This window comes from uncultured Pseudomonas sp. (assembly GCF_943846705.1).
In the GTDB taxonomy this organism is placed as follows: Bacteria; Pseudomonadota; Gammaproteobacteria; order Pseudomonadales; family Pseudomonadaceae; genus Aquipseudomonas.
This window is the reverse complement of sequence record NZ_OX044366.1, coordinates 3,348,892-3,406,562: the sequence shown is the minus strand read 5'-3', so window position 1 is coordinate 3,406,562 and position 57,671 is coordinate 3,348,892. Positions and strand designations below refer to the sequence as shown.

43 protein-coding genes and 3 pseudogenes (1 of these 46 running past the window's edge) are annotated in these 57,671 nt (G+C 58.9%); 14 read left to right on the top strand and 32 right to left on the bottom strand.

What is annotated here, in order from left to right:
* Positions 1–541: 541 nt before the first annotated feature.
* Complete coding sequence (locus tag Q0V31_RS16080; RefSeq protein ID WP_298189239.1) at positions 542–1,300, top strand: GntR family transcriptional regulator; 759 nt, start codon at positions 542–544, stop codon at positions 1,298–1,300.
* A gap of 175 nt (positions 1,301–1,475) precedes the next feature.
* Here the strand turns inward: Q0V31_RS16080 and Q0V31_RS16075 are convergent, their stop codons facing one another.
* The 4 genes from Q0V31_RS16075 to Q0V31_RS16060 form a co-directional block, all read right to left on the bottom strand.
* Entirely contained in the window at positions 1,476–2,864 is a 1,389-nt protein-coding gene (locus Q0V31_RS16075) for an efflux transporter outer membrane subunit (protein WP_298189237.1), read from the bottom strand.
* On the bottom strand, positions 2,861–6,040 hold the full coding sequence (locus Q0V31_RS16070; RefSeq protein WP_298189235.1) for an efflux RND transporter permease subunit: 3,180 nt from the start codon (positions 6,038–6,040) through the stop codon (positions 2,861–2,863). The genes Q0V31_RS16075 and Q0V31_RS16070 overlap by 4 nt, the downstream gene beginning before the upstream one ends.
* 14 nt (positions 6,041–6,054) lie before the next feature.
* A complete protein-coding gene (gene mexE / locus Q0V31_RS16065) occupies positions 6,055–7,296 on the bottom strand; it encodes a multidrug efflux RND transporter periplasmic adaptor subunit MexE (protein WP_298189233.1) in 1,242 nt (413 codons plus the stop codon).
* 163 nt (positions 7,297–7,459) lie between these two features.
* Positions 7,460–8,377: a LysR family transcriptional regulator gene (locus Q0V31_RS16060; RefSeq protein WP_298189231.1), complete on the bottom strand. Its 918-nt coding sequence runs from the start codon at positions 8,375–8,377 to the stop codon at positions 7,460–7,462.
* Here Q0V31_RS16060 and Q0V31_RS16055 point away from each other — a divergent pair.
* Positions 8,312–8,545, top strand: a complete 234-nt coding sequence (locus tag Q0V31_RS16055) for a hypothetical protein (protein WP_298191174.1) — start codon at positions 8,312–8,314, stop codon at positions 8,543–8,545. The two genes, Q0V31_RS16060 and Q0V31_RS16055, sit on opposite strands and share 66 nt — an antisense overlap.
* A 93-nt stretch (positions 8,546–8,638) precedes the next feature.
* Positions 8,639–9,652 carry a zinc-dependent alcohol dehydrogenase family protein gene (locus Q0V31_RS16050; RefSeq protein ID WP_298189229.1) on the top strand — a complete coding sequence of 338 codons (1,014 nt, stop codon included), beginning with the start codon at positions 8,639–8,641 and terminating at the stop codon, positions 9,650–9,652.
* A gap of 172 nt (positions 9,653–9,824) precedes the next feature.
* Here Q0V31_RS16050 and Q0V31_RS16045 read toward each other — a convergent pair whose 3' ends face one another.
* Complete coding sequence (locus Q0V31_RS16045; protein ID WP_298189227.1) at positions 9,825–11,081, bottom strand: dicarboxylate/amino acid:cation symporter; 1,257 nt, start codon at positions 11,079–11,081, stop codon at positions 9,825–9,827.
* Between the two features lie 667 nt (positions 11,082–11,748).
* On the opposite strand from Q0V31_RS16045, the gene Q0V31_RS16040 reads away from it, so the two are divergent.
* Together Q0V31_RS16040 and Q0V31_RS16035 are read left to right on the top strand one after the other, a co-directional pair.
* Positions 11,749–12,876, top strand: a complete 1,128-nt coding sequence (locus Q0V31_RS16040) for an integrase (protein WP_073663301.1) — start codon at positions 11,749–11,751, stop codon at positions 12,874–12,876.
* Positions 12,877–13,153: 277 nt separating this feature from the next.
* Entirely contained in the window at positions 13,154–14,446 is a 1,293-nt protein-coding gene (locus tag Q0V31_RS16035) for an integrase (RefSeq protein ID WP_028688854.1), read from the top strand.
* A 778-nt stretch (positions 14,447–15,224) separates the two neighbouring features.
* Here the strand turns inward: Q0V31_RS16035 and Q0V31_RS16030 are convergent.
* Positions 15,225–16,571 carry an aromatic acid/H+ symport family MFS transporter gene (locus Q0V31_RS16030; protein WP_023629719.1) on the bottom strand — a complete coding sequence of 449 codons (1,347 nt, stop codon included), beginning with the start codon at positions 16,569–16,571 and terminating at the stop codon, positions 15,225–15,227.
* Between the two features lie 73 nt (positions 16,572–16,644).
* Positions 16,645–17,934: a salicylate 1-monooxygenase gene (gene salA / locus Q0V31_RS16025; protein WP_024075419.1), complete on the bottom strand. Its 1,290-nt coding sequence runs from the start codon at positions 17,932–17,934 to the stop codon at positions 16,645–16,647.
* A 127-nt stretch (positions 17,935–18,061) separates the two neighbouring features.
* Here salA and Q0V31_RS16020 point away from each other — a divergent pair, with 127 nt between their 5' ends.
* Positions 18,062–18,964 (top strand): LysR family transcriptional regulator, encoded by a 903-nt coding sequence (locus Q0V31_RS16020; RefSeq protein WP_023629248.1) that lies wholly within the window; start codon positions 18,062–18,064, stop codon positions 18,962–18,964.
* A gap of 73 nt (positions 18,965–19,037) precedes the next feature.
* Here the strand turns inward: Q0V31_RS16020 and Q0V31_RS16015 are convergent, their stop codons facing one another.
* Complete coding sequence (locus Q0V31_RS16015) at positions 19,038–19,265, bottom strand: DUF2790 domain-containing protein (protein WP_023629249.1); 228 nt, start codon at positions 19,263–19,265, stop codon at positions 19,038–19,040.
* Positions 19,266–19,421: 156 nt separating this feature from the next.
* Positions 19,422–20,357: a LysR family transcriptional regulator gene (locus Q0V31_RS16010; RefSeq protein ID WP_023629250.1), complete on the bottom strand. Its 936-nt coding sequence runs from the start codon at positions 20,355–20,357 to the stop codon at positions 19,422–19,424.
* A gap of 147 nt (positions 20,358–20,504) precedes the next feature.
* On the opposite strand from Q0V31_RS16010, the gene Q0V31_RS16005 reads away from it, so the two are divergent.
* A complete protein-coding gene (locus Q0V31_RS16005) occupies positions 20,505–21,566 on the top strand; it encodes an HlyD family secretion protein (protein ID WP_023663266.1) in 1,062 nt (353 codons plus the stop codon).
* Positions 21,556–22,632: a DUF2955 domain-containing protein gene (locus Q0V31_RS16000; protein ID WP_078451698.1), complete on the top strand. Its 1,077-nt coding sequence runs from the start codon at positions 21,556–21,558 to the stop codon at positions 22,630–22,632. Before Q0V31_RS16005 ends, Q0V31_RS16000 begins: the two co-directional genes overlap by 11 nt.
* Before the next feature lie 222 nt (positions 22,633–22,854).
* Here Q0V31_RS16000 and Q0V31_RS15995 read toward each other — a convergent pair whose 3' ends face one another.
* The 10 genes and pseudogenes from Q0V31_RS15995 to glaH form a co-directional block, all read right to left on the bottom strand.
* On the bottom strand, positions 22,855–24,306 hold the full coding sequence (locus Q0V31_RS15995; protein ID WP_023630205.1) for an aldehyde dehydrogenase: 1,452 nt from the start codon (positions 24,304–24,306) through the stop codon (positions 22,855–22,857).
* A gap of 368 nt (positions 24,307–24,674) precedes the next feature.
* Complete coding sequence (locus Q0V31_RS15990; RefSeq protein ID WP_024075420.1) at positions 24,675–25,589, bottom strand: methyl-accepting chemotaxis protein; 915 nt, start codon at positions 25,587–25,589, stop codon at positions 24,675–24,677.
* 17 nt (positions 25,590–25,606) lie between these two features.
* A complete protein-coding gene (locus Q0V31_RS15985) occupies positions 25,607–26,323 on the bottom strand; it encodes an ABC transporter ATP-binding protein (protein ID WP_024075421.1) in 717 nt (238 codons plus the stop codon).
* A complete protein-coding gene (locus Q0V31_RS15980; protein WP_023048108.1) occupies positions 26,323–27,081 on the bottom strand; it encodes an ABC transporter ATP-binding protein in 759 nt (252 codons plus the stop codon). The genes Q0V31_RS15985 and Q0V31_RS15980 overlap by 1 nt, the downstream gene beginning before the upstream one ends.
* Positions 27,078–28,031, bottom strand: a complete 954-nt coding sequence (locus Q0V31_RS15975) for a branched-chain amino acid ABC transporter permease (protein WP_024075422.1) — start codon at positions 28,029–28,031, stop codon at positions 27,078–27,080. Before Q0V31_RS15975 ends, Q0V31_RS15980 begins: the two co-directional genes overlap by 4 nt.
* Positions 28,013–28,324, bottom strand: a pseudogene (locus Q0V31_RS15970) (endonuclease); the annotation flags it as partial. The pseudogene Q0V31_RS15970 and the gene Q0V31_RS15975, both read right to left, overlap by 19 nt.
* A 786-nt stretch (positions 28,325–29,110) precedes the next feature.
* Positions 29,111–30,562 carry an NADP-dependent succinate-semialdehyde dehydrogenase gene (gene gabD, locus Q0V31_RS15965; RefSeq protein WP_024075423.1) on the bottom strand — a complete coding sequence of 484 codons (1,452 nt, stop codon included), beginning with the start codon at positions 30,560–30,562 and terminating at the stop codon, positions 29,111–29,113.
* Positions 30,563–30,671: 109 nt separating this feature from the next.
* Positions 30,672–32,039: an aspartate aminotransferase family protein gene (locus Q0V31_RS15960; protein ID WP_023048105.1), complete on the bottom strand. Its 1,368-nt coding sequence runs from the start codon at positions 32,037–32,039 to the stop codon at positions 30,672–30,674.
* A 238-nt stretch (positions 32,040–32,277) separates the two neighbouring features.
* Positions 32,278–33,507 (bottom strand): L-2-hydroxyglutarate oxidase, encoded by a 1,230-nt coding sequence (lhgO, locus tag Q0V31_RS15955; RefSeq protein ID WP_023048104.1) that lies wholly within the window; start codon positions 33,505–33,507, stop codon positions 32,278–32,280.
* A gap of 84 nt (positions 33,508–33,591) precedes the next feature.
* A complete protein-coding gene (gene glaH, locus Q0V31_RS15950) occupies positions 33,592–34,569 on the bottom strand; it encodes a glutarate dioxygenase GlaH (protein ID WP_023628647.1) in 978 nt (325 codons plus the stop codon).
* A 192-nt stretch (positions 34,570–34,761) separates the two neighbouring features.
* On the opposite strand from glaH, the gene csiR reads away from it, so the two are divergent.
* Positions 34,762–35,481 (top strand): DNA-binding transcriptional regulator CsiR, encoded by a 720-nt coding sequence (gene csiR / locus Q0V31_RS15945; RefSeq protein ID WP_023048102.1) that lies wholly within the window; start codon positions 34,762–34,764, stop codon positions 35,479–35,481.
* 377 nt (positions 35,482–35,858) lie between these two features.
* Here the strand turns inward: csiR and Q0V31_RS15940 are convergent, their stop codons facing one another.
* The 12 genes from Q0V31_RS15940 to Q0V31_RS15885 all read right to left on the bottom strand — a co-directional run bounded on the left by Q0V31_RS15940 (position 35,859) and on the right by Q0V31_RS15885 (position 52,868).
* Positions 35,859–36,818 (bottom strand): helix-turn-helix domain-containing protein, encoded by a 960-nt coding sequence (locus tag Q0V31_RS15940; protein ID WP_033902870.1) that lies wholly within the window; start codon positions 36,816–36,818, stop codon positions 35,859–35,861.
* Positions 36,819–36,915: 97 nt separating this feature from the next.
* On the bottom strand, positions 36,916–39,006 hold the full coding sequence (locus tag Q0V31_RS15935; RefSeq protein WP_024075426.1) for a hydantoinase/oxoprolinase family protein: 2,091 nt from the start codon (positions 39,004–39,006) through the stop codon (positions 36,916–36,918).
* Positions 39,007–39,041: 35 nt separating this feature from the next.
* The gene (locus tag Q0V31_RS15930; RefSeq protein ID WP_024075427.1) at positions 39,042–40,787 is read right to left on the bottom strand and encodes a hydantoinase B/oxoprolinase family protein; all 1,746 of its coding nucleotides are present in this window, start codon (positions 40,785–40,787) and stop codon (positions 39,042–39,044) included.
* A gap of 300 nt (positions 40,788–41,087) precedes the next feature.
* Positions 41,088–42,461, bottom strand: coding sequence for a group II intron reverse transcriptase/maturase (gene ltrA, locus Q0V31_RS15925; RefSeq protein ID WP_049950174.1), 1,374 nt, complete (start codon positions 42,459–42,461; stop codon positions 41,088–41,090).
* Positions 42,462–42,960: 499 nt separating this feature from the next.
* The gene (locus tag Q0V31_RS15920; protein ID WP_031637015.1) at positions 42,961–44,133 is read right to left on the bottom strand and encodes a porin; all 1,173 of its coding nucleotides are present in this window, start codon (positions 44,131–44,133) and stop codon (positions 42,961–42,963) included.
* A 153-nt stretch (positions 44,134–44,286) separates the two neighbouring features.
* The gene (locus Q0V31_RS15915; RefSeq protein ID WP_024075428.1) at positions 44,287–45,648 is read right to left on the bottom strand and encodes a cytosine permease; all 1,362 of its coding nucleotides are present in this window, start codon (positions 45,646–45,648) and stop codon (positions 44,287–44,289) included.
* Positions 45,649–46,294: 646 nt separating this feature from the next.
* Positions 46,295–47,239 (bottom strand): FAD-binding protein, encoded by a 945-nt coding sequence (locus tag Q0V31_RS15910; RefSeq protein WP_023662939.1) that lies wholly within the window; start codon positions 47,237–47,239, stop codon positions 46,295–46,297.
* The gene (locus Q0V31_RS15905) at positions 47,240–48,004 is read right to left on the bottom strand and encodes an electron transfer flavoprotein subunit beta/FixA family protein (protein WP_023048095.1); all 765 of its coding nucleotides are present in this window, start codon (positions 48,002–48,004) and stop codon (positions 47,240–47,242) included.
* A 56-nt stretch (positions 48,005–48,060) separates the two neighbouring features.
* Complete coding sequence (locus tag Q0V31_RS15900; protein WP_023048094.1) at positions 48,061–49,299, bottom strand: CaiB/BaiF CoA-transferase family protein; 1,239 nt, start codon at positions 49,297–49,299, stop codon at positions 48,061–48,063.
* Positions 49,300–49,325: 26 nt separating this feature from the next.
* A complete protein-coding gene (locus tag Q0V31_RS15895; RefSeq protein WP_023048093.1) occupies positions 49,326–50,528 on the bottom strand; it encodes a 3-oxoadipyl-CoA thiolase in 1,203 nt (400 codons plus the stop codon).
* Between the two features lie 9 nt (positions 50,529–50,537).
* Entirely contained in the window at positions 50,538–52,079 is a 1,542-nt protein-coding gene (locus tag Q0V31_RS15890) for a 3-hydroxyacyl-CoA dehydrogenase (RefSeq protein ID WP_023048092.1), read from the bottom strand.
* Positions 52,080–52,082: 3 nt separating this feature from the next.
* Positions 52,083–52,868, bottom strand: a complete 786-nt coding sequence (locus tag Q0V31_RS15885) for an enoyl-CoA hydratase (RefSeq protein ID WP_023628973.1) — start codon at positions 52,866–52,868, stop codon at positions 52,083–52,085.
* Positions 52,869–53,104: 236 nt separating this feature from the next.
* Here Q0V31_RS15885 and Q0V31_RS15880 point away from each other — a divergent pair, with 236 nt between their 5' ends.
* The 4 genes and pseudogenes from Q0V31_RS15880 (at position 53,105) to Q0V31_RS15865 (ending at position 56,288) form a co-directional block, all read left to right on the top strand.
* Positions 53,105–53,971: an IclR family transcriptional regulator gene (locus Q0V31_RS15880; protein ID WP_023048090.1), complete on the top strand. Its 867-nt coding sequence runs from the start codon at positions 53,105–53,107 to the stop codon at positions 53,969–53,971.
* Positions 53,972–54,032: 61 nt separating this feature from the next.
* A complete protein-coding gene (locus tag Q0V31_RS15875; RefSeq protein WP_023048089.1) occupies positions 54,033–55,187 on the top strand; it encodes an acyl-CoA dehydrogenase family protein in 1,155 nt (384 codons plus the stop codon).
* 214 nt (positions 55,188–55,401) lie between these two features.
* Positions 55,402–55,857 (top strand): annotated as a pseudogene (locus tag Q0V31_RS15870) (IS5 family transposase); the annotation flags it as partial.
* A gap of 233 nt (positions 55,858–56,090) precedes the next feature.
* Positions 56,091–56,288: a 4-oxalocrotonate tautomerase family protein gene (locus Q0V31_RS15865; RefSeq protein ID WP_023048087.1), complete on the top strand. Its 198-nt coding sequence runs from the start codon at positions 56,091–56,093 to the stop codon at positions 56,286–56,288.
* Positions 56,289–56,327: 39 nt separating this feature from the next.
* Here the strand turns inward: Q0V31_RS15865 and Q0V31_RS15860 are convergent, their stop codons facing one another.
* The gene (locus tag Q0V31_RS15860) at positions 56,328–57,272 is read right to left on the bottom strand and encodes a LysR family transcriptional regulator (protein WP_023048086.1); all 945 of its coding nucleotides are present in this window, start codon (positions 57,270–57,272) and stop codon (positions 56,328–56,330) included.
* Positions 57,273–57,360: 88 nt separating this feature from the next.
* Here Q0V31_RS15860 and Q0V31_RS15855 point away from each other — a divergent pair.
* A pseudogene (locus Q0V31_RS15855) lies at positions 57,361–57,671 on the top strand (NAD(P)-binding domain-containing protein) (its annotated part continues 334 nt past the right edge of the window); the annotation flags it as partial.

Sequence of the window (57,671 nt, the reverse complement as noted above, 5' to 3'; positions counted from 1 at the left end):
TGTGCGACTTTCTGAGGTAGGTGGTGTATTGGATATTTCGGCGCACTTAGCTGACCTAACGGTCAAGAAATAACGCTGAGGCCGATTATGCTGTTGTATACAAAAAAAGCAAATACTGTTTCCATCCATTACCGCGGCTTACCCGATAGTCGTGCTGATGCGCGACTAGCAGATGCCCTGATCTATGCCCCGCGATACTGATTTTTTGCGGGCGTGATCTATTTGATTTGCTCAGGTCGAAGAGGGTTGCAGCAGAACTGCGACTTAACTGCGCAGCGATTAACCCGACACGTGGAAACCCCGTCACGGAAAAATGCGTTGCCATTGCGCGTTTATCGCCATAAAAACACCTCTAAAAGCAGGTATAAGTGCACGTTAATACACAGGGTATGCTTTAGTGGATGTATACGAACTGGTCACATTGTGTACAATGAAAAGACTATTAATTTCTGATTTTTCCTGACTGCAGCTTGCCCAAAGGTGGCCGCCAGGCAGGGAAAGTTGCATGAGCCTCCGTCGAACCACGACCACACGAGCCACAATGAACGAACAATTGCAGCCCCTTAAGAAGCAGACGCGCGAAGGCAAGACCACTCGCAGCGGGACTCAGGACGATGTCGTTTATGCGCACATATTCGATGCCATTCTTGAGCAGCGCTTGGCGCCTGGCACCAAGCTCAGCGAAGAGGCGCTCGGTGAAATTTTCGGCGTAAGCCGCACCATTATTCGCCGTGCTTTATCGCGTCTGGCTCATGAGGGCGTGGTGCTGCTGCGTCCTAACCGTGGTGCGGTGGTGGCTAGCCCAGGCGCGGAAGAAGCCCGGCAAATTTTTTATGTACGGCGGATGATCGAACGCGCAATTACCGAACTGGCCTGCAAGAATGCCAAGCCTGAGCAAATCGCGGCGCTGCGGCAGATGGTAATTGATGAGCGCGATTGTTTTGCCCGTGGCGACCGTGGCATGGGCATTCGCCTGTCGGGCGAGTTCCACCTCAAGCTTGCAGAAGCTGCCGGCAACCTGACCCTGCTGGGTTTTTTGCGCAGCCTGATTTCCCAAACCTCGCTGATCATCGCCTTGTATGAAAGCAACAGTCGTGCGCATTGCTCCGATGCCGAGCACGACAAGGTGATTGATGCCATTGAGGCCGGCAACGTCGAGGTGGCAGTGGACCTGATGATGCGCCACATGGACAGCGTTGACGCCAAGCTCAACCTGGATGGCGACACTGCATCTGACGACCTGCACGCCGTGTTCTCGCACCTGCTGCCAAGTGCCAAGAAGAAAGCAACAAACCACTGAGCATATAACTGGCGAATGCAAAAGGCTGGCCGCGCATCCCCAGTGATTCAGTGCAGTTTCTCGCACTAGTTTTATATAACCCCGCTCAACACCAATAAAAAAACCCCACGGCAAGGAGCAACTGCCGTGGGGCGAAAAAGGTTGGCCAGGCCAACCTGGGAGCGTTTGCTAGGTGCTAGGCGTCCGGTTGCCAACCACCGCCGAGCGCCTTGTAGATGGCGACAATCGCGCGATACAACTCCACCTCTGCTTGAGCCTGAGCATCTTCAGCGCTGAGCCGTTCACGTTCGGCGTCGAGCAGCACCAGAAAATCCACTTCACCTTCGCGGTAGCGCACGGCCGCCTGTTCGGCGGCTGCGCGACTGGCATCGGATTGGCGCAGCAGGGCGAGCAGGCGCTGTTGACGTTTGCCGTAATCACTAAAGGCATTGGCCGTCTCTTCCAGCGCCAACAGCACCTGTTGTTCATAGTTGGCTAGCGCACCATCGGCGTTGGCTTCAGCCCCGCGCAGGCGAGCACGCACGCTGCCAAGGTCAAACGCGGCCCAGCTGATGCTCGGGGCAATACTCCAGGCTTGCGCCGCCGATGAACCCAACTGCGAACCACGCCCGGCGGTAAAACCCAGGAAGCTCGACAGGCTCACCCGTGGGAACAGATCGGCCGTGGCCACGCCGATAGTCGCGGTAGCGGCGGCCAGTTGCCGTTCGGCAGCACGAATATCGGGGCGCCGCCGCAACAACTCGCCGGGGTCGCCAATGGGTAGCGCTTTGGCAATGGCAGGCAGGGCTTGTGGTGACAGATCAATCGTCAGTTGTTCCGGGCGCAGGCCGAGCAAGGTGGCGATGCGGTTCTGCGCACGCTGCTGCTGCGCCTGCAATTGCGGCACGCTGGCCTCAGTGCCGGCCAGGCGGGCATCGCTACGCAGCACATCGAGTTGACTGCCAATACCCGCCTCACGCAGTTGCTCGGTAAGTGCGCGTGATGCTTGCTGGTTTTTCAGGTTGGCGCGGGCGATGTGCTCGCGCAATTGCGCGCCACGCAGGCTGCCATAAGCATTTACCAGCTCGGCGATCAGGCTGACTTGTAGCTGCTGGTAATCCGCTTCGGCCACCTCCAGCTCGGCATCGCTAGCCTCCAGTTGGCGCTGGATACGGCCAAACAGGTCCAGTTCCCAGAGCATATCCAGACCGAGGTCGTAGCGCTCACCGCGCACGCGTTGCTCGGTAACCCCTGGTTGTTGTGCTTTACCAAATTCGCCACTGGTGCGGCTGGTGACAGTTGGCAGCTGGTCATTGCCGAGGTCATCACGAATAGCTTGTGCCGCACGTAAGCGGGCAAAGGCCACGCGTAGTTCGCGGTTTTCCTGCAGCGACTGCTCGACCAACTGATTGAGGATGGGGTCGTCGAACTGCTGCCACCAACTGGCTTCAAAGTGCGAGCGATCGTAGTTATTGCCTTGTGCGCTGTGCAGCGCGACGGCTGCCGGCTGCGGAGTCTGATAGTTTGGGCCAACAGCGCAAGCGGACAAAGCGAGTGCGAAGAGAGCGGGGGCAAAGGCTTTCATCCCTGCACCTCCTGCACGTTGGCCGCTTTTTGCGCCTCACGTTTCTCTACGAAACCGCGAATCAACACATAGAACAACGGGGTCAGCAACAGGCCGAAGAAGGTCACCCCAAGCATCCCGCTGAATACCGCCACCCCCATGGCGTGGCGCATTTCCGCGCCCGCGCCCGAGGACAACACCAACGGCACCACACCCATGATAAAGGCGAAACTGGTCATCAGAATCGGCCGCAGGCGCAGGCGGCAGGCTTCCAGAACCGCAGCGACGCGGTCCATGCCTTCTTCCTGTTTCTCCTTGGCAAATTCGACGATCAGGATGGCGTTTTTACAGGCCAGTCCCACCAGAACAATCAGGCCGATCTGGGTAAAGATGTTGTTGTCGCCACCGGTCAAAATCACCCCGGTAATGGCCGACAGCAACGTCATCGGCACGATCAGAATCACCGCCAGCGGCAGGCTCCAGCTTTCGTACTGGGCGGCCAGCACCAGGAAGGCCAGCAGCACGCAGAGCGGGAAGACGAAGATCGCGCTGTTACCGGCGAGGATCTGCTGGTAGGTGAGGTCGGTCCACTCGAAACTCATGCCCTTGGGCAACTCTTCTTTGAGCAGGTTGGCCATCGCCGCCTCAGCCTGACCGGAACTGTAACCGGGGGCTGCGGCACCGTTGATCTCAGCCGTGAGGAAGCCGTTGTAGTGCATCACCCGGTCCGGGCCGGAGCTCGGGCTGACCTTGAGGAAGGCCGACAGCGGCACCATTTCGCCCCGGTTGTTGCGCACCTTGAGTTGGCCGATCTGCTCCGGCTCCAGGCGGAACTGCTGCTCGGCCTGCACGTTGACCTGATAGGTACGGCCAAAGCGGTTGAAATCGTTGGCGTACAGCGACCCCAGGTAGATCTGCATGGTGTCGAAGATGTCGCTAATGGCAACGCCGTGAATCTTGGCTTTGTCGCGGTCAATTGCAGCATCGATCTGCGGCACGTTGACCTGGTAGCTGGTGAACACCGACATCGGATTCAACTCCGGCAGTTGTCGGGCCTTGGCAATGATATTCTGGGTTTGTACAAACAGCGCGTCATAGCCGAGGTTGCCGCGGTCCTGCACCTGCAAGCGGAAGCCGCCGATGGTGCCCAGGCCCTGTACCGGTGGTGGCGGGAAGATGGCGATATAGGCGTCCTGAATCTCGCTGAACTGCGCATTCAACTCTGCGGCAATTGCATTGGCACTCATCGACGGGTCACTGCGCTCATCAAACGCCTTGAGCGGGGTGAAGACGATGCCGCTGTTCGGGCTGTTGGTGAAACCGTTGATCGACAGACCGGGGAAGGCCACGGTGTTGGCCACGCCGGGGTGTTTACCGGCGATTTCCGACATCTCTTTAATCACTGCTTCGGTGCGATCCAGGGTTGCCGCGTCCGGCAACTGGGCGAAGGCCACCAGGTATTGTTTGTCCTGCGCCGGTACAAAGCCGCTCGGCGTAGTGGCGAAGCCCAGGTAAGTCAGGCCCATCAGCCCGGCATAAATAAACAGGGCGATACCGCTGCCGCGCAGTACGCGCTTTACGGTGCCGACATAGCCATGGCTGGCACGCTCGAATGCCCGGTTAAATGGCGTGAACAACCAGCCACCAAACAGCTTATCGAGCACCTTGGAGAAACGGTCTTTCGGCGCGTCGTGGCTTTTCAACAGCACAGCGGCCAGGGCAGGGGACAGGGTCAGTGAGTTAAACGCCGAGATCACCGTGGAGATCGCGATGGTCAGGGCGAACTGCTGGTAGAACTGCCCGCTAAGCCCGGAAATAAACGCCGTGGGGATAAACACCGCGCAGAGCACCAGGGCCGTGGCGACGATCGGCCCGGTGACTTCTTTCATCGCCTGTTGGGTGGCTTCCACCGGGGTTTTACCCAGGCCGATATTGCGCTCGACGTTCTCCACCACGACGATCGCGTCGTCCACCACGATGCCAATGGCCAATACCAGGCCGAACAGCGACAGCGCGTTAAGCGAGAAGCCAAACATGTGCATCACGGCAAAGGTGCCGATCAAGGACACCGGCACGGCAGCCAGCGGGATGATCGAGGCGCGCCAGGTTTGCAGGAACACAATCACCACCAGCACCACCAGGATGATGGCTTCAAGCAAGGTGTGTACCACCGCTTCGATGGAGCCACGGACGAAGATGGTGGGGTCGTAGACGATCTCAAAGTCCACACCCTGCGGGAAGCTTTGTTTCAGCTCGGCCATGCGCGAGCGCACCGCATCGGAGATCTCAATGGCGTTGGAGCCGGGGCGTTGGAACACCGGAATGGCCACCGCCGGTTTGTTGTTGAGCAGCGAGCGCAACGCATATTGGCTGGAGCCCAGTTCGATGCGGGCGATGTCCTTCAGACGAGTGATTTCGCCGTGCTCGCCGGCGCGGATGATGATGTTCTCGAACTCTTCCTCTGATACCAAACGGCCCTGGGTGTTGATCGACAACTGGAAGCTATTGCCGGCATCAGACGGCGGCGCACCGAGCGAGCCGGCGGCGACTTGGCGGTTTTGCTCGCGGATGGCATTGACCACGTCCGCGGCGGTGAGGCCCCGCGAGGCGACTTTGTTCGGGTCCAGCCATACACGCAGCGAGTAGTTACCCAGACCAAACAGCTGCACATCACCCACACCATCCAGGCGCGCCAACTCGTCCTTTACGTTGAGCGCGGCGTAGTTGGACAGATACAGCATGTCGTAGCGGTCGTCCGGTGAGGTCAGGTGCACCACCATGGTCAGGTCCGGCGAGGCCTTGTCGACGGTGACGCCGAGGCGCTGTACTTCAGTGGGCAGGGTCGGCATGGTGCGGGTCACACGGTTCTGCACCTGCACCTGGGCTTTGTCCAGGTCAGTACCCAGGGCGAAGGTCAGGGTCAGGGTCATCTTGCCGTCGGCAGTGCCTTGGGACGACATATAGAGCATGCCTTCCACGCCGGTAATCGCTTGCTCCAGCGGCGAGGCCACGGTTTCACCGATCACTTTGGGGTTAGCCCCGGGGAAGCTGGCGCGCACCACCACGGTGGGCGGTACGACCTCCGGGTATTCGCTGATCGGCAACTGAAACAGCGAGATTGCGCCGCCGATCAGGATCAACAGTGACAGCACTGCCGCGAAGATCGGCCGCTGAATAAAGAATTGCGAAAAATTCATCGTCGTTTTACCTGTTATCCGCGTGGTGCAGGGCTGGCGGAGATGTTTTTCACCGTGAGCCCACGAGGGGTATGGCGCTCGATGGCCTGACGTTGTTCGCTTAATAGCGCTTGGGTCTGCTCATCGGCCATCGGGACGCTTTGCGGATCGACCGTTGCGCCGGGGAACGCGCGTTGCAAACCGTTGACCACGATCTGCTCGCCTTTGGCCAGACCGCTGCGCACGATGCGCAGGCCTTCCAGCTTCGGCCCCAGCTCAATCGCCCGGTACTGCACCGCGTTGTCCTTATCGAGCACCAGCACGAACTTCTTCCCCAAGTCGGTGCCGACGGCTTCGTCCTTGATCAGCGCGGCCGTGTATTGGCTGCTGCCCACCAGCTTGAGGCGTGCGTAGAGGCCAGGGGTAAAGCGCCCGTCGTGGTTATCGAAGACCGCACGGCCACGGATGGTGCCGGTTTGCGGGTTGACTTGGTTATCGAGAAAATCCAACTGGCCCAGGTGGGGATGGCCGTCTTCGTTGGAAAGCCCCAGATAGACCGGACTGGCATCGCGGGCTTGAGCGCCGGCCTGACGCGCCAGCTCGACGTATTTAAGGAATACGCGCTCGTCGGCGTCGAAATAGGCGTAGACCTTGTCCGTGCTCACCAGGGTCGTTAGGTGGCTTTGCCCGGCATTGACCAGGTTGCCTTCGGTGATTTCTGCACGGCTGACACGCCCATCAATCGGCGCGGTAACACGGGTAAAACTGAGGTTGAGGCGCGCGTTGTCGAGTTGCGCCTGGATACCTGCGACGGCCGCTTTGGCTTCAGCTGCCGCACTGGCGCGGGCATCGGCTAATTCGGCAGAAATGGCGTTGCTGTGGCGCAGACGTTCGCCGCGATTGGCTTCGCTTTGGGTCCGGGCGTAGCTGGCGCGGGCTTGCTGCAACTGGGCTTCAAGGCGTTTGACCTCCGCCTGGAAGGGGCGCGGGTCAATCTGAAACAGCAGGTCGCCTTTTTTCACCAAACTGCCTTCATTGAAGGCGACGCGGTCAACCAGGCCGGAGACCCGTGGGCGAATATCCACTGACTCGGGGGCTTCTAGGCGACCGGTGAATTCGTCCCACTCGGTTATCGGCTGTTCGATTACTGGCGCCACACTGACTTTGGCAGGCGGCATTTGTTGTGCGCTTTGCGGTGCCTTGCCACACGCGCTCAAGAACAGCACCGCGACAAGGGTCAGCGGAAAATGCCAGTGATTTGTATTGGTCTGCGCCATGTGTACTCCGCCCTTGGGTCTTGTGAGGAGGCGGAGTCTGCGGCGAGGGCTCTATTACGGCGAATCGAACAATTCGAAGATATGTATCAACCAGAATGATTGTTTGCCGGGTTGTATCGATAAACACACATGTACACAAGGTCTGGCCCTGAGCGTAACAGGGCTATTCCATGCTATCTGGGTCGCCACAGAACATCTGGATACGCGAGCGTAACCAGCGTTCGGCAGGATCATTGTCCTGGGCTCCACGCCAGGCCATGTGCAGCTCGAAGGTTTGCGCCGCAAGGGGTAACTCCTCCGCGCGCACGCCCCCCGCGGAGCTCAGCGCTGCAGCGGTGTAATCCGGTACGGTGGCGAGAATATCCGTGCCGGAGAGGAGGGTGCCAAGGCCATTAAACTGGGGCAGGGCGAGTACCACCCGGCGCTTGCGGCCAAGCTTCTCCAGCTCCGCATCGATAAAACCACTGAGGTCGCCGGCAAAAGACACCAGCGCATGCGGCCGTGAGCAGTAGTCATCCAGGCTCAGCAGCCCCGGCGCGGAATCTGCGCGCAGCAACTTCGGCTTGCTGCGGCGCAGCACTTTGCGTTTGGCATTGGCTGGCAACTCTTCGGTGTAGGCCACGCCCACGGAGATTTCGCCAGAAGCCAGCAGCGCCGGCATCAACAGGTAGTTGGTACGACGAATCACCAGCACCACGCCGGGGGCTTCTGCGCGCAGACGTTTGATCAGCGGCGGCAGCAGGCCGAATTCGACATCATCCGACAACCCGATGCGAAACACCGCGTTACTGGTGGCGGGGTGAAAATCAGCGGCGCGACTGACTGCCGTGGAGATGGAATCCAGCGCCGGCGAGAGCAGGGTGGCGATCTCCATGGCCCGTGCCGTTGGCTCCATACTGCGGCCTGTACGCACGAACAACGGGTCATCAAACAGGCTGCGCAAACGCGCCAGGGCCGCACTGATGGCCGGCTGGCCAAGAAACAGCTTTTCCGCCGCACGGGTCACGCTACGTTCATGCATCAACGTTTCAAAGACGATCAGCAGGTTGAGATCGACGCGGCGAAGATCGTTACGGTTCATCCGGTGTCCATTGTCGAGTGGCTGCGGTTTTGCGCGCGGGTCAGGCTAATGCCGAATGCCGTTGACAGGCAATATGCACGGGCAAATGAGCGGCTGGTGCCCATCATCATCGACAAGCATGGTGAATATCAGCCCCCAGCGGTGGAATTGCTGGCAAAGCCCGGATAAAGTCCGTGGCCATAAGAGGTCGCTTGGTAAGGTTCAGGGCAAAATGCCTGAACAATCCCCGCGACCTGAATGGGTCAACCGAAGAGGTTTGCGATGTCCCGCATAGTGCGTTTCCATGAGTTTGGTGAGGCCGATGTCCTCAAGATCGAAGAGCGTAACGTCCCTGTACCTGCAGTGGGTGAAGTGCTGATCGGTGTTGAAGCCGTGGGCGTCAGCTGGCACGACGTACTCTGGCGGCAGAACCTTGCACCCACCTTGGCCCAGCTGCCTGCCAGCCTCGGCCATGAAGTAGCCGGTGTGGTACTGGCGCTCGGTGACGGGGTCACTGATCTGGCCGTGGGTGATCGGGTTGCCAGCTTCCCGGGGCACAGCGCCAATCATTACCCCAGTTACGCCGAGCACGTGGTTTTACCGCGCAGCTCTGTGGCTCGCTACCCAGAAAACCTGACCGCGCAACAGGCGGCCGTGCACTATTTACCTTCAATGGTCGGCTGGTTCGGGTTTGTCGAGTTGGCACATTTGCAGCCAGGCGAAACCGTGTTGGTAACCGCCGCCAGTCGCTGCTGGGGCCCATATATTGTGCAAATGGGCAAAGCCCTAGGTGCCACGGTTATCGCCGCGACGGCCTATGCCGAGGACAGCGAGTTTCTTAAACAGTTGGGCGCTGATCACATCATCCTCACAGAGGAGCAGGACCTGGTTAGCCGCGTCAGCAAACTCACCGATGGCCAGGGCGTCAATGTGGTGATGGATGCGTTGGGCGGCCCGCAAATGTGCCTGCTGGGCGACGCCATCGCGCCACGTGGGCGGCTGATCCTGTTTGATCTGCAAGGCGGCAATGAAACGCCATTTCCAGCCTGCGCAGCATTCCAGAAAAATATTCAGTTCTTCGTGCACTGCATCGGCAACTTCACCGGCAAAGAAGAGCTGAATATCCCGCAAGACCAGGCTGCCGTAGCCAAGGCGGTGCAGGGTATCAATCAGCTGACAACAGATGGTTTGATCAGGCCACTGATCGACAAGGTGTTCAACTTCGACGACGTGAGCGAAGCGCATCGCTATATGGAAACGTGCCCGAGTCGTGGCCGAGTGATGTTGCAGGTTTAATCGCCACTGGCCGCGTCATCAGGTTCAACGCGGTGGTCGGGTAGGGCATGCAACACTTACGAGCCGCTGGATGAATCCGTTCATCCAGCGGCTTTATGTTTAGGCCTTAACCTGTTGAGCCGGCTCTCGGCCTCATCGCACTGAAGCGCTTTGTCCCAGCCGATTAGCCCCCTCAAACCGCAGAGCGTTCGCCCTCATCATTGAGCACGGGCGGCGGCACTGCACGATCTCCATCCAGCCGTTCAAGCAATGCGGCGTTGGCACAGTTACCCATCACGTTGAGGGCGGTCCGCAGACCATCAGTAAAGCGGTCAACACCTGCAACAACTGCGACGCCTTCCAGCGGCAGGCCGGCGGCCCCCAGTACTGTCGTCATGGCCACCAGCCCGGCACCCGGCACACCAGCGGTGGAAAAGCTGACTAGCAGGCCGGTGGTAAACACCGTGATCAACAGCGAGGTGGTGATGTCGATGTTGAAAAGCTGGGCGACGAATAACGCATTAAAGCCCTGCAGTACGGCTGCTCCATCGCGCTTAAGGGCGGTGCCAAAGGGCAGGGCAAAGCTGGCTAAGGATTCACTCATACCGTAGCTGCGTGCGTTGCCAAGGGCCAAAGGAAGCGTCGCACCTGAGCTAGCGGTACCAAAAGCGAAGCCCAAGCTCTGACCAAAATGCTTTACGAACGCCAGCGGACGTGCGCCAGTGATGCCCAGCAGTAGCAGATAGAGAGCCGCCATCAGTGCCAGAGCCAGCGTCAGGCCAACCACGTACATACCAAGACGCAAGAGCAAGTCCAGCCCCTGGCTGGCAATCACCGAAGTGATCAAGGCAAACACCCCATAAGGTGCCAATTTGAGTACGAACTCCAACACCTTGAGGGTGACGGTGTAGCCACTCTCAATCAACCGGCGTAACGGCGCGCTGTCCGCCGGCAACGCACGCATGGCGATGCCGATCAGCGCAGCGGCGAAGATAACCTGCAACAGACCGCCACTGCTCAAGGCCGTAAACGGGTTGTTCGGCACCAACGCGACTAACCATTGGCTGAGGCTGTCGGCCTGACGGCTTTCAGGTGCCTGGCTGACGAGGCTCTCGGCTCCGCTACCTGGACTCAACCATTGCGCCACCAGCATGCCCAGCGCCAGCGCTATGGCACTGGTCAACACATAGCCCACCAGCAAGCGACCGGCATGACGACCAACAGCGGCACCATGCTCGCGGTTAGTTAGGCTCAGGATCAAAGCGCCGAACACCATGGGTACGACCACGAACTGCAACAGGCGCAGGAAGATATTGCCCACAGGGGTCAATAAATTAGCGTCCAGCCAGATCACGCTGCCTTCAGGCAATGCACCGGCGCTGGTATTCAGTACAAGACCGGTAAGGATGCCGAACACAAGGGCAAGCAGGATCTGGCGAGTGACGGACATGCGGCCTCCAAAAATCTATATGTGCAGCAAGCAGGCCGCATGGAATCGGGATTACCGAGGCGCGCCATTCTGATGATCGATAAGAGCTATATCAATGAAATAGCTAATAATATTGTGGAATAAGCTAAGAAGCTGTGCATCACCGCGATGCTCGCGATGAAGGTTAAAAAGACAGCCTTACGGCAAGAATCAACTGCGCGGATTCTAGACGGTGGGCTTGTTCGCCACACCAACTGCACGCGTTGCAGTGTGGCTTTCTGGAAGCCTGATTACTGGCAAACAAAGAAGTGTGCTTGTTGCTGGATCAATGTCAATTACTTCGCATAATGTATATTATGTTAAATCATCATTACGGACCTGTATCGAAGGCACCGTTTAAAACCCGTAATGTGACGCCTGATGAAAAAGTAGAAAATGACTGATTAAAAAAAATACCAAGATATCAGTGAGATGCAGCATTCTCCGCTGTCAAGGTTTCCCTTGCCCCCCCTCGTTAACGGTTAAAAAAGGAGAATCCTGATGAGGCTTTTGCCTGTTTAAAAAGCCTAAAAAGAAGACTAAATACTGTGCTATTTTTCAAGAGTACTCGTGACTTCCTTTTAGACCAATGGGATCGTCAATGTCAAAAGTCATAGACCCTCGGCCTGTCCTTGCTGGTCCCGAAAGTATGTCTCTCGATCTCGGGCTGTACTACGCTCGCTACCCCTGCATCGAAGCCTTCCTCAGTAGTCTCTCCGCTAATCTTGATGTAGAAACGGACTTAAAATGCGCTATCCGCTTTCTTGCATATCATAGTCACCCGCTTGGAACCTTTAATAATTACCGAACATTCGTTGAACGTTTGCTCCTATGGAGCTGGATTGTCGCCGAAAAAACTGTACTGACACTAGATAAAGAGACGTTTACGAATTTTATTACTTTTTGCAAGATGCCACCTTCAAATTGGGTTGGATTTTCTACAACCGCTAGATTCGCTCAAGTCGATGGTAATTCGGTTTTCAATGAATCATGGCGGCCTTTCAATATTCGAGCATCTAAAGATGTAGGGGCGCGCAGCCCTAAAGTGGAAACCTTGCGTTTCATTCGTAGCGTTTGTAGTTCATTTTATGGTTTTCTCTGCGAGGAAGATGTGATAGCGATAAATCCAGCTATATCATCACGAACTTTCTATGGAAGAGGAATGCGCGCTACTTACCCTGTGGAACGATATTTAACTTCCGAGCAATTAGGTCAGGTTCTGCAAGCGCTAGAATTTCATGCGCTGGGTGATCCTGCTGGTGAGCGTGCTCTTTTTATAATAGCAGCAACGACTCTTATGTGTTTGCATGCTGCAGACCTTGCAAATGCTGATAACTACTGCCCATGCATGAATTGCTTTGTTCTAGACGATGCCAGATGGTGGTTGATACTAGAGGCGCCAGGTCGGCTGCTAAGGAAAGTTGAAGTCACTCCAGAGTTCCTGCCCTACTTGAGACGCTATCGAAAAAGCCGAGGACTACCCCCGTTCCCAGAGCAGAACGAAGAAATCCCTATCTTGGAGGCTAGTCACGGGCGCCCCGGTCTTTCCGTGCGACAAATACGAAGCATTGTTAAAGAAGCGCTTATGAAAGCTCATGCAAGCATTACTTCTACAGACAAAGGCGGTGAGCACTGGAATATCCTGCTTGGTGGCAGTATGCGTTTTTTGAAAGAAAGCGGCGCAAAGATTCGTGCGCAAAGCTTCCGCCCTGCCGAGTTGCAGAAATATCTAGGCATTTTCAGCTTGGCTTATACCTATGGAAGGTATTATGGTTGATAGAGCGTTCCCCGCTAGCTTAAATTCCTGGCCTATAAGCTTCTCTGGCGGGACGCCCGGCAGACTCATTTCTCCCATTTAAAAATCCGACTCCAATCGTAACTGCATGTTATTAAACGTATTATTTGTAAGGATCATGGGGTTACAGATTTTAAGAAGGACAGCGAGGATTGATCGGAGAAATCTAAGCAATATCCGATAATCACCAGACCCGGATATTGCTCTATACTACGCTGAAAGACCGATATAGACGCATTCGCCCAGGTTGAACCACTTCATGTCGCAGCATCCCCAGCCGCTTTTCGAGACCTTTGATCGCTTCCACGAACTCAACTTTCTTCACCTCAATGGCGAGCTTCCAGCGGTTCGGGACTTCCTCCATGGTTGTGCCGATGAGCTCCAGGCCGTCGAGGGCTATCGCGCCGTTCGGGGATTTCTGAAGTCCTACGCCGGCAACGAAGCCACGTTCAACTCCTATCGAACCCACGTCGAGCGGCTGCTGCTCTGGTCCCTACTGGTGGCTGTCAAGCCCCTTGTTGAACTGCGTCGCCGGGACGCCGAGGCCTTCATGGAGTTCTGCCTCAACCCGCCCGCCGACTGGATAGGTCCGGTCGTAAAGTCCCGCTTCCTGCGCGTGGGTGGTCGCAAGAAGCTCGACACGGACACCTACATCGTCAATTTGCAATGGCGACCTTTCAGTCACACTGTGGCCAAGCGCGAACGCAAGATTGCCGAAGAGGCCGTTGCCGCCCTTCCCTCCCGTCCCTACCGCTTGTCCCAGGGATCGGTGGCTCAGGTATTCGCAGTCTGCGGCAGCTTCTTCCAACACGCGATTGATGAGGGTCTCACCGAGGTGAACCCCTTCCGGGCGGTAAAACAGAAATCCATCTACAAGCAACGCAACACCTTGGATGTGGCGTCACGTTCCCTGACTCCGCTGCAGTGGAGCTACGTGATCGAGACTGCCGAGCAGATGGCCGCGACCGACCCGACACACGAACGCACTCTGTTCATCGTTGCGACTCTGTTCTCCATGTACCTGCGAGTCTCCGATCTGGTCGGGCGTGACAACTGGACGCCTACCATGGGCGACATCCGCCGCGATAGCATGGGCAACTGGTGGTTTCATGTGGTGGGCAAAGGCAACAAGGCCGCCAAGATCAGCATCCGCGACGAATACATCCAGAACTACCTGATACGCTATCGCCAGCATTTACAGCTCTCCCCCCAGCCATCTGCCCACGAGAAAACACCGTTGATCAGTTCCCTGAAGGGGCGTGGTGGGCTATCTGATCGACATATTCGCCTGCTGCTCCAAGGGCTATTTGATCGCGCTATGGGGCGTATGGCTGAGGAAGGCTGGAGCGATGACGAAATAGACCAGTTGCGTTCAGCTTCACTGCATTGGTTACGCCACACCTCCGCAACCTTTGATGCACCATATCGAGAGATGAAGGACCTCCAGGCTGACCTTCGTCACAATAGTCTCAGCACTACCCAAAATACGTACTACAACTCGCTGGACGAACAACGGGCACACTCGGTGAAAAGCCTTCCAATCAGACGTTAGACGCCCATTAAACACACACTTGTTTAGCCATCGCGCATAGCTTGAGAACGAGAAAATTTTCCTTGGCTCAGGTGATGGGTGAGTTATGCAACCAGCGCATGCTCGACCTCGACTCGCGGACATGCCATCTGCTTGCTGGCGCGTTTCTGCGCCAGCAAGAAATCAGGAGGTCGCGCTTCCGTCGTCATTGAAAAAGTCATCACGGGAGATGCGTCCGAAATCGCTGAGGTCTTGGTCTTACTGGTCTTCAGCGACCGTCTCGAAGATCGTCGATCATTGCAGCCTTCGTGCTGTACTTGGCTCCGAGATGTACCAGCCTCTCGATGTTCGCGGCAGTGAAGAACTGGTGGCCGGCAGCGATGACTCTCTGTGCTTTGATAATCCCGTGCAGGACTTCACCCACCCATTTCGCAGGCTGCGATCTTCAGGCGTTGGGGTTCGACAAGGCCCGGTCTCATCGTACGGGGCGTCCTGATTATGATCCGGCTAATCTGCTCAAGATCTGTCAGTACGGCTACGTGCAGCGCAACCGTCACGTTCATTGAAAAGTATGGATGTGATGACCGGCGCCTCAGCACCTGCTAACCATCGAGTTGGCAGCCGCTTCGAGTCTCAAGGCTTTCTCATGATCCAACGCCTAGCCTAGGATCCGACTACGCACAGCGGATCGGCATCTATAGCAGCCGAGACCATGGTGGTTCCATATGCCGGTTGCGAGCGGTCAACCAGAGCACCACACCCGACATGGGTGCGGTGCTCAGTTCCTGATAGCAGTGGATCAGCCGGCAGTCGATTCCAGAGGTTTCTCCATCAGCGTGCAGACCTGACCCGGCCGGTGCCAGAGAAAACCCATAATGGCGGCGGCGCCCACCAGCCCCGGCAGCGCGAACGCCAGAAAGCTCGCCTGCAACGGCAGTTGCGCGGCGTGCAAAGCTCCGCCCAGCAACGGGCCGATGATGGCGCCAATACGGCCAATTCCCATCGCCCAGCCCAGACCAGTGGAGCGGATATGCGCGGGGTAAAATTGCACGGCGCAGGCATTGGCGAGGATCTGCGTACCGATAGTGCAGGCCCCGGCCACGCCGATCAGCAGGTAGAGCACCGGCAGCGGTGACTTCAGCGCCAATAGACTCAGCGACAGCGCACCGGTGGCGAAGAACGCCAGGAGTACCCGACCCAGGCCTATGCGATCTCCCAGCCAGCCGCCGCCGATTGCCCCGAAGATGGCGCCGAAGTTCAGCACCAGCAGGAACGCCAGGCTGGAGTTGAGGCCGTAGCCGGCAGCGTTCATAAGCTTCGGCAGCCAGGAACTCAGGGCGTAGACCATCAGCAGGCAGCAGAAGAAGGCCACCCAGAGCATCAGCGTTTTCAGTGCGCGACCATCCTGGAACAACTGGGAGATGGCCACCTTGCCCGCCTGCCCCTTTGCCAGATTGAGCCGGTCGTGCATTTTGGGCACGTAGTCGGGCTCTGCCCTGGCCAGCAGCTCTTTGGCGCGTTCGACCTCCCCCTGGCGCAGCAGGAAGTTCAACGACTCCGGCAGCTGGCGCACCAGCAACGGCAGCACCAGCAGCGGTACAACCGCCACGAAGAACACCGATTGCCAGCCCCAGCTGGGCATCAACGCCATGCCCAGACCCGCAGAGAGCATGCCCCCCACCGAGTAACCGCTGAACATGATCGCCACCAGGGTGCTGCGGATTTTCTTCGGCGCGTACTCGTTCATCAGCGCCACCACATTGGGCATCACCCCACCGATACCAAGCCCGGCGAAAAAGCGGCAAATGGCAAACTCCTCGGGAGTGCGCGCGAATCCGTTGATCACGGTAAAACCGCTGAACAGGACCACACAGGTCATGATGGTCTTGCGGCGCCCGATCCGGTCCGACAGTGGGCCGAAGAACAGTGCACCGAGCATCATGCCCACCAATGCGCAGCTGCCTAGCAGACCGGCCTGCAGCGCAGAGAGGTTCCAGGCTTGCATCAGCGACGGCAGCACCACGCCGTAGATAACCAGATCATAGCCATCGAAGATAATGATCAGCGCGCACCAGAACAGCACGCGCCCGTGAAAGGTATTGAAGCGGGCCCCGTCAAGCAGGGCGGAAACGTCGATATCACGCATGGCATAGCTCTTCTTGTCATTGTTATAGAGCCGGAACCGGCATCGAGGCCGATTCCGGTAGAACGACGCGCAACTAGGCGCAGTGGCTCAGGGCTGTCCAACCTAGTCGAGCGCGGGCATCTCGCACGTCAGCGTCGAGGTCGTGGTTCCACAACCAGTCGAAGCGGCTAGCCAAGGTAGCTCCCAGCGCCTGTTTGTCATCACCCACTGCCGGGTCACGCAGTTCGTAAAGTTCACCGGCTTCCCAGGAGGTACGCTGCACGCGGCAGGCACGCGGGCGGCGCAAGGCGTCGTAGGCAGCCAGCAACTCATCGAGGTTGCCGCGACTCACCTGAACATCTCCCAGCAGGCGGGCGAGGAAGTAGGCGTCCTCGAGCCCCTGCCCTGCCCCGGCGCCCTGGTGCGGCAGCATCGCGTGGGCGGCATCGCCGATCAGCGCCACACGGCCGTGGACATAACCAGGTAGCTCGGCGAGGTCGTGCAGAGCCCAGTAGGTTGGCGAGGGAATGCACTCCAGCAGGATTCGCGCAGCATCGCCCCAGCCGACGAAGGCGTCGAGCATCTCACGCTGGCTGGCCTGACGAACCCAGGGCGAATTCTCGGGCCAGGTGGGCGCGGGCTGACTGCGGTCAGATACGAAGGCCACCACGTTGATGATGCGCCCCCGCTTAACCGGAAAGGTAAGGATGTGGCCATCCAGGCCCAGGTACATCTGCGGCACGTCCACCAAGTGCTCGTCAACGCCAGCGGCACGGTAGGCCTCGCGCAGGTGCAGGCTATCGATCATGCCACGGTAGGCGCAGGTACCACTGAAGCGCGGCACGGCGGGCGGGGCCCCGATACCCTCGAGGACATGGCCACGAATAGCCGATTTGATGCCATCGGCGGCGATCAGCAAGTCACCGCGATATTCACTACCGTCGGTAAAGCGCACACAGGCCTCATCGCCGTGCTGCTCCACGCCCACGGCGCGCTTATTGAATCGGGCAATGCCCTCCGGCAGTCGGCTGGCGAGCACGTCGAGGAAATCCGCCCGGTGCACCGAAGACTGCCCCACGCCAGGAGCCACGCTCGCGCCAATGTAACCGGCGTCGACGCTGCGGCGCCATTCGAACCACACGTCCTGCCAGGGCTCGGGGGTGCGATCGGCAACCTGGGCGTAAGGCTCTGCAATGCCGAGACCGGCAATGGCTCGCACCGCGTTAGCACCGAAGGAAACGCCCGCTCCCACCTCACCGAAGGCCGGTGCGGATTCGAAGAGCTGGACGTCGAGATGGGAATGGCGGCACAGATCCAGTGCCAGGGCGACGCCGGAAATACCGCCGCCGATGATGCCGATACGCAGGGCAGGCTTGGTGATCATGTTTGTACCCATGATGTTGTTGTTGGAGTGAAGTCATCATGGGCGCACGAGAAATATTGATAAATACCGCAGCCTGCATACAAACTATTTCAAACCTGAATATTCCTACCAACCTATGAGGCAGACCATGGACCTGCGCGACCTGGATCTGAACCTGCTAGTGGTGTTCAACCAGTTGCTGATCGACCGCCGCGTCTCCACCGCCGCGGAAAGCCTGGGTCTGACCCAGCCCACCGTGAGCAACGCCCTCAGGCGCCTGCGTACAGCCCTGCAGGACGACCTGTTCGTGCGTACCTATCAGGGTATGGAGCCTACCCCCTACGCCCAGCAACTTGCTGAGCCAGTGTCGCTGGCCATCCATACCCTGCGCGAGGCGCTGAGTCGCCAAGACAGTTTCGACCCGCTAACCAGCGAACGCACCTTCACCATCGCGATGACCGATATCGGTGAAATCTACTTCACCCCGCGCCTGATGGATGCCCTCTCCCGCCTGGCACCAGGCTGCCGCATCAGTACCGTGCGCAACACCTCCGTATCCCTGATCGAGGCGCTGCAGAGCGGCACCGTCGACCTCGCCGTAGGCCTGCTGCCACACCTGCAGGCAGGCTTCTTCACTCGCCGTCTGTTCCATCATCGTTACGTATGCATGTGTCGCAAGGACCACCCCGTCACCAGCGAGCCGCTCACGCTGGAGCGCTTCTGCGCTCACGGTCATGTGCGGGTCATCGCCGCCACCACCGGCCACGGCGAAGTGGACGCACACATGGCGCGTCTGGGGATAGAGCGGGACATCCGTCTCGAAGTGCCGCACTTCGTCGCTGTGGGCCATATTCTCCAGCGCACCGATCTGCTGGCCACGGTACCCGAGCGCTTTGCCGAGTGCTGCGTCCAGCCCTTCGGTTTGGTGGCCCTGCCCCACCCCGTGCAGCTACCGGAAATCGATATCAACCTGTTCTGGCACGCCAAGTATCACCGAGACTCCGCCAACCGCTGGCTCAGGCAACTGATGTTCGAGCTATTTGCGGACTGACGGCGCCCGAAGTGCCTGACAGCCCATTGCCTGCCATGAGGGATCGGGCTGACTGCCGAGTCCTGCGACGGACTCAATACACGCAGCTCTCGCCCTGGCGCAGATACACCAGGGTATGGATCTCGCCGTGTGAATCCTCATAGACCATGGTCGCCTCGCCCACCTCACAGCCCTGAGGCATCTCGATCGAAATGACCCTGGCGACATCCATGGCCTGGCCATAATGGTATGGCTGCGCATCGTCGGCGACTGCCCACTGAGCGACAAGTGTCACGCCGATCATCCAGTATCTTGCTTTCATGCTGCACCTCGTAATGACTCGATGAGCATCAGCTTAAGGAGTGGTTCCGGCAAGAAACAGCGAACTCCAGGCAAGGTAGTTTTGCCTTTAGCGTAATAATCGAAGAGCGCTAAGCGACAGGGCATCAACCCTGGCCACACCGGTTTGCTCCCAGGGTCACGCCCAATAGGTGGGGTTTTCCACCAGGGTTCGATTACCGCGGAATACCAGGGGTAATTGCTCCTTGAGGAACTCCACCCAGGTTCTCACCTTGGCATCGAGAAAGCGCCGCGACGGGTACAGCGCATAGATACCCCGCTCGTGCAGGCGATGTTCGGCCAGCAGGCGTACCAGTCGGCCCTGTGCGAAGGCCTTGGCCGCTATCAGGTCCGGCAGTACGCAAATACCCATACCCTCTCCTGCCGCCTGGGCCATCGCCTCGGCGACGTTGACCTGAAATGTTTCTCCCAGACGGATCGCCCGCTCGACGCCGTTGTCGGTAAAGGTCCAGCTGTCGCCAAAAACCGGGTCGAGCAGGCGCAGGCAGCGATGCTGGCTCAGCTCGTCGAGAGTCATCGGAATACCGTGCTGCCCCAGGTAGCTCGGCGCCGCACAGACCACGCTGTAGGTAGTGCCGAGCAGTTGAGCGACCAGTTCGGAGTCGGGCAACTCCCGGGCCAGAGTAATGACCACATCCTGCCCCTCCTCGAGCAGGTCAGGGTGGCGCTGGGAGAGCGTCAGCTCAAGGTTCACTTCCGGGTAGAGCTCGCTATAGCGGGCGGCCAAGGGTGCAAGTAGATGGGTGCCCAAACCGGTGATCGCGTGCACCCGCAGGCGCCCCCTGGGCATCAGGTAGGCACCACCGGCCTCGGCGCCAGCGTCTTCCAGCTCGCTGAGAATATGCCGACAGCGCTCCAGGTAACGGCTGCCTACCTCGGTCAGCCCCAGCCGGCGGGTGGTACGTTGCAGTAGGCGTGCCTGCAGATGACTTTCGAGTTCGGACACCTGCCGCGACACCTGCGCGGTGGACAAGCCCAGCGTCTGTGCAGCAGCCGTGAAGGTGCCCGCGTCCACCACGCGAGTAAACACCCGCATTGCCTGAAAAACATCCATCTGACTGTTACCTATTTAGTAAGTGTTCTTTGCATAAGACGGCTATTTTTGCATGAAAGCATGGGAAATATACTGCCGCCTTCGCGGGCCGGCCCGGACTTTCCAGCGTGCGCCCGTCCCCCGACGCTTTGCTTAACCGAGGTATTCATGACTCCCGATCAACGATTTGCCCGCTGGGTTCAAATCGCTATCTCGGCCCTAGCCTGTTGCTTCATCTACTTCCTAACCGCCGACCTGAGCATGCCGTTGACACCACAGGCGCAGTTGACCCGACCGGTACTGAAGGTCGCGCCGCGGGTCGCAGGCCAGGTCAGTGAGCTGGCGGTGAGCAATAACCAGTACGTACAACCTGGCCAGTTACTGTTTCGCCTCGATCCGCAGCCATTCGAGCTGGAGGTGCAGCGGGCCGAGTTGGCGCTCGAACAGGCACACCAGGACAACACTGAACTCGATGCCCTGCTGGCCGCCGCCCGTGCCGAGGTCAGCGCGGCCCAAGCCAAGTCGAACGAGTCGGGCGCTCAGGCCCTACGCCTGTCGCGCCTGCTCGAACGCCAGCATGTCTCGCGCCAGGCCTACGATGCGGCCGAAGCGCAGCATCTGATGGCCCAGGCCCAACTGCGTACGGCGCAGGCCAGAGTCCGTGAACTGCAGGCCCGTCGCGGCGGCGCCGACGGTGCCAATCTACGGCTACGCCAAGCCCGCAATGCACTGCTCCGGGCGCACCTGCAGCGGGACTACAGCGAGGTTCGCGCCGAACGTGGCGGCGTGCTCAGCAACCTGCAGCTCACCCCCGGCACCTTCGTCGCGGCAGGAACGCCGGTGGCCGCTCTGGTCGAGGACCGCCTGGACATCATCGCCGACTTCCGCGAGAAGTCCCTGCGCTACATCGGCGTCGACACCCCAGCCGTGGTCGTATTCGACGCCCGTCCAGGCGAGCTGTTCAGCGCCCGGGTCAGTCATTTCGACGCCGGAGTCCGGGAAGGCCAGATCGATGCCAACGGCGAGCTGGCAACGCCCGCGCAATCCGAGCGCTGGGTTCGCGACGCGCAACGACAACGCGTGCACCTGGCACTCGATGAAGAGCTGCCGTTCCTGCTGCCCACCGGGGCTAAGGCCACGGTTCAGCTGAAGCCCTTCGACAACCCGCTGGTGAACCTCGCCGCTACGCTGCAGATCCGCCTGATCAGTTGGTTGCACTATGTCTACTGAACCCTCCGCGGCGGCACACACACTTGCCGAAAGGGCCACAGCGCCCCGTTTGTCACTGGGCAAGAACGACCTGCGCCAGTGTCTGCGCATCGCCACTGGCGGCAGTCTGGCCTTTGTCCTGTGCAAGCTGTTCGACCTGCAGTACGGTGCCTTCTTCTGCGTCTATCCGATGCTACTGCTCGGCCTGGTGCCGCGCCTGACTGCCCACCTGATGCGCCAGTTCTTCACCCAGGGACTGGTCGTCAGCCTGGAGGTCGCGTTGCTCTACGGTCTGTTCGGCGGCCGACCGCTGCTGATGATTCCGCTGGTGTTCTTGCTGTTTCTCTACCGTTTCGCGCTGATGGCCAGCGGCCCGAACTTCCTGTTCGGCGCCCTCGGCGCAGTATTTCTGTCGATCCAGCTGAACTTCGCCAGCTACCCGCACACCGACGTCATCGCCATGCTTGGGAGCAATGGCCTGGCCATCGTGCTGGCCGCAGCGATCGCCGTGCTGATGTTCTACCTGTTTCCCGACTGCGAGCCGCGCCCCGCACGCACGCCGCCGCCCAAAGACCGCGCCAGTCGGCGCCACGAGGCACTGCTCGGGGCAACGGTGGCGACGCTGTCGTTCAGCGTATTCCAGTGCCTGGATCTGCAGGACTCGCTGTCGGCTCAGGTCGCCAGCATCCTGCTGTTGTTTCCCATGCACTGGAACGGCTCACGCTTCGCCGGCCGTACCCGTGCGCATGGCACCCTGCTCGGCTGCGTGATTGCCCTGCTGATCATGCTGCTGCTCTATGATCACCACGACCTACTGCCGCTGGTCGCCCTGCTGCTATGGATCGCCGCCATGGTCTGCGCGCGCTGGCACATGCTGGAAAAGGGGGTGCCCGGCGTCGGCTTCGGCGCTTTGACCACCCTGGCCATCCTGTTCGGCCAGTCGCTTACGCCCAGCCACGACATCATATTTGCGACCCTCTACCGGCTGAGTTCGGTGTGTGTCTCGGTGCTGTTGACCCTGTTCGTCGTGTTCATGGTGCACCGCTTGCTCAACCGCTTTGTCACTACTCGCCACAGCAGCCATTGAAGCCAACAGCTGCGGCCACGGCGATTGTCAGATCAGCGCGCGTTTTTCCTGCTCGTACACAAAGCCGGCGACCGCGCACCGCTACAATTTGTTATCACGCGTGCAACACTTTCGCGGCAAGACGCGCTTGGCCGTGGATCCGAGCGTTTTACGATCATCTGGGAGAAATGATGCGAACGCGCGTGAACCGGCGAATCCACTTGCTCCGCCGGCCCCGAAACATCAGAAGGGATAAGGCTGATCAGATGGCTCAACAGTGACCCACTTGATTTCTGTGAACTCGTCAATCACAGCGCTTCCATCGAAACGGCCGTATCCACTCTGCTTCATACCACCATAGGGGGCCTGCGCTTCGTTTTGTACGGTGGCGCCGTTGATGTGGACACAACCTGCATCCAACCGACTTGCCAGCTCAAGCGCTTTGGAGACATTGGCGCTGAAAATTGCAGATGAGAGGCCATAAGCCGTGTCATTGGCCACTTCCAACGCCTCCTCTGCCCCGTCGACACGAACGATCGTGGTAATAGGACCAAAGGTTTCCTCGTCGTAGATTTCCATGTCCTTGGTCACGCGGTCGACTAGCGTGGGCTGCATCAAGGCACTGTCGGCGATACCGCCCGCGGCGATGACAGCCCCTTTGCCGAGCGCATCTTCGATCAGATGGTTGATCCGCTTTACCGAGCCCTGGGCGATGACCGGTCCGACTACGCAGGTCGGAGATGCGGTGGGGTCGCCAAGCTCCAGTTTGCCGATTCGCTCGGAAAACTTACTCACGAATTCGTCGGCAACACGCTGATCGACCACGAAACGCTCGGTCGACATGCAGATTTGCCCTTGATACAGGAACGAGCCGAATACTGCGGCATTCACTGCGCCGTCGATATCGGCATCCTCCAGCACTACGAAAGGAGCCTTGCCACCCAACTCCAACAAACAGCGCTTGAGATGGGACGCACAGGTTTCGGCGATCATGCGGCCGACCTTGGTGGAGCCCGTGAAGTTGACCCGGCGCACGGTATCGTGGGCCACCAACGCTTCGGTGACAGCCGATGCGTCTTCGGGCGCGGTAATCAGGAAATTGAGCACACCCGCCGGCAGGCCTGCCTCAATGAAGGCATCGGCCACAAGGGCATGAGTGCGAGGACTGTTTTCCGAGCCTTTGAAGATCACGGTATTGCCGCACGCCAGCGGATACGCGATAGCGCGAGCCCCCAGGATCACCGGCCCATTCCACGGCACAATGCTCAGCACGGTGCCCACCGGCTGGCGAAGCGTCAACGAGAAAGCGCCAAGCTTATCGGTTGGAATCGTCTCACCCTTGATTTGAGTAGTGAGCGCTGCAGCCTCGCGCAGCAGATTCGCCGATGCACCTACGTTGAACTGCGCCCAGAGCTGCGATGCGCCAATTTCCTCAGCCATGATCCGGCAGAATTCCGACATCTTGGCCTCGAGGACATCCGCTGCTGCGAGCAGGAGACGACGCCGCTCGGTCGGTCCGGTCTTGGACCATTTGCGGAATGCTCGCTCGGATGAGGCCGCGAGCCGTTTTGCGTCTTCCAGGGTGCAGGCAGCCGCAGTGCTGACCAGTTTGGCGGACACAGGGTCAAGCCGTTGGATCGTCTTGCCTCCGGTAGCGTCCAGCTTGATATTGTCGATTACCAGTTGTGCACTCATTTCTAGACCTTTTAGACAGTAGGAAAATTGTGTGACGCGACCGCATTCAGTCGGCAGCTCCGGGCATACGCAGAATGGGACTGCGCTGCGCAGCTGCGTCAGTGATTGCGCGACTACGCGTAGCCGGATCTGCTACCCGGCTATTGAAGATGGGCGTTGTGCCCACCCTGCGAGCCAACTCCAGGCGAGAAGGCATCACGTCCACGGCAATGGCGGAGTCATGCGGCCAGGGCCGCTTTCCAGCCTAAACGGCTGTAGGCCAAGTTCAGGTCTTGCTGCAGATCGTGATTCCACAGCCAGTCGAATCGGCTGACGAAGACTGCGTCACAACGATGGGGTCGCAAGGTGCCCACTTCAGCGATAGCCCGCTAACCCAGCAGCTCGACCATGTCCTGGGTCAAGGTGCGCTGCTCATTCAGGCGCCGAACGATGCGCTCGACCGTCTCCAGCCGCACCGCGGCGCCGGCACGCATCTCTGCCATGGCGCCCAGGGCCGCGGCGGACTTCTCCAGGCCGGTGCTGGTGGACTGGCCGATGTGTTCGACTCCCGTCCGCGCCTCCTGCGCCGACTTCTGCAGGCTGCCGGCGATCTGCTGGATCTCGCCGCTGGACTCGTTGGCGCGCTGGGCCAGGTGACGCACTTCGTCGGCGACTACGGCGAAGCCGCGGCCATGCTCACCGGCGCGGGCCGCCTCGATGGCCGCGTTGAGCGCCAGCAGGTTGGTCTGCTTGGCGATGTCCTGGATGCTGCCGACGATGGCGCCGATGCGCATCGACTGTTGCGACAGTTCGTCGAATACCTGATCGATGGTGCCCATGTAGCCGGCCAGCTCGCGGATCGCCGCCTCGCAGGCCTGGATGCTGGCGGCGCTGAACTGCACCTTTTCTCCGCCCGCGCGCGCCAGTTCAGTGGCGAAGAGCATGTCCTGCTCGGTGCGCAGGATGCTCTCGAGCAACTTCGCCAGGGGTGCGCGTAGCGGCAGGCCAGGGTCGGAAGGCGGCTCGGGAGCAGGCGCCGCCAGCAGCACCGGCGGTTCAGGCTCAGGCGCCGGTGGCGGCGCTGGCGCTGGCGCTGGTGGCGGCAACTCGACCAGGATCGGCGGCAACCTGTGGTAGAGCAGGCCGGCCAGGGCGACGCCGGCCAGCGCCAGGGCCGCCAGTGGGCCGTGCAGGCCGCTGTCCAACAGCAGCAGGCCGGCTGCGGCCAGCGCCGCCGTCGCTTGCAGCAACGCCGCCAGCGGCTTCTGCCAGTTTCGGGCAGGGGCGTCGGTCTTCTCGTTCATCGTCAGTCTCCCCGGCGTCACAGGCCAATATGTTCCTGGAGGATCTGCGGCTGGCACTTCAGCTCGACGCTGGGCCCGTCGAACACCACCCGTCCCTTGACCATGATCATGCTGCGGTCGGTCAGGTCGAGCAGCACGTTGACGTTCTTGTCCACCACCAGAGTGGCGATACCGCTGGCCTTGATCAGGCGGATCACGTCCCAGATCTCCTTGCGGATCAAGGGCGCCAGGCCCTCGGTGGCCTCGTCGAGGATCATCAGTTCGGGGTTGGTCAGCAACGCGCGGCCGATGGCGACCATCTGCTGCTCGCCGCCGGAAAGGTTGCCGCTCAGGTGGGAGAAGCGCTCGGCCAGGCGCGGGAAGGTCGCCAGCACCCGCTCCAGGTTCCAGTCGCGGCGCCCGTCCAGGCCCGGGCGGGCGGCCATGATCAGGCTCTCGCGCACGCTCAGGTTGGGGAACATGCCGCGGCCCTCTGGCACATAGCCGATACCGCGGCGGATGATCTGGTGGGTGGCGCGGCCGCTGCAGCGCTCGCCGCGGATCAGCACCTCGCCGCGGCGCGCCGGCGTCAGGCCGAGCAACGAGCGAATGGTGGTGCTCTTGCCCATGCCGTTGCGGCCCATCAGCGCCAGGGTCTCGCCCGGCTGGATCTGCAGGTCGACGCCATGCAGCACATGACTGTTGCCGTAATAGGTGTGCAGGCCGGTGGCCTGCACCAGGGCTTGTGCGCTCATCAGAATTGCTCCTCGCCGTCGCCCAGATAGGCCTGCTGTACCGCCGGATCGTTGCGCACCTGGTCCAGCGGGCCACTGGCCAGCAGCTCGCCGTTGACCATCACGGTGAGACGGTGGGCGATGCTGAACACCGCATCCATGTCGTGCTCGACCAGGACCATGGCGTACTGCTGCGACAGTCTGGCGAGCAGTTCGACCACCCGCGCCGATTCGTCCTTGCCCATGCCGGCCATGGGTTCGTCGAGCAGCAGGAAGCTCGGCTCGGTGGCCAGTACCATGCCGATCTCCAGTTGGCGTTGCTCGCCATAACTCAGGGCATCGGCCAGGGTGTCGCGGTGGGCGGCCAGGCCGCAAAGCTCCAGCGCCCGTTCGGCGCGCTCGCGTACCTCGACATAGGCCTCGCAGCGGCGGAAGAAACGAAAGGAGTTCTTCAGCCGCGACTGCGCCGCCAGCCAGCAGTTTTCCAGGCAGGTGAAGCTGGGAAAGATGTTGGTGCGCTGGAAGCTGCGGCCGATGCCCAGGTGCGACACCCGGTTGGGCGCCAAGCCGGTGATGTCGCGGCCGTGAAAGAGGATCTGCCCGGCGCTGGGCTGAAGATGGCCGGACAGCAGATTGACCATGGTGCTCTTGCCGGCGCCGTTGGGGCCGATGATCGCGTGTACCTCGCAGGGCGCCACGCTCAGGGAAATGTCGTTGACCGCACGCAGGCCGCCGAAGGCCTTGCTCAGTCCGCGGGTTTCTAGAACATGGGCGGTCATACGCCGGCCTCCTTCTTCATCGCGTCGGGGGTGGATACCGTACTTGCGTCGCAGGCCGTGGCTGTGCGCCGGTCGCAGAGCTGCAGCAGCAACCCGGCGAGACCGCGCGGCAGCAACAGAACCATGGCGATGACCACCAGCCCCATGGGCAGCTCCCAGTGCGGGGTCAGGCCGGCGAACAGATGGTGCAGGCCCTCGAAGGCGAAGGCGCCGAAGATGGCGCCGAACAGGCTGCCCATGCCACCGAGGATGACCATCACCAGGGCGTGGGCCGAGAGCTGCCAGCCGACCTGGTCGGGGCTGACGAAACCGTATTGGGTGGCCGAGAGCATGCCGGCGTAGCCGGCGATGGTGCCGGCAATGACGAAGGCCGCCAGCTTGTAGAACAGCGGGTTGTAGCCCATGGAACGGACCCGTTCCTCGTTGTGCTTGATGCCCAGCAGCACCCGGCCGAACGGCGCGCGCAGGAAGGTGCGCAGCAGCAGATAGACCAGCACCAGGGAGCCGAGCACCAGGTAGAACAGGCTGCGCGGGTTCTCCAGGTCGAGCAGATGCACCCCGGCGATGGCCACCTCGGGCTTGAGGAACAGGTAGATGCCGTCCGAGCCGCCGGCGAAGGCCGAGTCGTGGAACAGGTAATAGAGCATCTGCGAGAAGGCGATGGTCGCCATGATGAAGAAGATGCCCGAGGTGCGGATGATCAGCAGGCCCATCAGCAGCGCAGCTGCGGCGCTGACGCCCAGGCACAGCAGCAGCGCCAGCCAGAAGTTCACCGCCTCGAACTCCGGGGCGAACAACACCAGGCTGTAGCCGGCGATGCCGAAGAAGGCCGCCTGGGCCAGGCTGACCATGCCGGTCACGCCCACCAACAGGTCGAGGCTGAGAGCGACCAGGGCGAGAATCATGATGTGGGTCAGTTGCTGCAGGTGGAAGGATACTGTCGATCCCAAGCCATAAGCAATTGCTGTTGCTGTTGCTGTTGCTGTTGCTGACAGGACATGGACATGCCATAGCGATCCTACGTGTAGAAGGTCGGGCAAGCGACCAAGCCTTTCACTTCATCACGCGGCACTGCTGCTCGCCCTACGAAATCAATGCGGGTACTACACGTTCCGTAATAAGGGACTGTGGCACCATGCCATAAAGGAAGTTGCTTCGCCTCACCGACTGACGGATAGCGGTTGGTCAGGTCAACTTTCATGGCACGGAAGACGGGGTCACCAGCTACGCAGTTCTTACGACCTTATGTGCCTCTGCTTGAAGATTTCTGCCAGTGGCTATTACGACTGGAGGGATCGTGATCCAAGCCCCGAATGCTCGCCTGATTGCGACCGAGCGAATTCAATGATGGTAAGTACGCCAACGGCCTGCTTTGCCAACTGCCCTACCCGACCGATGACACGCGTTTGATCATTGCAGCGGCACAGGAGGGAATCAAAAGGCTGTAACGAGAGGGTTTCAGCTATGCCAAAGCCCAAGTGTTGCTGCTAGACCTGTGTAAGCGTGATGAGTACACACAGGATCTATTCGCACAGGAACAGCCAGCTCGAACAGAAAAGCTAATGAGCACATTGGATGCAATCAACGGTCGCTGGGGCGCCTTAAATCATCGCACCAAACCATCTTAGAGAGAGTTCACCGTCGCCCCTAACATGGCATAGGTGATGGATATCACCTTTATCCATACCAGCAGGACTGGCTGTGAAGGCAGCATTACTTCGCCTAATCTAGCGCGGCGGGATTAAAAAGGCGCAGAGCCTAGGTGTAGGACTCCGCGCAACGCTCAATCGTTAGAAATGTTAGGCACCTAGCTCGAACAGGGGGCGCTGTCGACGCGGATACAGGCCTCCAGACTCTGGTTGCGCGGCAACAGCCGTGAGAAGTAGACGGTGACGTAGAAATAGCCCGCGTCAATCTTTGTCTGCGCCACAACCGATGTAGCATGCCCGGGTTTTATAGACCGGGCCAAGATTAATGATGCTCGCCAAGTGGGGCCTGAGCGAGAATCACGTGCCTATTCGCCGGGCTCTTAGATACCACCCAGGCAGAGGTACTTGATCTCCAGGTAATCCTCAATGCCGTACTTGGATCCTTCGCGACCCAGGCCGGATGCCTTGATACCACCGAAAGGCGCAACTTCATTGGAGATCAGCCCAGTATTGACGCCGACCATACCGTATTCTAGGGCTTCGGCCACACGGAACACGCGCCCCATATCGCGGGCATAGAAGTACGAGGCCAGGCCGAACTCGGTGTCATTGGACATCGCGATCACGTCGGCCTCGTCCTTAAAACGGAACAGCGGCGCCAGCGGACCGAAGGTTTCTTCCTTGGCTACGGCGGCGTTATTCGGTACGTCAATGAGGATGCTCGGCTCGAAGAAAGTGCCACCGAGGGCGTGCGGCTTACCACCAGCGAGTAGCTTGGCACCCTTGCTAATGGCGTCGGCAATGTGCTCCTGGACCTTGGCCACCGCCTTGGCATCGATCAGAGGGCCGGTGGTGATACCTTCGTCCAAACCGTTACCAATCTGCAACTTAGCTACCGCGATTTTCAGCTTCTCGGCGAAGGCATCGTATACGCCGTCTTGGATATACAGGCGGTTGGCGCACACGCAGGTCTGGCCATTGTTGCGGTATTTGGAGATCAGTGCGCCTTCCACTGCCTTATCAAGGTCGGCATCATCGAATACGATGAACGGCGCGTTTCCGCCCAGTTCTAGCGACACCTTTTTAATGTCCTTGGCACATTCGGCCATTAGCTGGCGACCAATTTCGGTGGAGCCAGTAAAGCTCAACTTGCGCACGATCGGGTTGCTAGTCAGTTCGCTGCCGACTTCGCCAGCACTGCCAGTGATTACACTGAACACGCCTTTGGGGATCCCGGCACGCTCGGCCAGCACTGCCAACGCCAGCGCCGAATAAGGCGTTTGCGACGCTGGCTTGAGCACCATGGTACAACCGGCGGCCAGGGCCGGGCCGGCTTTACGGGTGATCATGGCTGCCGGGAAGTTCCAGGGTGTAATCGCTGCCGTTACGCCGATGGGCTGTTTGATCACGATCAGGCGTTTGTCCGGTTGGTGGCCGGGAATTACGTCGCCATACACGCGCTTGGCTTCTTCGGCGAACCACTCAAGGAAGGACGCCGCGAAAGCAATTTCGCCCTTGGCTTCGGCAAGTGGCTTACCTTGCTCCATGGTCATGAGACGACCCAGGTCGTCCTGGTTTTCAATCATCAGTTCAAACCAGCGGCGCAGTTTGTTGGCGCGGTCTTTAGCTGTCAGTGCACGCCAGGCTGGCAGGGCATGATCTGCTGCTTCGATGGCTCGACGGGTTTCCGCTGCCCCCATCTTCGGCACACTACCCATAACTTCGTTGGTGGCCGGATTGGTGACCTGAATGGTCTGGCCGCTGTCCGCGTCCAACCAGGTTCCGTCGATATAAGCCTGTTGGCGGAACAATTGGGTATCTTTGAGTTGCATGGCGTGCTCCTTCGCAGACTGCATTCAGTGCTGCTCAGCTATTTTCCAAGCTATGAATTTAAGCCGAGGAGAGCCACATAAAAGCAATTCTCTCCTCCCCCGGATTGATCTAACCAACCCACTGAGTGGTGTCGTCCAGCGCCCTGGCAAAGCGCTCTACAATCATTCCGACTTCCTGTTCGTTGACGATTAACGGCGGGCAGAAGGCCACGGCATCACCCATGGCGCGAGTAATCATGCCGTGTTCCTGGGCTCTGCCGGCCATGTAGCGTCCGAGGGTGCCTAGCGCCTGATACGGCGCCTTGCTCACGCGATCGCCAACTAGTTCTACCGCAGCGATCAGTCCACAACCGCGAATTTCGCCCACCAAGGGATGATCGATGAAATGCTGTAGGCCGCTGCGCAACAACTGGCCCATTTGCGCCGCATGCTCGACCAGGCTCTCCTCTTCAATAATCTTCAGGTTCTCCAAGGCCACGGCAGTAGCTACCGGATGACCGCTGCCGGTGAACCCATGCCCAAGCGCGCCAAGCGCTTGGCTCTGATCAGCGATGCCCTCAAATACTGGGGCATTGATCAGAATCGCCGCTATCGGCTGATAAGAAGATGACAGTTGCTTGGATAACACCATGATGTCCGGCTGGATACCAAAGGTCTGGCTGCCAAACATCTGCCCGGTACGCCCAAATCCACAGATTACCTCATCGGCGATAACCAGGATGTCGTACTTACGGCAAACTTTCTGGATCTTCTCCCAGTAGGTACGAGGCGGCACTATGACACCGCCAGCGCCCATCAATGGCTCGCCAATGAACGCTGCGATAGTCTCCGGGCCTTCGGCGAGAATCTTCTGCTCGAGCTCGACGGCAAGGCGGTCAGCGAAATGCTCTTCACTTTCACCGGCAAGGGCGAAACGATAATGGTGCGGGCAGCCGACATGCAGGAAGCCTGGAAGCGGCAGGTCGAAACCGCGCTGGTTGCCTGGAAGGCCAGTCAAGCTTGCGCTGGCGACGGTGATGCCGTGGTAGCCGTTGACCCGACTGATGAACTTCTTCTTGGCTGGTTTGCCTAGAGCGTTATTGAGGTACCAGACCATCTTCACTACAGTATCGTTAGCCTCGGAACCGGAGTTGGTGAAGAACACCTTACTCATAGGCACCGGCGCCATCTCGATCAGCTTTTCGGCTAACTCGATACTCGGGCGATGCGATTTGTGACTGAACAGGTGATAAAACGGCAGGGTGTTGAATTGCTGCTCAGCTGCCTTGATCAGACGTTGATTGCTAAAGCCAAGCGCGGCGCTCCACAACCCAGCCATCGCCTCGATATAACCCTTGCCCTGATCGTCATAAACATAGATACCCTCCCCGCGCTCGATGATCAGCGGGCCAAGCTCCTGATGAAGGCGAGCATTGGTGTAGGGGTGCAGTTGATACTGAATGTCTTTTTCTGGCAGCGAGGATACTGACTGGTTCATGGGGCGCTCTCAATATGACTAACAAGCATGGTTTCTGGGAGTAGCCTTATAAGTAGGCATCCGGCTTTTGATCACAATCACACACTTCAATTCGGTAACGAGTTCAGTAACGATGACTTGGCTCGGGGACGTTAAGTGCACTAGCCGATAGCCTATTAGACTGAGCCGGTGCGGGGCTTGTCGTCTTGCGCACAGTCTTGTTCGTTCCAGTGCACTGCCGAATTCGCCCCGCACTGCCTCATGCGGGATGTTGGTTTTTTACAAACCTGGGTAGCCCCTGCAGCTGTGCATCAATCTGCTTGATGATGTAGGCGCCTATGGGAATTGCAGAGGTAGCCGCCGGCGATGGTGCATTGCAGACGTTGACGCTACGGCGGGTATTGCGGAACAGGAAGTCCTCGATCAACTTGCCGTCCGCTGAAACCGCTTGGGCGCGGACGCCGGCCGGGTAAGGCTTGAGATCCTGCAGCGTTAAGCTGGGGCAGTACTTGCGTACTTGCTGTAGATAACCACGCTTGAACAGCGAGTTTTTCATCTCGATCAGGCCGGGCCGCAGATTGTCCTTGAGCACTTTAAGAATGCCCGGATTGGTGAGCATTGCGAACGTGTCGGACAAAGATATGTCACGCTTGCGATAGCCCTCACGCTTGAGTGCCAGCACAGCATTGGGACCGACTGTCACACTGCCGTCGATCATTCGCGTCAGGTGCACGCCGAGGAACGGCATGGAGGGATCGGGAATCGGGTAGATCAGGTGATTGACGATCCGGTTGTGCTGCTCAGGCAGCAAATAGTATTCGCCACGGAACGGGCAAATGCTAAAGCCAGGATCTAAGCCCAGTAGACATACAATGCGGTCGGCCATCAGACCCGAGCAGGTCACCAAAAAGCGTGCAATGACTTCTTCATGCTGGGTTTTAACCCGCATCTCCGTGGCGCGCTCTTCCAGGCCGATGACTTCGCTGTCGTAGCGAATCTCGCCACCGTGCCTCTGGAACTCGCGAGCCATGGCAGCGGTGACCTCGGCATAGTTAACGATACCACTGGAGGGCACGAAGATCCCGCCGATTCCGGTGATGTTCGGTTCGCGTTCCTTCAGTTGCTCCGCAGACAGCCACTCGCGCTCCAGACCATTGGCTGCAGTGCGCTCCCAAAGCGCGCGCATGCGCTGCATTTCCACCTCATTGGTGGCGACCAGCAACTTACCGCACTCATCGTAGATAATGCCGTGCTCGTTACAGAACGATTTGGTAGCACGGTTGCCTTCCAGGCAGAACTTCGCCTTCAAGCTACCCGGCGTGTAGTAGACGCCGGCGTGGATGACCCCGCTATTGTGCCCCGTCTGATGCTTAGCTGGCCCGGACTCTTTCTCGAGCAACAAGATTTTCGACTCTGGGTAGGCCTTGATTAATTGCATGGCAGTCGACATGCCGATAATGCCGCCCCCGATGATCACAAAATCGTACACCGCTATCACCTCTACTCGATCTGTTTTGCCCCGTGGACAAACGACAAGGGCTAAACCGCGCAGCCCCTGTTCAATTAATGGCAATTATTGGCCTTGCTGATGGCCGAGTTTGGGGTAACTGAAGTAACCGCGCTGGCGCATCAGTTCACGGCGCAGCCCAGGGTGAGGGGTGAAACGATCGCGGCCATGCAGCCAATACAGGTTATTAATCAGCAGGAAGCAGCCAACTGGCACCGGCACGGAAAGCTTCTGTTTACTGCCCTCCAGGGAGATAGACAGGTCGGTCAGCCAGTTGCCCTCGTCGAAGTCTTTGGGCTGAACAAATTGATCGATATAGCGAATAGTCGGCCGCCCTTCGGCGTCGACATCAAAGATCGAATGGAACACGTCCGTATCGACCCTTTTACTCGGCGGCGCGGTCCAGCGCATGACGCGCCGTGCTAGCGGATGATGGAAGAAAGCATGGCGATCCTCCCAGTCGTCCAGATGCAGGATCAGCGAGTTGCCACCTTCGATATTCTGCTCATCGATCTTCATCATCAGCACGTAGTCGGTGATCTGATCGACGAAAGTACCATCGTTGTGCAACTCCATTACCCGGTGAGGTTGGCGCAGGTAGCTGTCCGAATTATCGACGTTCTCGACCACGAAGCGTGCGTAGAACTGGCCGCTCATCGCATCAAAGTTCGACCGCCCCAGCAGGTGGGCCACAGCAGTCGAGAATTTGACCATATCATCAGCTTGTGCCACATCATTCAGGGCCTCCTGCTTGATTAACAGCCCTCCGGTGGCACGATCCATTAGGGCGTTGAGTAGCACCGGGCGCAGGCTGTTACCGCAGAGATCGTCAAGAATTTTGGCGAAGCGAAATCGCAAGAAGGACTTGTATTCCAGCGCCTGCACCGGCCACTCGGCCACTGCTACACAGAAAGCCTCTATCGTCGCCTTAGTGAAGGTCAGCTCGAACAAACGGGGCGACTGAGCGGAGGGTGAAAGAGAAAACCCCTTAACGGCGGTCGGTAGCGGCATCACAAGATCTTTGAGCTGGGTAAAGGCATTCATGGCAGAGTCCTGACGAAAAAATTGTCTGTACGCCGCCCCGAGATTTACCAGAACAGCCGGACTAAAAATATAGCTATTTTATAAAAATGTCTACGCTTTTATAAAATAGCGACACTCGGCAACTGCATCTCCACTTAGTAAATATTTCTGCAGTTGCGTATGATGGATAAAACCCGTTGAGGAGCATGGTTTATGGATACGCTCGCCCCCCGCCAAAACTCAGCAGTCAGCGGCTATGAGTGGCTCAAGCGGGACATAATTCAGGGCATGTTCAAGCCCGGAGAAAAACTGCGAATGACTGCGCTTAAGGAGCGCTACGACCTAGGCGTAGGCCCTCTGCGTGAAGCGCTATCGCATCTGATTGCGGAAAATCTGGTAGTAGCTATCAGTCAGCGTGGCTACCGCGTCGCTCCTATGTCGCTGAGCGAAATGCAGGACATCTATGACGCACGGGCCAATCTCGAAGCGCTGGTACTTAAGCTCGCCATCGAACGCGGCGATGACGCCTGGGAGGCCCAGGTGTTGGCCTATTCGCATACATTGGCCAAGGTAATGGAGGTCAAGACCCAGGAGCAGATGCTGGAAATATGGGATGCCCGACACAAGGCCTTCCATACAGCTATAGCCTCCGGCTGTGGGTCTAGACACCTGCTGCAGGCGCGCGCCTATCTGTTCGATCAGGCCGAGCGCTATCGCCAGCTGTGGCTGCGGCGCACGGTGCTATCCGAGGAGGCCTTGTCCCTGAAACGTCAAGAGCACAGCGAACTGGTAGAAGCTATCCTTGCCCGTGACGCAACGCGAGCAAGCGCCATGATGCAGGCTCATCTGATGACACCAGTACCGATCATCGAAGGGATCATGCGCAACAGCAACCTGAGAGCATCCCAGTCCGCCCCTGAAATCATGGGATAGTTACCGTGTCTCGCCCTTAGAGGGGGTGCCTGCGGAATTTCAGCATGTTTTTTGCAGGACAGACCTGAAGCAATTACTACCCAACACCATAGCTTTGCACCTAGCATGGTTCCGTCTTACGCTTGTGAAGCCTGCGCCGCTCTCAGCCCGCTCGCGTGAACCTAAAACAATAAGCTTGGCTTGATCAGCAACACCAGCTACGCATGAGTTTGCCAATGCAGACGACAAAGGCTTACCCAAGTTAGCGCCCGTATGGAATATCAGACGCCGATATATAACTGGTACTCCCGCAACGGTGAAAAGGCGTGGAGCCTTTATGGGGAGCTACGCCGAGTGACTTCTAATCCCCCAGAGCACATTGACAATAAAGTAACCGGCTACGGCTTTAACGAAACGGCTCGGGCTTCACTGGCAGTACAACTAAAGTGCTGGCGAAAATGCCGGGAAAATTGTGCCTGATCACTGAACCCCCAACGATATGCCAGCTCACCGATTGATAGGTGGCAGTGGGGATCACGTAGGCGTTGATATACAGCCTCCAATCGTTTCAGGCGAATCCATTCACCGAGACTGTAGGGCGTACTGAAAAATAATTTATGCAAATAGCGAACCGATAAGCCGCAGGCCTGAGCAATATGCTGCGGGTTTAGTTCAGCTGAACACAAGTTTCGGTCGATGTAGTGCTCGATACGCTGCAAATGCAGGGCAGCTAGACTCGAACTCTCACTATTAAGGACGCGCTCATCTTGGCGCAGAGCCATTAACAACGTCGAAAGCACCTGTTCCAGCAGCATATGACGGGCATCCGCATCGCATTCGTCGAAGCGCGCGGCACACATCGCCAGTTGATCAACAAAAATTCGTCCCAATCCACGCCGAGCCTCGAAACAGAAACGGGTGTAGCGCTCGGCTCCACGTATCTGTCCATGTAGCGCGCGCTCAGGCAGCTTGAATACCCAAAGGTCGTTGTCGCAGGAGTAGTGAAAACGATAAGGCGCATCGCCTCGCTCGAAGATGAACCCACCTGGCTTACAATGGAGCTCACGACCGTCTTGCTCGAAGTGTACTTCGGTAAGGCGCGGCACTGTTACAAGGTAACAGGGTTCAGTATCTTCGCTAACCTGGCTCTCGCTGCGCGAATAGCCTAGCTGACTGGAGCGCAGGCGCGATAACGCCAACGGCGTACTGCCCGTTTTCCAAATTTTCAGGCTGCCTTGGAAAATGGCGCTGGAATTGAACTCCAACGACAATGGAAAATATGTATTGCCGATGGCTTCGGCCCAACGCGATTGCCTTTCTCCCTCAGGCCAATACCGCGTAGACAATTGATCTGTCATGAAAGGTCCTCAATTTGTAGTTATTATGAGGGCGGCACCAACGGTGAATGCCGTCGGTGCCGTTGTTACACAATCCTTTGTTAAAAATCCCTGACGGTCAATGACCGGGAGTCAGTTCATATGTGGCCGAGGGATCCAGACTGACCCGCCAGCCCGGTGGAACAACGATGTTTGTGGTCGCTTCCTCAATCACACAGGGACCTTGAATAATCTGCCCTACTTCTATGCGGTCGCCGTTGTACACAGGCGTGTCCTGCCAATCGTCTTGCGCATTGAACAGCATCGGACGATGACCAGCCGGAATCGCGGCCGTTGCCTTGAGCGGGGTTGCAAGTTCAGGCATTGGTGGACGCTGTAACCGCGCGATCACCGAGCACTCTAGATTAACTAGTTCGACCGGGCTGTTAGGCTCACTGAAGGAAAACAGCGCCTTGTGCCGCTGGTGGAAGGATTCGCGCAGGGCCGCCAGGCTGCTACGGTCGAGCCGGTCGCAGCTCAGTTCGACGCTGCACTCGTGGATCTGTCCGAGGTAACGAATCTCCAGGCTGTACTGGCATTCAATACGATTGTCACCACCGAAACCATCGTCTCGCAGGTTCGTCATACCACGCTCGCGTAACTGCTGCAGGGCCTGGTTTAGTTGCTCCAAATCGACGAACTCGTCATCCAAACGCATCGGCAAAGTAGTCAGCTGATCATAGCGGATGTCAGAGAGAATCTGGCCGAAGGCGCACAGCCCCGAAGCCACCTTGGGAATCAGCACAACCTTGCTGCCGATTTCCTCAGCTAGTCGCATCACGTGCATGCCCGCTGCACCACCGGCACCGATCAGGGCGAAGTCACGGGGATCATAACCACGCTCAATGGACACGCGGCGGATACCACTAACCATGTTCAGGTTAACCAGGGTAATGATACCGACGGCCGCGCGCTCGACACTGATACCCAGCGGTTCGGCAATTTTACTGCGGATCGCATCGATCGCGGCTTGTCGATTTAGACGGATGCTGCCACCGAGCAGTGCACCATCAGCCAGATAACCGAGCGCCAGGTTAGCATCGGTTACAGTCGGCTCGACCCCACCCTTTCCATAACACACAGGCCCGGGGTTAGCCCCGGCACTGCGTGGACCGACCTGGAGCATGCCGAAGTCGTCAAGGTGGGCGATCGAGCCACCGCCGGCGCCAAGGGTTTCCACCTGAATCATTGGCACGCCGATACGGTAACGGAGGAAGTCGCTGTCTTTGCTGAAGTTGGTGCGACCGCCTTTGCTAAGAGTGATGTCGAACGAGGTACCACCCATATCGACGGTGATTACGTTGTCGATACCGAATGGCTGGGCCACGCACAAGCCGGCTTGCGGGGCAGATGCCGGACCGGAGTTGATCGCGTTGACCGCCCGCTCACGCATTACCACGCCAGGAGCCAGACCTCCGTTGGACTGGAAATAGCGGGTAGGCTGCTGCGCGCCCAGCTCCTCGAACAGCGCGTCGATGCGTTCGATATAACGACCCATCACTGGGCTAAGGTAGGCGTTGACCACGGTTGTCGAGGTGCGTGTGTATTCGCGAATCTGCGGGAACACCTCGTGGCCGCTGCAGACAAATACGTCAGGTAAAGCCGCACGCACCATAGCCATAGCGCGCTGCTCGTGACTAGGGTTGCGCACCGACCAGACGAAGGAGATCGCCACCGCCTGCACCTGTTGTTCGCGGAAGTAGTCGATGGCGGCATGAATCGCCGCCTCGTCTAGCGGGCTGAACTCGCTGCCGTCACTGATAATACGCCCGCCGATTGGACGGCGCAGGTGGCGCGGCACTAACATATGCGCCGGTGGATAAGTGGCGTCATAGCGATGGCCATCTTCTTTGTGGCCAAGGCGAATTTCCAGGCTGTCTTCATGGCCATCGGTACACAGCAGGCCCACCTTGACCCCGGTCTTTTCGATCAGTGCGTTGAGCGCCACAGTCGTCCCGTTGATGCACAGATCGCAGTCGGCAATGATCTCGGCTGGTGTACGGCCGAGGGCATCGGCGATTTGCGCCAGACCGTTGCGTATGGCCAGGGTGCCGTCATGTGGGGTGGACGGCGCCTTGAACAACTGCACGTTGCCCTGATGGTCGGCGAGGATGAAATCAGTGAAGGTGCCGCCGGCATCGATGCCCAGGCGATATTGTTGTTTGCTCATTTTCGAATTCTCTGCATTGCTCAAAGGGGCTGTGCTCAGTGCGCGGCTCGGTGTGCGTGGGTTGCGGCTTCATCGAGTTGGCCGTTGCCGTCAATCACTACGCCGTATTCAAGGCGCGCGCCGTCAATCGAGACCAAGCCGTTGCGCACATCGGCTAGAACCGTGGCCAGCGGACGACGTAGTGGGTCGCCATAGCCACCACCGCCCGGGTTGACGTTGATTACGCGCTCACCTGGTTGTGCGGTCAGCAGAGTGTTCTGGATGTAATGGTCTTCCTCACCGTCGACATGTCTATGGATCAAGCGGCCGAGCTTGGGCTCGAGCAGAACATTCTTCGCCCCTGCCGCACCGGCGGTAGGCAGCTGCCGGCCCTCACCGAAACCGACCACGGTCATGGCGTGCTTCAGCGGCTCGAGCTCCAGGCGAGTACCAGAGCCACCGCGGAATTCACCGGCGCCACCACTGTCGGTCATCAGGCTGTAGCGGTGTATCAGTACCGGATAGGAGTACTCAAGCAGTTCGATATCGCCGGACATCAGCGCGCCGAAGCAGCACAGCGGGCCGCAAGCAGGCCAACCATCCATAGCCTTGTTAGCGCCAGCGCCGGAGATGACCGAGGCCAGCACCATGGTCACATATTCATCGTTGTTGTTGCGTGGGTCGTGCCCAGCGATATTGATCCCGCTGGCATGCCCCCAGGAGGCGGTCACACGCTCCGGAGCCGCCTGTTCAAGGGCCAGACGCACGGCATCGGCGAGGGTTTCCATCGGAGTAGTGGTGCAGTTGACGTGCGGTGCCGGCTCCTGGGCGTTGCACAGAGTACCGGACGGGCCAAGGTCTACACTCACGCAGCGATAGAGGCCTTCATTGTAGGGCGGTGGCACCTGGGCGAACATCATCAGTCCGAGGTAAACCCCGGAGATCGAATTGCCCGCGTAGGAGTTGATGAAGTAAGGCACCTGCGGCGGGCTCTCTATCAGAACGTGCGCCTCGTCGCCGCGAATTTCCACCTGGGCAGTGATCGACAATTCTCCCAGACCATGACCGGAGTCTTCGAGAATGGCAGTGCCGCTGTAGAAACCGTCTGGCACATCACGCAACAATGCGCGCATATGACGGTCTGCCATATCTTTCAGCTCGGTAATGCACGCTCGGACCTGGTCGACGCCATAGCGATCGAGCAACTCGATCAGGTGACGCTCGCCCACGCTGCAAGCACCGTACTGGGCATTCAGATCGCCTTCTTGATAGGCGCGGGCGCGCATGTTGGTCAGCAGCAGGTTGATTACGTCTTCCCGGCGCTGGCCCTGGGCCCACAACTTGACAGGCGGGATGCGCAGGCCCTCTGCGTAGATTTCTTTTGCGTCCGGGTTGTAGCCGGCCGGTACCGGGCCGCCAATATCGGTCAGGTGGCCCTTGCAGACCGTCCAGAACACCAGCTCGCCCTTATAGAACACCGGTTTGTACATGCAGCAGTCGAGGATATGACTGCCCATGTAGGCTGGATCGTTATGATAAATAACATCGCCCTCGGCAATCTCATCACCGAAGAAGCCAGCAACGCATTTCATCGCTGGGATAAGCGAACCGAGATGAATAGGAATGTCCTGGCCTTGCAGGATCATTTCCGGGAGGTGATCGAAGAGTGCGTTGGAATAGTCGTGGGCGAGGTTGAACACGCTCGAGCGACTGGTCTTTTCCAGCGTCAGGGTCATTTCTCGCTGGGCTGTTTCGAGCGCACCGCGCACGACTGCCAGGGTGATCGGGTCTACTGTGTTCATGGGTCACCACAAATCTTGTTTTTGTCTGGGGAGGCGTGACGGATGTCTTGCCCACATCGCTAATCTACGCGCGGGCCTAGCGGCTGGCTTGTCTTCAAGCGCACCGTTTTTTGGCCTGAAGTGAACTGTTTCTACTGGTGCATCTACTCAAGATCTAATGCCGGGAGGCCGGAACGCTGCGATCGGGTAGGAGGCGGCCTCACGGCCGCCGTCCTCCCACACCACCGTGCGTACGGTTCCGTACACGGCGGTTCAGGCCATGCGGTTAAGCCGATTGATCGTATCCAGTATCGAGACCAGTCAAAGTCTGTCCCATAGCTTCTTCGGCAGCGCCTGATTCATATGCGGCGCTCCTGAGTTCCACCACGGGCCTCGGCCATTGAAGGCCGACTTGCAGGCACGCTCCTCGCTCAATCCCAGGCGCATCAGGTTGCGCGCCCTCGTAGAGGGCTGCTTCCATTGCCGCCAGATGACACAGCGAAGTTTGTGCCTGACCCAGCCATCCAGCTCTTCCAGTGGACGCTTGCTCTGGCTGAGCTTGAAGTAGCCTGCCCAGCCTCGCAGCACCGGGTTTACCCGCTCGATGACATTCGCCATCTTGTGGCCCCGCACCCCTCGCAGCAGTTCCCTGAGACGGTCGCGCACACGGCGCAGGCTCATGGTTGCCACTCGCAGTCTAGGCTGCGAGTGCCAACTCATCCCATACCCCAGGTAGTCGCATTTCCACGACCCAGCCACGCGACTCTTGTCCCGATTCAGTCTCAGTTTCAGACGGTGATTCAGGAACCGCTCGACACTGGCCAGCACTCGTTCGCCAGCACGCGGACTACGGACATAAATGTTCGCGTCATCGGCATAGCGCACGAAGCGATGGCCTCGCCGCTCCAACTCACGGTCGAGTTCATCGAGCAGGATGTTCGACAGCAGCGGCGAAAGCGGGCCGCCTTGCGGCGCCCCCTCCTGCCGATGGCTGACAACCCCGCCCGACATGACGCCCGCTTCGAGGTAACGGCGGATGAGTCTGAGCACCTGTTTGTCTTCGACATGGCGCTCAACACAGAACATCAGGATGTCGTGGTTGACCCGATCAAAGAACTTCTCCAGATCGAGTTCCACGCAACACCTATGACCCGCCGCCACATGGGTGCGGGCCATCTCGACAGCCTGGTGAGCGCTTCTGCCCGGACGGAAGCCGTAGCTATAGTCCGAGAACAGCGGATCGAAGATCGGCGTGAGCTGTTGCAGCAGGGCTTGCTGGATCAGGCGATCCACGACACTGGGAATGCCCAGTTGCCGCATACCGCCCTGCGGTTTGGGAATTTCGACCGCCCGCACTGCCTGGGGATGGTATTCACCTGCCAGCAGCCTGACCTTCAGGATGGGCCAATACTGTTTCACGTAGCCTGCCAAGTCGGCGACCGTCATGCCATCGGCACCCGGCGCCCCCTTGTTGCTGACCACGCGCTGATACGCACGCTTGAGATTGAGCGGCGCAAGCACCCGCTCCATCAGCGTGTCCGGCTCCGCGTTCATCCACGTCACCGACGCCGCCGATACCTCTGCGCTGTCAGGCGTCATCCTCGGCCTCTGGCCGGGACTCGGGGTGACAGTCTTCTCTTGGAGAAATTTCTGCATTTCGGTTATCGACGAGACGCTGACGCCTACTGGCGGCATGACCTGTTCGGCCCTTGATGGCGTGGTTGACCGCCACTTACTACGGCCTCGGCTGACTTCTGCACGCCCATCCCGTCGCCTCTCGACAATCGGTAGCACAATGGCAAGCGTACAGATCTCCCAGGGTAATTCGCGCGACCTTCCTGCTTATGCCTGTCGGATCTACGTCGCAGCGTTCCGTGCAAGTATCGGGCTTTGGCGATTATGGCCACCTCACCCCGCTGCGCCGCCTCATCCGCTTCCTGTTCGTCAGGCCAGCATTTTGTCTCGGGCTTCCTTCAGATTCGCAGTCGCCCGCGACACCCTTGCCTTCAGCTAACACTTCCCCTTGCCGGGTGTGTAGAGGACTTTCACCTCCAAGTCGCCAGGCTCACCACCACAGTGAACCCGACAGCGCCAGTCACGGCGCTACGCGCCATGCCTGGCGCACCATAAAAAAACGCCAGCACATGGCTGGCGAAAATAGGAGCGTGAGTGGTTGCTAGGGGCGCTTATTGCCTCAGAAGTAGTAACCGATATTGGTATACAACTGGTTTTCCCAGCGTTCGCTACCGCCGGCGCCCAGGCTCTGGGTGTAGCTACCGCCACCGATGTAGGGATCGTGCTTGCCGTGCAACCACTCGACGGCGATCCATAGGTCTTTCAGCGAGAAAGATGTGCCAAGGATGAAGCGCTGGGAATCCTCGAAGCTGGACTCATCCTTGTCGAACAGGCTGTAGTTACCGTAAACCTTGACACCAGAGAGCCACCCGAGTGAGCCAGGAATGTCATAGCTGAGGTCGGCTACATAGAGGTTACCCTTGGCGGCAACGTTAAAGGTGCCGTCGAAGCTGCCGAAGCTAACCAGCTTGTCTCTGCCGGGATTCTCCGGGCTCATGTCCTGGCGAGTGGCTTGCAGTTGCACGCCCCAGGGGCCATTCTTGCCCGAGTAGTGGACTGCTAGGGCATTTCGGCGGCCGCTATCACGACTGTCCTGGTTCTGCAGCGTCGAGGTCAATGCCGAGGCGCCGATCTCCGACTGCCAGCTCCCAAGCTTTAGGTTGCGGGCCAGACGCCCGACTAAGATGTCGCGCTCGTGGTTATCGCTGCCGTCGACGACGTAGTCATCTGCCGTAGCAACACTGGTTGCATAGGTCCGCCCGCCGCGGCTTGTACCTTGACCCTGATCAGCCGGGCTTAGGTAGTAAGCGAGTTGGAAGTTCCAGTCATCCTGCTGCTGGATGTATTTAACACCAAGGTTCGCAATGTCTTCCAGGCCGATCACGCTGCCCAAGGTCAAGAAGAAAGTGCTGCCGGCATAGGGCAGCAGGCCGAACGGAATCTTGTTTAGTCCCACCTGAATCTGACGCGACTCATCGAACTTGTAGCCGATCCATGCATATTCGGCGAAGGCGATGTCACCGATCTTGTCGGTATAGTCGAAAGGGTAAGCGTCGCCATAGAAACGGTATTTAGCCGCGCCGATCCAACTATCGGAGTTGTAGGTAGCGGTGAGAAAGGCAGTATCGAAACTCAGCTTCTCGATATCCCGGTCGGGGTCGTAGTCGATACGCGCACGCACGGCGCCGCCAATGTCCAAGTTGTCATTGATAGCCACCGCACCTGCGGGTAGCGCGAGCGATGCCAACAATGGAAGTAATATGAGAGTTGCTTGTGGGTGCAGGTTGATCATTTTCATGAATTGGCTCTTAGCATTGTTAGTCTTTTTTTCAGCTACGCAGCACTAAGCCGCTGCGGTGTTGCGGCTTAGTTTTGGATCGGGTTTGGTAGCTGCAGCAAGTTGCCGGAGCCGAATACATCGGCCCGGTGGGCGCCGATATTGGTTTCAGCTGCAGCTGGTGCGGACAAACCAGCTGCGTTTGGCGCTGTTGAGTAGCAGCCAGTAGCTGGCGAACGCGCAGACAAAGGTCACCGGCGCTGAGAAGGTCGCCAGCGTTGCTCCGCCGAAATTCAGCAGCACTATCCCCAGGCCAGCGGCAAAGAACCAGGCGATCAAGCCGCACGGGTTGAAGGCGTTGACTCGTTCGAGAGCGAATTCAATATTGCCCTCGAACAGCTGGGTATATTTCGGCGAGAAAATATGCGCCAAAGCGATCGCTACCCAAGCCACTACAAAGATGCTCTGGTATGCCAGGGCTTGCAGAATGTAGCTGAACACATTGAGCAACATCATTGTGTAGACCACGATGCCAACTACTACGGCCCATGCCATATAAGGCACAGCCGCCAAGCCAAAACGGCCGAAGAACGCATGCATGTTGCTAGCGGCCATGAAGAAATTTGCGGTATTGATACGGGTCTGGCTGACCCAAACGAACAACAACCCCCAGATACCCATCAGCTCGACAATGGCCAGCACCACCGAGACCTCAGACAGGCCGCCCTCTGTGGGAATGGTGGCGGCGAGAAAGATGCCGACCAGACCGTTAATAAGAAAGCTGAAGATATAGAATGGTAGGCCGAAGTTAAATTTAGCGTGGTAGCTGGCGTCCTGCTTACGACCGAAGCGTGCGTAGTCCCAGGTGTACATCATGAGAATCCACACTCCCATGAAATAGGTGAAACAGTCCCACCAGCCATTACTTACTGGCCCGCTCTCAGGCCCCATTTCCAACCAGGCAGAACTGTAGCCGTATTCACCGACGGCCATCGCTACTACGGCAATCAGACCAATCAGGTAGAGCGGCAGCAGCACGCCATTGAACTTATCCAGCCAGGTCTGCACGCTACCGAACACCAGTGGCACGCTGTATAGCACCACTATTAGGTAGGCTTGATTGAGCGTGATGTCGGACACGTAGTGTTGGATAGCAATGGCGATCACCGAGCCTTCAAACACGCTGTAGTAGATCGCCGTGGCGAAGAAAATCAGGGTGGCCAGTGCTGCGCCGGCGCGTCCGAATAGCACCCGGGAGAAGAGTGCGACCGATAATCCGGTCTTAATGGCGTAGCGGGCAATGACCCCGTTGATGGCCGCATAAGTTACGACCGACAAGAGTAAGCCGATTATGGCATTCATCGTACCAAAGCTCATTGCCAGGGTGGCGGACACCACCAGCCAAAACATAGCACTGCAGATGGCCCACCAAGCCATCGTCAGTGAGCCTTTGCTCATGCGGTGTTCTTCCGGAACCGCGACGGTGCTGTAGTCGATACTATCGACCTGTTTTTTGATGTTTCCGGCCATGGCTCTTCTCTTGTTTTTGTAATGAGTGGAGTCATGATCATAAGTACTTCAGGCGGGCGACCACTTGCTGCTGAGCGCACTCTCTTTTGTCATACCTGAAGCTTCTTGCTCTCTGGAAGATGGCCCACCCAGACGAAACTCCTCCAGCGGAAAGCGATGAGAAAATCTCTCAGGCTGTCCAAGTCAGAATAAAAGACCTCAATGACGCTATGGCTTACATCTCTTTCCGAGAGAGCGTTATTAGCGAGCGAGTCACCTAACAACACCTACACTCAGCGTGATAGCCAGACAGACAACATAGCGCTTAAACGTTTCAAGCCAGTAGGACTACAAGCAAAGCACTCAATGACGGGCTCGAGGCCGATTCAATCTCGGCACAACCACCCTAAGCCAGCAACCAGCACTACATGCTACAAGAAGTCAAAACCGGGTACAAAACCGGGTACAAAGAATAACGAAAACAACCAGAATGCCTAAGCTCAAACGCTCAAGCATCAGACTTACCGCATAACGTGTAAGTCAAAAAATTGTCTTTCCCGCACGTCAACTCTATGTTTCAAATGCATTAGCCCTGAAACCCGCACGCCACTTGAGTATGCACGCATAGCACAATTCTATAGGTATTGCAACACATTCCTTTAGGGCTTCAGATCACTTGCTGCAACTGCGGCACGACCTCGAACAAGTCACCCACTAGACCGTAATCCGCCACCTGAAAAATCGGCGCCTCTTCGTCCTTGTTGATTGCCACGATGACCTTGGAGTCTTTCATCCCGGCCAGGTGCTGGATGGCACCGCTGATGCCGACGGCGATGTACAGCTGCGGCGCGACGATCTTGCCGGTCTGGCCAACCTGCATGTCGTTGGGCACGAAACCGGCGTCGACCGCAGCGCGCGAAGCACCGACGGCGGCGCCGAGCTTGTCGGCCAGGGCATACAGGTGCTTGAAGTTGTCGCCGTTCTGCATGCCGCGACCGCCGGAGACGACGATCTTGGCCGCGGTCAGTTCCGGACGATCGGACTTGGCCAGCGCCTCAAAGACGAAGGCCGAGATGCCGGCGTCGCCGCCAACGGCCACGGCTTCCACGACAGCACTGCCGCCTTCGCCGGCCACCGGATCGAAACCGGTGGCACGCACGGTGATCACCTTCACCGCCGCCGAAGACTGCACGGTGGCGATGGCGTTACCGGCGTAGATCGGCCGCTTGAAAGTGTCGGCGCTTTCCACGGCGATGATTTCGGAGATCTGGTCGACGTCCAGCTGGGCGGCGACGCGCGGCAGGATGTTCTTGCCGTTGCTGGTGGCGGCGGCGAGGATGTGGCTGTAACCCTTGCCCCCTGCTTCTTGAACAAGAGCAGCTACCAGCGGCGCAACGTTTTCCGGCAGCTGATGGGCGAAGGCGGCGTTGTCGGCCACCAGCACCTTGGCCACGCCGGCGAGCTTGGCAGCCGCTTCGGCGGCGGCGCCACAGGCGGCACCGGCAACCAGGAGGTGGATGTCGCCACCGATCTTCTGCGCAGCGGCCACGGTGTTGAGAGTGGCCGGCGCCAGGGCGGCATTGGTGTGTTCAGCGATAACCAGGATAGTCATTTAGATTACCTTCGCCTCGTTCTTCAGTTTCTCGACCAGTTCCGCCACCGACTTGACCTTGATGCCGGCCTGGCGGGCAGCCGGCGCTTCGACTTTCAGGGTCTTCACGGTGGACGCGGTGGCAACGCCCAGGGCGTCCGGGGTGAGCACCTCCAGCGGCTTCTTCTTGGCCTTCATGATGTTCGGCAAGGAGGCGTAGCGCGGCTCGTTCAGACGCAGGTCGGTGGTGACGATCGCCGGCAGGTTCAACGCCACGGTCTGCAGGCCGCCGTCGATCTCGCGGGTCACGTTGACCTTGTCGCCCGCCACTTCGACCTTGGAGGCGAAGGTGCCTTGGCCGAAGCCGGTCAGCGCGCCGAGCATCTGGCCGGTCTGGTTGTTGTCGCTGTCGATGGCCTGCTTGCCGAGGATCACCAGCTGCGGCTGCTCCTTGTCGACCACGGCCTTGAGCAGCTTGGCCACGGCCAGGGAGTTCAGCTCGTCAGCACCCTCTTCCTTGACAGCCTCGACCAGGATGGCGCGGTCGGCACCGAGGGCCAAAGCAGTACGCAGCTGCTCTTGCGCCGCCGTCGGGCCGATCGACACCACGACGATTTCACTGGCAACGCCCTTCTCTTTCAGGCGTACGGCTTCTTCCACGGCGATTTCGCAGAAGGGGTTCATCGACATCTTAACGTTGGCGAGATCGACGCCGCTGTTGTCCGCCTTGACGCGAACCTTGACGTTGTAATCGACCACACGCTTGATCGCTACGAGGACTTTCATAAAGGCTCCATGGGAAAAATTGCCCCGGCAAGCTGGCTGGCCGGGGCATGGCAGGTTCAGCGTTCACCAAGCTGTTCGATGATGCCTTGTGCCTTCAACTCGGCCAGGCGCTCATCATCGAGACCCAACTGGCGCTTGAGCACCTCATCGGTATGCTCACCCAGCATCGGCGCGGGGCGCAGGTACTCGACCGGTGTGCGAGACAACTTGATCGGACTGCCGACCGTGACGAAGTCGGCTTTCAAGGGATGGGGAATGTTGACCAGCATGTTGCGCGCCAGTATCTGTGGTTCGTCCAGCGCCTGGGCAATGCTGTTGATGGCCCCTACCGGTACGCCCTGCGGGTGAATGCGCCCTACCCACTCATCGGCGAGCCCTCCGAGAAAGTGACGCGACAGGATGGCAACGATCTCCTCGCGGTTGCTGACTCGGTCGGCGTTGCGCGCGAAACGCGGATCTTTCGGCAGCTCTGGCAGGCCGATGGCGTCGCACAGTGCGACGAACTGTGAGTCGTTGCCGCAGGCAATGATGAAGTCGCGATCACTGGCGCGAAACACCTGGTACGGCACAATGTTGGCGTGGGCGTTGCCATAACGCCCGGGCGGCTTGCCGGAAGCCAGATAGTTCTGGCTCTGGTTGCACAGTGTGGCGACCTGAACATCCAGCAACGCCATATCGATATGTTGACCAAGCCCGGTCTTTTCTCGGCTGAGCAGCGCAGCTTGGATAGCCACCGTCGAGTACAGGCCGGTCATCAGGTCCGCGAAGGCAACGCCTACCTTTTGCGGGCCGCCACCGGGCAGATCGTCGCGCTCGCCGGTGATGCTCATCATTCCACCCATACCCTGAATGATGAAGTCGTAACCCGGTTCTGCGGCGCGCGGCCCGGTCTGGCCGAAACCCGTCACCGAGCAATACACCAGGCGTGGATTGAGCGCAGCGAGGCTAGCGTAATCCAGCCCGTACTTGGCCAAGGAACCGGCCTTGTAGTTCTCGATCAGTACGTCGCAACTGGTAGCCAGGGCCCGCACCATTTCCTGCCCCTCGGGGCTGGCGATGTTTAGCGCCACCGACAACTTGCCGCGATTGGTGGACTGGTAATAAGAAGCCTCGCCGGTGGACTCGGCGTTCTGCCCCTTCATCCATGGCGGCCCCCAGCCACGGGTGTCATCACCCGCGCCCGGCCGTTCGATTTTGATCACTTCGGCACCCAGATCGGCCAGAGTTTGGCCGCACCAGGGACCAGCCAGAATGCGGCTCAAGTCGAGCACGCGATACCCAGTCAAAGCACCCATTTCATTTCACCTTTGCTTGCGCGCACTTACACACGCTCCATCACCATGGCGAGGCCTTGGCCCACGCCGATGCATAGGCTCACCACAGCGTAGCGTTTGCCGCTCTGTTGCAGCGCGCGAGCGGTGCTCAGGGCCAGGCGCGCACCGGATGCACCTAATGGGTGGCCGACGGCGATGGCGCCACCGTGTGGGTTTACCCGCGGGTCGTTGAACGCAACACCCAGACCTTTCAGGCAGCCCAGCACCTGGCTGGCGAACGCTTCGTTGATCTCGATAATGTCCATATCCGCCAGGCTGAGCTGCGCGCGAGCCAATGCCTTATGAATAGCCTCCACCGGGCCGACGCCCATAATGCGCGGGGCCACACCCACGGCGGCGGCCGACAGAATGCGCGCCATCGGAACCAAGCCGTGCCGTTCGCCCGCCGCGGCCGAGCCAATCAGCAATGCCGCCGCGCCATCGTTGACGCCTGATGCGTTGCCGGCGGTAACCACACCACCTTCGGAGAGAGGATTCAGGCGAGCCAAAGCGATCAGGTCCGATTGCGGGCGCGGGTGCTCGTCCTGCTCCACCACATTGGGTGGCGTCTTGCGCCCGGTGGGCACGCTGACCGCGAGCAGTTCTTCCTGAAAGAAACCTGCGCTACGTGCGGCTTCATAACGGGCCTGAGAGCCGGCAGCAAAGACGTCGGCCTCAGCACGGGAGATGCCGTACTCCTGAGCCACGTTATCGCCCGTTTGCGGCATGCTGTCGTTGCCAAACTCGGCGACGATCTTCGGGTTGGGAAAACGGGCGCCAATGGTACTGTCGAACACCGTCAGTTCGCGGCTATAGGCCGCTTCTGCTTTAGCCATGACAAAGGGTGCACGGGACATACTCTCCACCCCGCCGGCGACAAACAGTTCGCCTTCGTTACAGGTCACTGCGCGGGCGGCATCGATCACCGCCGCCAGACCACTGGCGCACAGGCGGTTAACTGTCTGCCCAGGTACGGTCACGGGCAAGCCTGCAAGCAGTGCGGCGTGACGCGCGATGTTGCGGCTGTCCTCCCCTGCCTGGTTGGTATTGCCCAGAATCACGTCCTCGATGGCTTCGCCAGGGATGGCGTGGCGAGCGAGCAATTCGTGGATCACATGGGCGGCGAGGTCGTCTGGGCGTACCGAAGCGAGTGCGCCGCCGTGGCGGCCAAATGGCGTGCGCAGTCCCGCGAAGATGTAGGCGTCGAGCATGGGAAAATCCTAGCGTTGAGGTTCAGTCGGGAGTGGTTCGTTGTGACGCAATGAAAGGCCCAAGGCGGCCCGTCGCCGCAGCCAGGGACCCGGCCGATAACGGGGATCGCCCGTCAGTTCGGTCATGCGTTCAAGAGTGGTGAGCAAACGCTTGGGCCCGACACTATCGCCCCAGGCCAGCGGACCTTGCGGATAACCAAGACCACGGCGCACGCCTTCATCCAGGTCATCGACACTGGCGATACGCTGCTGAACGATATCGCCCGCCAGGTTGACGATCATGGCCAGTACCCTTTGGGCCACAAAGCCGACACTGTCATTGATCACACTGACGCCCACGCCATCGCGGCCCAACAGCGCATGGGCGGCATCGCGCATGTCGGCATGGGTAGCGGGATTTAGCATCAGCGTGCGGTAGCGGGCGATATCCAGCAGCGGGTCGATGCACACCGTGCGCTCAGGATCGGTGCCAAACAGGCCGACGGCGCCGGTGGCATCCAGACCGTAAGGTGCCAGCAAACACAGGGCCTCGCTGCTTGGGACCGTGCCCTCTTCGACCCGCGCGCCCACCTGCTGAAGAAGCTCGGTGAAACGTGCACGATCCTCGGGGTTTTCAGTGCCAAGCCAAACCGGCGGAAATGCTTCCAGCGCAGGTACTGCCTGTGCGGCGGGTGGATCGATCATCTGGCCGTCGGCGTATCGGTAAAACCCACGCCCGACCTTGCGCCCGACGTAGCCGGCATCCAGCATCTGGCGTGTTAGCGCTGCAGGCCGATACCGCGGTTCCTGGTAGAACTGGTTGTAGATCGACTCAATGACTGGATGGGAAACATCAAGAGCCGTCAGATCAAACAGCTCCAAGGGCCCCATGCGAAAACCCAGACCCTCGCGCAGGATACGGTCTACCTCGGCGGGTTCGGCTACGCCTTCCTTGAGAATTTGCAAAGCCTCAGTGCTATATGCACGGCCGGCGTGATTGATGATGAACCCTGGTGTGTCCTTCGCCCGAATACCCCTATGCCCCATGCGGGCAGCCAGGGCTCGGAGGCTGTCGCCTACCTGCGGGTCAGTCGCCAGACCATCGATGACTTCCACCACTTTCATCAGCGGCACAGGGTTAAAAAAATGAAAGCCAGCGATGCGTTGGGGAAGTCGGCAATTGCGAGCAATGCTGGTGACGGAGAGCGATGAGGTGTTGGTAGCCAGAATGCAGTCATCGGCAACCACGGCTTCCAACTCGGCGAGCAAGCCCTGCTTGGCGTCGAGGCGCTCGATAATGGCTTCCACTACCAGGTCGACGTCGCTCAGTTCCGTAAGGGCGCTCGCCACTTGCACGCGGGAGAGCGTGGCCAGCGCATCGGCGTTGGCAATCTTGCCTTTGTCGACCAGCTTGTCCAACGTGCCTTTCAAGCTTTCGCGGGCGCCCTGCGCAGCGCCTTCGCGACTATCAAACAGCGTGACGCGAATGCCCGCCTGAGCGGCGATCTGAGCAATACCTGTACCCATGACTCCGGCGCCAACAACCGCCATCCGGTTAATTTCACGTGTCATCGCTCATTCTCCTGAGAAGATCGCTTTGCGTTTTTCCAGGAAGGCTTGAGCGCCCTCTTTCTGGTCGCTCGAATCGAATAGCAATTGGAAGGCCTTGCGCTCCAACACCAGCGCGCTCTCCAGCGGCAGGTCAGCACCGGCCAGCATCACTTCTTTGATCTGCGCGACGGCTAGCGGCGGCAAGGCGGCGATTTCAGTGGCCAGCTCTAGTGCACGGACAATGGTCTGCTCGTCGCCCACCACTTCACTCAGCATGCCCATGGCCAAGGCTTGCTGGGCCGAGACCAAGCACCCGGTAAGGGCAATGCGCATTGCCTGGAACTTGCCGACCGCGCGGATCAGACGCTGAGTACCGCCGGCGCCCGGCATCAGGCCGAGTTTGACTTCTGGCTGGCCAAAGCGCGCCGACTCGCCGGCGACGATGATGTCGCAGTGCATGGCCAGCTCACAGCCGCCGCCAAGGGCGAAACCATTCACTGCAGCGATGACCGGCTTGGGGCAGCGGGAGATGGCTTCCCACAGCAGCTCGGTATGGCGCAGGTACATTTCAATCGGGCGCGCTTGGGCAAACTCGCGGATATCGGCTCCGGCCACAAAACAGGTGTCACCGCCGGTAAGTACAATCGCCCGCACCTGCCCATTGCGAGCCAGTGCCCGAAAGTGCTCGGCGAGTTGTTCACGCACCGCGCTATTGAGCGCGTTCTTGGCTTCTGGCCGGTCGATGCGTACGACGGCAACGCCGTCTTCTCGAATTTCCAGGTTCACTACAGATTCAGGTTCGTGACTCATACCCACCTCTAAACACGTTTCGCTATACGAAATTGCATTTCGTATTTACGAGATATCATAGGTAGGGTCGCGAATTCATGTAAATCAGAAATCTGAACTATTTTATTATTTCTTTATTAATCAATATATTATCTATCTAAAAATGAGCGTTTTGCATTTCATCTCGGCTCAAATATAATTTCGCCTGACGAAACGTACTTTTATTTGCTTGCAATTTCCAAAAATGAGGTTCTACCATGGCACGCAACAAAGCGGATCAGCAGAAGGCTGAGAGCAGCACTGGAGCGGATGAAATCGCTTTACTGAAGATGGGCATGCTCGACCCGGCCAGTGCGTCGAGTGAGGACGAAACCAGCGGCCAGTTCGTGACTGCGCTGGCACGTGGGCTGGAGCTGATGCGGTGCTTTACCCCGCGCGACAACGTGCTGGGCAATCAGGAACTGGCGCGGATGACCGGGCTACCCAAGCCGACCGTGACGCGCTTGACCAACACCCTGATGCGCCTTGGCTGCCTCAAGCGTGAGGTGCACTCGGGCAAGTACCAGCTGGATGTCGGTGTGCTGGGGTTCGGCTACGCCATGCTGTCGAATCTGTCGATTCGCTCGGTGGCGCACCCGCTGATGGAAGAGCTGGCCAATCACGCTCAAGCCGCAGTGGCAATGGCGGCCCGGGATCGCCTGCAGATGGTTTACCTGGACGTCGTTCAGGGCCAAGGCAATACCACGATGCGGCGGCAGATCGGCAGCTACTTGCCACTGGCGCAAAGCTCGGCGGGACGCGCATGCCTGGCGGCGATGCCAGAGAGCGAGCGAGAGTTTCTCCTCGACCACATGCGCCAACGCGAAGCAGCACAGTGGCCGGTGATCCGCAAGGGCCTGGATCGCGCGTTTCGCGATTACACCGATTACGGCTTTTGCCTATCGATCGGCGAGTGGCACCGCGACGTCAACTCAGTCGCCGTGCCGCTGTTACACCCGCAGTTCGGGTTACTGACCTTCAACTGCGGTGGACCGAGCTTCCAGCTTCCACGGGACAAGCTCACTGACGATATCGGGCCTCGCCTGATCAACATGGTTAACAACATCGGCGCCGCCGCTCGGTAACCCTTCAGGGTGACGGTGCACCGTACTACATCGGCCCACTTCCGGGCCCAGAGGAGCGCACATGATCCGTGATACCGAAACCCTGCAGATTCTGCTGGATTCTCTTCGCCAGTTCGTCGGTGAGGTACTGATTCCTCGGGAAAACGAGGTGGCTGAAACGGATGCGATCCCTAAGGACATCGTCGATCAGATGCGCGAGATGGGCCTGTTCGGGTTAACGATTCCGGAAGCCTATGGCGGCCTGGGCGTGACTATGGAGGAAGAGGTAAACATCGCCTTCGAGTTGGGTCGCACCTCACCGGCTTTCCGTTCCTACATCGGCACCAACAACGGCATTGGCTCAATCGGCATTTTGCTTGACGGTACAGAGGAGCAGCGCAACCAGTACCTGCCGCAACTGGCAAGCGGCGAGCTGCTCAGCTCGTTCTGCCTGACCGAGCCAGATGCCGGCTCCGATGCGGGCTCGTTGAAAACCAATGCTGTGCGTGACGCTGACAGCTACATCCTCAACGGTACCAAACGTTACATCACCAACGCGCCACACGCGGGCATTTACACGGTGATGGCCCGTACCAACCCGGAAATCAAAGGCGCCTCCGGTATCAGCGCCTTTATCGTTGAGCGCGGCACACCCGGCGTGTCGCTGGGCAAGACGGACCACAAGATGGGCCACAAAGGCGCCCATACCTGCGACGTGATCTTTGAAAATGCGCGAGTGCCCGCCAGCCAGTTGATAGGCGGCGTCGAAGGCGTTGGTTTCAAGACCGCGATGAAGGTGCTGGATAAGGGCCGCCTGCATATCGCTGCACTGAGTGTCGGCGCAGCCGAACGCATGCTGGACGATGCCCTGCACTATGCGCTGGACCGCAAACAGTTCGGCCAGCCCATCGCGGAGTTCCAACTGATCCAGGCGATGCTGGCTGATAGCAAAGCCGAAATCTACGCGGCCCGCTGCATGGTGCTGGATGCCGCGCGCAAGCGCGACGAGGGCAAGAACGTCAGTACCGAAGCCTCCTGCGCGAAGATGTTCTCCACCGAGATGTGCGGTCGTGTCGCCGACCGCTGCGTGCAGATCCACGGTGGCGCCGGCTACGTCAGCGAGTACGCCATTGAGCGCTTCTACCGTGACGTGCGGCTGTTCCGTATCTACGAAGGCACCACACAGATTCAGCAGGTGGTTATCGCCCGTAACATGATCCGCGAAGCGCAGCGGTGACACGGCACCTGCTCTGACACCAGTTGGGCTCCAGTCGCGCCGAGACTCAATAGCGCCACATCCTGGCTTCAAGGTAGTTGTTCGACATGAGTGCGTGTTCCACTGGTGTGGTCCCGAAAGCCTCAGCCTGCGAGCTTCCCGTCAACCTACCCCCAGATGAACTGCGGGGTAGCTGCACGAAACTGGAATTCCAACTACGCCACAGTAGGTCGCACAGCACAGTGCAGGCGCTGCCAGCGGCAACGATGAGGCTATAGGGAAAAGTCGAGCTGGCAATACCAGCAAGATTCACCTGGCGGTGGACGCCCACGGCTTGCCCATCGAGTTTGAAATCACAGGTGGCCAAATCAATGACTGCACTCAGGCACCCGCGTTGATTTCCAAGCTCCCGGCGGCAGAAACCATCGTCGCGGATAAGGGCTATGACAGCGAGAGAATCCGGGAGCAGGTTGAGCTACAAGGGGCCAAGGCCGTGATCCCGAGAAAGCGTAACTCCGTGAAAGGCAACGCGGATCTGGACAGAGGTCTTTACCGCAATCGGCACCTGGTGGAAAACGCCTTTGCCCGGCTGAAGCATTACCGGGCGGTGGCATCTCGATTCGACAAGCTCAAGAGAAATTACGAGAGCGTGGTGGCCATGGCCTGTGCCTTCCTATGGCTACCCATGTGAAATGGCAACAGCCCCTAGCGGTACTTAGCAACTGTTGATCGCCGGTGCGCCGGTAAATGGCGGGCTGATTGGAGAAATAATTTCTACATATAGGCGATTTACAGCGTGTTTATCGCCTTCTGTATCTCTCCTATTCTCTCTCGACTGCTCTGCTGCATTGATTGGCTGAGCCCGGACTGACCGCATGGTTAGCCCTAATCGCGCTAAACCCAACCTGAATAGAGGATCACTCCATGCCCGTTGTACGAGTCAGCTGGTTCGAAGGAAAAGACCACGCCGCGAAGGAAGCTGTCGCTGCAGAAATCACCCAGAGCATCGTGAAAAACACCGGTACCGATGCCAATTACATCTACGTCATTTTTGAAGACGTGGCGCCATCGGATTGGGCCGGTGCAGGCAAGCTGTTCGGCGACGATCCGAAGAAGACCTAAGGTCATTCGGCGTTAATGGCCAGTGGGCTGCAAGGAGTGTTACATCTTCTTTGCAGCCCGGGCTTGGCTCTTTTGTGCTGGGTAGCCGGACTCCCAGTCGACCTGCTCAAACTGTTCGACCAGAAAATTGATAAATGCCCGCACCTTGGATGCCAGGTGTTTGCGGGTTGGGTAGACGGCATAAATACCCAGTTCTACCGAGCGATACTCCGGTAGCAACTCCACCAGATCACCCCGCCGAAGATCCTCACTTACCATAAAGCTTGGCTGCAGCAAAATGCCGCCAGCAGTCAACGCAATAGATCGGCATGTATCACCGTTATTGCAGCGAATGACCGAACGCGTGTTGACCTTATGCTCGCCATCGGGCCCGGTAAAACTCCATTCGTTCCCACTGGAAAAGTTGCTATAGGCAATCACCCGGTGCTCGGCCAGGTCTTGCGGCACTTCTACTGGTGCATGGCTTTTGATGTAGCTCGGGGCTGCACACAGGCGCATCCGCGTGCTGGCAAACCGGCGCCCCACCAGTGAAGAGCTTTCCAACCGGGCGATGCGCACCGCGACGTCATACCCCTCCTCCACCAAATCGACCTGGCGATCGTTCAGGCTGATATCCAGCTCAATCTTCGGGTTTTGCTCCAAAAAGGCAGTCCACAGCGGCGCCAGGTGCAACACACCAAAACTCACCGGCGCATTGACCCGCAGCACGCCGGCAGGCTCATGGTTGCCCGAAGAAACAGCGCTTTCCGCCTCCCCCATCAACGCCAGCACTTCCCGCGCTTGCTGGTAGAAAACCCGTCCTTCTTCGGTCAGTGATAAGCGTCGCGTGGTGCGTTGCAGCAGGCGTACGCCCAGGCGTTCCTCCAGCGCATTTACATGCCTGGAAACGGCGGCCTTGGACATTTCCAGCGCATCGACGGCACCGACAAAGCTGCCCTTGTCGACCACGGCGCAAAACACCTGCATCTCCAACGCGCGATCCATTATTGCCTCACTTATCGGAACTATAAGTCACATTAAATCATGTTTATCTCGTAAATCGAATCTTTAAACTGGATCCCATCACACACAGCACGAGGCAAAAGACATGAACATTACCCTTATCGGTACCGGCAACATGGGCTCGGCTTTCGCTCAACAGTTGTCCCAGTTTGGACACCATGTTCGTATCACCGGCCGTGATCTGGACAAGGCGCACGCCCTCGCCGCGCAGCATCAAAACGTCGAAGCATTCGCCGCTGATCAGGCCCTTGGCCAGAACGAAGTGGTGATCGTCGCCACTGCTTACCAGGACGCCTTAACCGCGCTGAAAAGTCTGGGCAGTCTCGAAGGCAAAGTGGTCATCGACATCACCAACCCGCTGACAGCCGACTACATGGGTCT

What these genes read in the sequence shown, in the direction of transcription:
- Q0V31_RS16080 (WP_298189239.1), top strand. Translation starts at nt 542, where the DNA reads ATGAACGAACAATTGCAGCCCCTTAAGAAGCAGACGCGCGAAGGCAAG.
- Q0V31_RS16075 (WP_298189237.1), bottom strand. Translation starts at nt 2,864, where the DNA reads ATGAAAGCCTTTGCCCCCGCTCTCTTCGCACTCGCTTTGTCCGCTTGC.
- Q0V31_RS16070 (WP_298189235.1), bottom strand. Translation starts at nt 6,040, where the DNA reads ATGAATTTTTCGCAATTCTTTATTCAGCGGCCGATCTTCGCGGCAGTG.
- mexE (WP_298189233.1), bottom strand. Translation starts at nt 7,296, where the DNA reads ATGGCGCAGACCAATACAAATCACTGGCATTTTCCGCTGACCCTTGTC.
- Q0V31_RS16055 (WP_298191174.1), top strand. Translation starts at nt 8,312, where the DNA reads ATGCATCAACGTTTCAAAGACGATCAGCAGGTTGAGATCGACGCGGCG.
- Q0V31_RS16060 (WP_298189231.1), bottom strand. Translation starts at nt 8,377, where the DNA reads ATGAACCGTAACGATCTTCGCCGCGTCGATCTCAACCTGCTGATCGTC.
- Q0V31_RS16050 (WP_298189229.1), top strand. Translation starts at nt 8,639, where the DNA reads ATGTCCCGCATAGTGCGTTTCCATGAGTTTGGTGAGGCCGATGTCCTC.
- Q0V31_RS16045 (WP_298189227.1), bottom strand. Translation starts at nt 11,081, where the DNA reads ATGTCCGTCACTCGCCAGATCCTGCTTGCCCTTGTGTTCGGCATCCTT.
- Q0V31_RS16040 (WP_073663301.1), top strand. Translation starts at nt 11,749, where the DNA reads ATGTCTCTCGATCTCGGGCTGTACTACGCTCGCTACCCCTGCATCGAA.
- Q0V31_RS16035 (WP_028688854.1), top strand. Translation starts at nt 13,154, where the DNA reads ATGTCGCAGCATCCCCAGCCGCTTTTCGAGACCTTTGATCGCTTCCAC.
- Q0V31_RS16030 (WP_023629719.1), bottom strand. Translation starts at nt 16,571, where the DNA reads ATGCGTGATATCGACGTTTCCGCCCTGCTTGACGGGGCCCGCTTCAAT.
- salA (WP_024075419.1), bottom strand. Translation starts at nt 17,934, where the DNA reads ATGATCACCAAGCCTGCCCTGCGTATCGGCATCATCGGCGGCGGTATT.
- Q0V31_RS16020 (WP_023629248.1), top strand. Translation starts at nt 18,062, where the DNA reads ATGGACCTGCGCGACCTGGATCTGAACCTGCTAGTGGTGTTCAACCAG.
- Q0V31_RS16015 (WP_023629249.1), bottom strand. Translation starts at nt 19,265, where the DNA reads ATGAAAGCAAGATACTGGATGATCGGCGTGACACTTGTCGCTCAGTGG.
- Q0V31_RS16010 (WP_023629250.1), bottom strand. Translation starts at nt 20,357, where the DNA reads ATGGATGTTTTTCAGGCAATGCGGGTGTTTACTCGCGTGGTGGACGCG.
- Q0V31_RS16005 (WP_023663266.1), top strand. Translation starts at nt 20,505, where the DNA reads ATGACTCCCGATCAACGATTTGCCCGCTGGGTTCAAATCGCTATCTCG.
- Q0V31_RS16000 (WP_078451698.1), top strand. Translation starts at nt 21,556, where the DNA reads ATGTCTACTGAACCCTCCGCGGCGGCACACACACTTGCCGAAAGGGCC.
- Q0V31_RS15995 (WP_023630205.1), bottom strand. Translation starts at nt 24,306, where the DNA reads ATGAGTGCACAACTGGTAATCGACAATATCAAGCTGGACGCTACCGGA.
- Q0V31_RS15990 (WP_024075420.1), bottom strand. Translation starts at nt 25,589, where the DNA reads ATGAACGAGAAGACCGACGCCCCTGCCCGAAACTGGCAGAAGCCGCTG.
- Q0V31_RS15985 (WP_024075421.1), bottom strand. Translation starts at nt 26,323, where the DNA reads ATGAGCGCACAAGCCCTGGTGCAGGCCACCGGCCTGCACACCTATTAC.
- Q0V31_RS15980 (WP_023048108.1), bottom strand. Translation starts at nt 27,081, where the DNA reads ATGACCGCCCATGTTCTAGAAACCCGCGGACTGAGCAAGGCCTTCGGC.
- gabD (WP_024075423.1), bottom strand. Translation starts at nt 30,562, where the DNA reads ATGCAACTCAAAGATACCCAATTGTTCCGCCAACAGGCTTATATCGAC.
- Q0V31_RS15960 (WP_023048105.1), bottom strand. Translation starts at nt 32,039, where the DNA reads ATGAACCAGTCAGTATCCTCGCTGCCAGAAAAAGACATTCAGTATCAA.
- glaH (WP_023628647.1), bottom strand. Translation starts at nt 34,569, where the DNA reads ATGAATGCCTTTACCCAGCTCAAAGATCTTGTGATGCCGCTACCGACC.
- csiR (WP_023048102.1), top strand. Translation starts at nt 34,762, where the DNA reads ATGGATACGCTCGCCCCCCGCCAAAACTCAGCAGTCAGCGGCTATGAG.
- Q0V31_RS15940 (WP_033902870.1), bottom strand. Translation starts at nt 36,818, where the DNA reads ATGACAGATCAATTGTCTACGCGGTATTGGCCTGAGGGAGAAAGGCAA.
- Q0V31_RS15935 (WP_024075426.1), bottom strand. Translation starts at nt 39,006, where the DNA reads ATGAGCAAACAACAATATCGCCTGGGCATCGATGCCGGCGGCACCTTC.
- Q0V31_RS15930 (WP_024075427.1), bottom strand. Translation starts at nt 40,787, where the DNA reads ATGAACACAGTAGACCCGATCACCCTGGCAGTCGTGCGCGGTGCGCTC.
- ltrA (WP_049950174.1), bottom strand. Translation starts at nt 42,461, where the DNA reads ATGCCGCCAGTAGGCGTCAGCGTCTCGTCGATAACCGAAATGCAGAAA.
- Q0V31_RS15920 (WP_031637015.1), bottom strand. Translation starts at nt 44,133, where the DNA reads ATGATCAACCTGCACCCACAAGCAACTCTCATATTACTTCCATTGTTG.
- Q0V31_RS15915 (WP_024075428.1), bottom strand. Translation starts at nt 45,648, where the DNA reads ATGGCCGGAAACATCAAAAAACAGGTCGATAGTATCGACTACAGCACC.
- Q0V31_RS15910 (WP_023662939.1), bottom strand. Translation starts at nt 47,239, where the DNA reads ATGACTATCCTGGTTATCGCTGAACACACCAATGCCGCCCTGGCGCCG.
- Q0V31_RS15905 (WP_023048095.1), bottom strand. Translation starts at nt 48,004, where the DNA reads ATGAAAGTCCTCGTAGCGATCAAGCGTGTGGTCGATTACAACGTCAAG.
- Q0V31_RS15900 (WP_023048094.1), bottom strand. Translation starts at nt 49,299, where the DNA reads ATGGGTGCTTTGACTGGGTATCGCGTGCTCGACTTGAGCCGCATTCTG.
- Q0V31_RS15895 (WP_023048093.1), bottom strand. Translation starts at nt 50,528, where the DNA reads ATGCTCGACGCCTACATCTTCGCGGGACTGCGCACGCCATTTGGCCGC.
- Q0V31_RS15890 (WP_023048092.1), bottom strand. Translation starts at nt 52,079, where the DNA reads ATGACACGTGAAATTAACCGGATGGCGGTTGTTGGCGCCGGAGTCATG.
- Q0V31_RS15885 (WP_023628973.1), bottom strand. Translation starts at nt 52,868, where the DNA reads ATGAGTCACGAACCTGAATCTGTAGTGAACCTGGAAATTCGAGAAGAC.
- Q0V31_RS15880 (WP_023048090.1), top strand. Translation starts at nt 53,105, where the DNA reads ATGGCACGCAACAAAGCGGATCAGCAGAAGGCTGAGAGCAGCACTGGA.
- Q0V31_RS15875 (WP_023048089.1), top strand. Translation starts at nt 54,033, where the DNA reads ATGATCCGTGATACCGAAACCCTGCAGATTCTGCTGGATTCTCTTCGC.
- Q0V31_RS15865 (WP_023048087.1), top strand. Translation starts at nt 56,091, where the DNA reads ATGCCCGTTGTACGAGTCAGCTGGTTCGAAGGAAAAGACCACGCCGCG.
- Q0V31_RS15860 (WP_023048086.1), bottom strand. Translation starts at nt 57,272, where the DNA reads ATGGATCGCGCGTTGGAGATGCAGGTGTTTTGCGCCGTGGTCGACAAG.